This window comes from Acinetobacter sp. YH12116 (assembly GCF_013418895.1).
GTDB lineage: Bacteria > Pseudomonadota > Gammaproteobacteria > Pseudomonadales > Moraxellaceae > Acinetobacter > Acinetobacter indicus.
The window spans coordinates 1-57,671 of record NZ_VPBE01000017.1; the positions used below are offsets into that span (position 1 = coordinate 1).

The 57,671-nt window shown below is 45.8% G+C and carries 53 protein-coding genes, 1 tRNA gene and 1 pseudogene (1 of these 55 running past the window's edge); 20 read left to right on the top strand and 35 right to left on the bottom strand.

Annotated features, from left to right (window positions below; translation table 11 throughout):
* Positions 1–236: 236 nt before the first annotated feature.
* Positions 237–419: a hypothetical protein gene (locus tag FTU54_RS10520; protein WP_180074739.1), complete on the top strand. Its 183-nt coding sequence runs from the start codon at positions 237–239 to the stop codon at positions 417–419.
* Between the two features lie 141 nt (positions 420–560).
* On the opposite strand, the gene FTU54_RS10525 is transcribed toward FTU54_RS10520, so the two are convergent.
* Positions 561–1,220, bottom strand: coding sequence for a hypothetical protein (locus FTU54_RS10525; protein ID WP_168399824.1), 660 nt, complete (start codon positions 1,218–1,220; stop codon positions 561–563).
* 554 nt (positions 1,221–1,774) lie between these two features.
* On the opposite strand from FTU54_RS10525, the gene FTU54_RS10530 reads away from it, so the two are divergent.
* From FTU54_RS10530 to FTU54_RS10550, 5 genes are all read left to right on the top strand, one after another.
* The gene (locus tag FTU54_RS10530; protein WP_005176771.1) at positions 1,775–2,260 is read left to right on the top strand and encodes an NUDIX hydrolase; all 486 of its coding nucleotides are present in this window, start codon (positions 1,775–1,777) and stop codon (positions 2,258–2,260) included.
* A gap of 4 nt (positions 2,261–2,264) precedes the next feature.
* The gene (mnmA, locus tag FTU54_RS10535) at positions 2,265–3,398 is read left to right on the top strand and encodes a tRNA 2-thiouridine(34) synthase MnmA (protein WP_075166642.1); all 1,134 of its coding nucleotides are present in this window, start codon (positions 2,265–2,267) and stop codon (positions 3,396–3,398) included.
* A 14-nt stretch (positions 3,399–3,412) separates the two neighbouring features.
* The gene (gene hflD, locus FTU54_RS10540; protein ID WP_005176767.1) at positions 3,413–4,144 is read left to right on the top strand and encodes a high frequency lysogenization protein HflD; all 732 of its coding nucleotides are present in this window, start codon (positions 3,413–3,415) and stop codon (positions 4,142–4,144) included.
* A 50-nt stretch (positions 4,145–4,194) separates the two neighbouring features.
* Positions 4,195–5,583: an adenylosuccinate lyase gene (purB, locus tag FTU54_RS10545; RefSeq protein ID WP_005176761.1), complete on the top strand. Its 1,389-nt coding sequence runs from the start codon at positions 4,195–4,197 to the stop codon at positions 5,581–5,583.
* 150 nt (positions 5,584–5,733) lie between these two features.
* A complete protein-coding gene (locus FTU54_RS10550; protein WP_180074746.1) occupies positions 5,734–6,372 on the top strand; it encodes a DUF2238 domain-containing protein in 639 nt (212 codons plus the stop codon).
* A 32-nt stretch (positions 6,373–6,404) separates the two neighbouring features.
* Here FTU54_RS10550 and sohB read toward each other — a convergent pair whose 3' ends face one another.
* From sohB to FTU54_RS10585, 7 genes are all read right to left on the bottom strand, one after another.
* On the bottom strand, positions 6,405–7,367 hold the full coding sequence (sohB, locus tag FTU54_RS10555; protein ID WP_075174762.1) for a protease SohB: 963 nt from the start codon (positions 7,365–7,367) through the stop codon (positions 6,405–6,407).
* 398 nt (positions 7,368–7,765) lie between these two features.
* Positions 7,766–8,695 carry a phosphate ABC transporter ATP-binding protein PstB gene (pstB, locus tag FTU54_RS10560; RefSeq protein WP_005176754.1) on the bottom strand — a complete coding sequence of 310 codons (930 nt, stop codon included), beginning with the start codon at positions 8,693–8,695 and terminating at the stop codon, positions 7,766–7,768.
* 13 nt (positions 8,696–8,708) lie between these two features.
* Entirely contained in the window at positions 8,709–10,103 is a 1,395-nt protein-coding gene (gene pstA / locus FTU54_RS10565; protein ID WP_180074740.1) for a phosphate ABC transporter permease PstA, read from the bottom strand.
* On the bottom strand, positions 10,103–11,482 hold the full coding sequence (gene pstC / locus FTU54_RS10570; RefSeq protein WP_005176748.1) for a phosphate ABC transporter permease subunit PstC: 1,380 nt from the start codon (positions 11,480–11,482) through the stop codon (positions 10,103–10,105). Before pstC ends, pstA begins: the two co-directional genes overlap by 1 nt.
* A 101-nt stretch (positions 11,483–11,583) precedes the next feature.
* Positions 11,584–12,609, bottom strand: a complete 1,026-nt coding sequence (locus FTU54_RS10575) for a substrate-binding domain-containing protein (RefSeq protein ID WP_005176746.1) — start codon at positions 12,607–12,609, stop codon at positions 11,584–11,586.
* Between the two features lie 597 nt (positions 12,610–13,206).
* Positions 13,207–14,739, bottom strand: a complete 1,533-nt coding sequence (locus tag FTU54_RS10580; protein ID WP_180074741.1) for an aspartate aminotransferase family protein — start codon at positions 14,737–14,739, stop codon at positions 13,207–13,209.
* Positions 14,740–14,742: 3 nt separating this feature from the next.
* On the bottom strand, positions 14,743–16,116 hold the full coding sequence (locus FTU54_RS10585) for a diaminobutyrate--2-oxoglutarate transaminase (RefSeq protein ID WP_005176742.1): 1,374 nt from the start codon (positions 16,114–16,116) through the stop codon (positions 14,743–14,745).
* Positions 16,117–16,584: 468 nt separating this feature from the next.
* Here FTU54_RS10585 and FTU54_RS10590 point away from each other — a divergent pair, with 468 nt between their 5' ends.
* A complete protein-coding gene (locus FTU54_RS10590) occupies positions 16,585–17,289 on the top strand; it encodes an SIMPL domain-containing protein (RefSeq protein WP_104469874.1) in 705 nt (234 codons plus the stop codon).
* 83 nt (positions 17,290–17,372) lie between these two features.
* Here the strand turns inward: FTU54_RS10590 and proB are convergent, their stop codons facing one another.
* Positions 17,373–18,506 (bottom strand): glutamate 5-kinase, encoded by a 1,134-nt coding sequence (gene proB / locus FTU54_RS10595; protein ID WP_168399837.1) that lies wholly within the window; start codon positions 18,504–18,506, stop codon positions 17,373–17,375.
* Positions 18,507–18,535: 29 nt separating this feature from the next.
* Complete coding sequence (cgtA, locus tag FTU54_RS10600) at positions 18,536–19,747, bottom strand: Obg family GTPase CgtA (RefSeq protein ID WP_016660051.1); 1,212 nt, start codon at positions 19,745–19,747, stop codon at positions 18,536–18,538.
* A gap of 266 nt (positions 19,748–20,013) precedes the next feature.
* On the opposite strand from cgtA, the gene FTU54_RS10605 reads away from it, so the two are divergent.
* Complete coding sequence (locus FTU54_RS10605) at positions 20,014–21,201, top strand: MFS transporter (protein WP_168399838.1); 1,188 nt, start codon at positions 20,014–20,016, stop codon at positions 21,199–21,201.
* A 500-nt stretch (positions 21,202–21,701) separates the two neighbouring features.
* Here FTU54_RS10605 and FTU54_RS10610 read toward each other — a convergent pair whose 3' ends face one another.
* The gene (locus FTU54_RS10610) at positions 21,702–22,076 is read right to left on the bottom strand and encodes a helix-turn-helix domain-containing protein (RefSeq protein WP_016660049.1); all 375 of its coding nucleotides are present in this window, start codon (positions 22,074–22,076) and stop codon (positions 21,702–21,704) included.
* Positions 22,077–22,191: 115 nt separating this feature from the next.
* Here FTU54_RS10610 and FTU54_RS10615 point away from each other — a divergent pair, with 115 nt between their 5' ends.
* Positions 22,192–23,043, top strand: a complete 852-nt coding sequence (locus FTU54_RS10615; protein WP_180074742.1) for an SDR family oxidoreductase — start codon at positions 22,192–22,194, stop codon at positions 23,041–23,043.
* Positions 23,044–23,056: 13 nt separating this feature from the next.
* Here FTU54_RS10615 and FTU54_RS10620 read toward each other — a convergent pair whose 3' ends face one another.
* The 6 genes from FTU54_RS10620 to uvrB form a co-directional block, all read right to left on the bottom strand.
* Complete coding sequence (locus FTU54_RS10620) at positions 23,057–23,731, bottom strand: hypothetical protein (RefSeq protein WP_160241470.1); 675 nt, start codon at positions 23,729–23,731, stop codon at positions 23,057–23,059.
* Positions 23,732–23,744: 13 nt separating this feature from the next.
* Complete coding sequence (locus tag FTU54_RS10625) at positions 23,745–24,455, bottom strand: hypothetical protein (protein ID WP_035362956.1); 711 nt, start codon at positions 24,453–24,455, stop codon at positions 23,745–23,747.
* 173 nt (positions 24,456–24,628) lie between these two features.
* The gene (locus tag FTU54_RS10630; RefSeq protein ID WP_075167798.1) at positions 24,629–26,086 is read right to left on the bottom strand and encodes a glyceraldehyde-3-phosphate dehydrogenase; all 1,458 of its coding nucleotides are present in this window, start codon (positions 26,084–26,086) and stop codon (positions 24,629–24,631) included.
* Between the two features lie 269 nt (positions 26,087–26,355).
* Complete coding sequence (gene rarD / locus FTU54_RS10635) at positions 26,356–27,285, bottom strand: EamA family transporter RarD (RefSeq protein WP_168395057.1); 930 nt, start codon at positions 27,283–27,285, stop codon at positions 26,356–26,358.
* Between the two features lie 133 nt (positions 27,286–27,418).
* A complete protein-coding gene (locus FTU54_RS10640) occupies positions 27,419–28,006 on the bottom strand; it encodes a lipocalin family protein (RefSeq protein ID WP_180074743.1) in 588 nt (195 codons plus the stop codon).
* Positions 28,007–28,130: 124 nt separating this feature from the next.
* Positions 28,131–30,152 (bottom strand): excinuclease ABC subunit UvrB, encoded by a 2,022-nt coding sequence (gene uvrB, locus FTU54_RS10645; protein WP_035362953.1) that lies wholly within the window; start codon positions 30,150–30,152, stop codon positions 28,131–28,133.
* Between the two features lie 309 nt (positions 30,153–30,461).
* Between uvrB and FTU54_RS10650 the strand changes: the two genes are divergently transcribed.
* Positions 30,462–31,241: a hypothetical protein gene (locus FTU54_RS10650; protein ID WP_104494588.1), complete on the top strand. Its 780-nt coding sequence runs from the start codon at positions 30,462–30,464 to the stop codon at positions 31,239–31,241.
* Positions 31,242–31,400: 159 nt separating this feature from the next.
* Positions 31,401–32,850, top strand: a pseudogene (locus FTU54_RS10655) (diguanylate cyclase domain-containing protein).
* A 46-nt stretch (positions 32,851–32,896) separates the two neighbouring features.
* Here the strand turns inward: FTU54_RS10655 and FTU54_RS10660 are convergent.
* Entirely contained in the window at positions 32,897–33,079 is a 183-nt protein-coding gene (locus tag FTU54_RS10660; protein ID WP_005176699.1) for a hypothetical protein, read from the bottom strand.
* A gap of 219 nt (positions 33,080–33,298) precedes the next feature.
* Between FTU54_RS10660 and FTU54_RS10665 the strand changes: the two genes are divergently transcribed.
* Positions 33,299–34,534: a pyridoxal phosphate-dependent aminotransferase gene (locus tag FTU54_RS10665; protein ID WP_127801371.1), complete on the top strand. Its 1,236-nt coding sequence runs from the start codon at positions 33,299–33,301 to the stop codon at positions 34,532–34,534.
* Positions 34,535–34,630: 96 nt separating this feature from the next.
* Here the strand turns inward: FTU54_RS10665 and FTU54_RS10670 are convergent, their stop codons facing one another.
* Positions 34,631–35,089: a hypothetical protein gene (locus tag FTU54_RS10670; protein ID WP_168370431.1), complete on the bottom strand. Its 459-nt coding sequence runs from the start codon at positions 35,087–35,089 to the stop codon at positions 34,631–34,633.
* Between the two features lie 236 nt (positions 35,090–35,325).
* Between FTU54_RS10670 and FTU54_RS10680 the strand changes: the two genes are divergently transcribed.
* A tRNA-Asn gene (locus tag FTU54_RS10680) sits at positions 35,326–35,401 on the top strand.
* A gap of 272 nt (positions 35,402–35,673) precedes the next feature.
* Here FTU54_RS10680 and FTU54_RS10685 read toward each other — a convergent pair.
* The 11 genes from FTU54_RS10685 to FTU54_RS10735 form a co-directional block, all read right to left on the bottom strand.
* Positions 35,674–36,327 carry a tRNA-(ms[2]io[6]A)-hydroxylase gene (locus FTU54_RS10685; RefSeq protein ID WP_005176696.1) on the bottom strand — a complete coding sequence of 218 codons (654 nt, stop codon included), beginning with the start codon at positions 36,325–36,327 and terminating at the stop codon, positions 35,674–35,676.
* Between the two features lie 15 nt (positions 36,328–36,342).
* Complete coding sequence (pdxJ, locus tag FTU54_RS10690) at positions 36,343–37,068, bottom strand: pyridoxine 5'-phosphate synthase (protein ID WP_016660036.1); 726 nt, start codon at positions 37,066–37,068, stop codon at positions 36,343–36,345.
* A gap of 13 nt (positions 37,069–37,081) precedes the next feature.
* A complete protein-coding gene (gene recO / locus FTU54_RS10695) occupies positions 37,082–37,792 on the bottom strand; it encodes a DNA repair protein RecO (protein ID WP_075167796.1) in 711 nt (236 codons plus the stop codon).
* A 17-nt stretch (positions 37,793–37,809) separates the two neighbouring features.
* Complete coding sequence (locus tag FTU54_RS10700) at positions 37,810–37,998, bottom strand: NF038104 family lipoprotein (RefSeq protein ID WP_005176688.1); 189 nt, start codon at positions 37,996–37,998, stop codon at positions 37,810–37,812.
* A 21-nt stretch (positions 37,999–38,019) separates the two neighbouring features.
* Entirely contained in the window at positions 38,020–39,048 is a 1,029-nt protein-coding gene (gene era / locus FTU54_RS10705; RefSeq protein WP_016660033.1) for a GTPase Era, read from the bottom strand.
* On the bottom strand, positions 39,045–39,746 hold the full coding sequence (gene rnc / locus FTU54_RS10710; protein WP_005176685.1) for a ribonuclease III: 702 nt from the start codon (positions 39,744–39,746) through the stop codon (positions 39,045–39,047). The genes era and rnc overlap by 4 nt, the downstream gene beginning before the upstream one ends.
* Positions 39,718–40,089: a DUF4845 domain-containing protein gene (locus FTU54_RS10715; protein WP_005176678.1), complete on the bottom strand. Its 372-nt coding sequence runs from the start codon at positions 40,087–40,089 to the stop codon at positions 39,718–39,720. The genes rnc and FTU54_RS10715 overlap by 29 nt, the downstream gene beginning before the upstream one ends.
* A 25-nt stretch (positions 40,090–40,114) precedes the next feature.
* Complete coding sequence (gene lepB, locus FTU54_RS10720) at positions 40,115–40,942, bottom strand: signal peptidase I (protein WP_005176674.1); 828 nt, start codon at positions 40,940–40,942, stop codon at positions 40,115–40,117.
* 23 nt (positions 40,943–40,965) lie between these two features.
* Positions 40,966–42,783 carry a translation elongation factor 4 gene (lepA, locus tag FTU54_RS10725; RefSeq protein WP_005176673.1) on the bottom strand — a complete coding sequence of 606 codons (1,818 nt, stop codon included), beginning with the start codon at positions 42,781–42,783 and terminating at the stop codon, positions 40,966–40,968.
* 174 nt (positions 42,784–42,957) lie between these two features.
* Positions 42,958–43,419 carry a thioesterase family protein gene (locus tag FTU54_RS10730; protein WP_005176672.1) on the bottom strand — a complete coding sequence of 154 codons (462 nt, stop codon included), beginning with the start codon at positions 43,417–43,419 and terminating at the stop codon, positions 42,958–42,960.
* Positions 43,420–43,542: 123 nt separating this feature from the next.
* Complete coding sequence (locus FTU54_RS10735; protein WP_104491657.1) at positions 43,543–44,928, bottom strand: Do family serine endopeptidase; 1,386 nt, start codon at positions 44,926–44,928, stop codon at positions 43,543–43,545.
* 228 nt (positions 44,929–45,156) lie between these two features.
* Between FTU54_RS10735 and nadB the strand changes: the two genes are divergently transcribed.
* Positions 45,157–46,803, top strand: coding sequence for an L-aspartate oxidase (gene nadB / locus FTU54_RS10740; RefSeq protein WP_005176669.1), 1,647 nt, complete (start codon positions 45,157–45,159; stop codon positions 46,801–46,803).
* Between the two features lie 105 nt (positions 46,804–46,908).
* Here the strand turns inward: nadB and mtlD are convergent, their stop codons facing one another.
* The 5 genes from mtlD to pabC all read right to left on the bottom strand — a co-directional run bounded on the left by mtlD (position 46,909) and on the right by pabC (position 52,389).
* Positions 46,909–49,053, bottom strand: a complete 2,145-nt coding sequence (gene mtlD, locus FTU54_RS10745; RefSeq protein ID WP_163142393.1) for a bifunctional mannitol-1-phosphate dehydrogenase/phosphatase — start codon at positions 49,051–49,053, stop codon at positions 46,909–46,911.
* Positions 49,054–49,421: 368 nt separating this feature from the next.
* Positions 49,422–49,841 (bottom strand): PaaI family thioesterase, encoded by a 420-nt coding sequence (locus FTU54_RS10750; protein WP_180074744.1) that lies wholly within the window; start codon positions 49,839–49,841, stop codon positions 49,422–49,424.
* A gap of 61 nt (positions 49,842–49,902) precedes the next feature.
* Positions 49,903–50,514 (bottom strand): dTMP kinase, encoded by a 612-nt coding sequence (gene tmk, locus FTU54_RS10755; protein WP_005176660.1) that lies wholly within the window; start codon positions 50,512–50,514, stop codon positions 49,903–49,905.
* Positions 50,515–50,516: 2 nt separating this feature from the next.
* A complete protein-coding gene (mltG, locus tag FTU54_RS10760) occupies positions 50,517–51,575 on the bottom strand; it encodes an endolytic transglycosylase MltG (protein ID WP_180074745.1) in 1,059 nt (352 codons plus the stop codon).
* A gap of 1 nt (position 51,576) precedes the next feature.
* Complete coding sequence (gene pabC, locus FTU54_RS10765; protein ID WP_168389672.1) at positions 51,577–52,389, bottom strand: aminodeoxychorismate lyase; 813 nt, start codon at positions 52,387–52,389, stop codon at positions 51,577–51,579.
* A gap of 161 nt (positions 52,390–52,550) precedes the next feature.
* Here pabC and FTU54_RS10770 point away from each other — a divergent pair, with 161 nt between their 5' ends.
* The 6 genes from FTU54_RS10770 to FTU54_RS10795 form a co-directional block, all read left to right on the top strand.
* Positions 52,551–53,561: a sulfate ABC transporter substrate-binding protein gene (locus FTU54_RS10770; protein WP_104471280.1), complete on the top strand. Its 1,011-nt coding sequence runs from the start codon at positions 52,551–52,553 to the stop codon at positions 53,559–53,561.
* Positions 53,562–53,608: 47 nt separating this feature from the next.
* Positions 53,609–54,214, top strand: a complete 606-nt coding sequence (locus tag FTU54_RS10775) for an alpha/beta hydrolase (RefSeq protein ID WP_104472953.1) — start codon at positions 53,609–53,611, stop codon at positions 54,212–54,214.
* An 83-nt stretch (positions 54,215–54,297) separates the two neighbouring features.
* Complete coding sequence (gene cysT / locus FTU54_RS10780) at positions 54,298–55,131, top strand: sulfate ABC transporter permease subunit CysT (RefSeq protein WP_005176654.1); 834 nt, start codon at positions 54,298–54,300, stop codon at positions 55,129–55,131.
* The gene (cysW, locus tag FTU54_RS10785; RefSeq protein WP_075167788.1) at positions 55,128–56,021 is read left to right on the top strand and encodes a sulfate ABC transporter permease subunit CysW; all 894 of its coding nucleotides are present in this window, start codon (positions 55,128–55,130) and stop codon (positions 56,019–56,021) included. The genes cysT and cysW overlap by 4 nt, the downstream gene beginning before the upstream one ends.
* Before the next feature lie 11 nt (positions 56,022–56,032).
* The gene (locus FTU54_RS10790) at positions 56,033–57,094 is read left to right on the top strand and encodes a sulfate/molybdate ABC transporter ATP-binding protein (RefSeq protein ID WP_005176652.1); all 1,062 of its coding nucleotides are present in this window, start codon (positions 56,033–56,035) and stop codon (positions 57,092–57,094) included.
* A 54-nt stretch (positions 57,095–57,148) separates the two neighbouring features.
* Positions 57,149–57,671: the 5' portion of a CysB family HTH-type transcriptional regulator gene (locus tag FTU54_RS10795; protein WP_075167787.1), read on the top strand. Its footprint extends 401 nt past the window's final position; 523 of the gene's 924 nt are visible here — the first part of the coding sequence; the start codon lies at positions 57,149–57,151; the stop codon falls past the right edge of the window.

Sequence of the window (57,671 nt, forward strand, 5' to 3'; positions counted from 1 at the left end):
TTCTTGACTCAAGCATTAATGCAGTACGATCTTCAAAGCTAAGATGATGGTATGACAATTTTATATACTCCATAAACCCTTTAAATTAATTAGGTGGTTTATGTCGCACTTCAAGTTTTACTCTGCCCAGATATATTGTTGGAGTAGAGCGAGAAGCTGAAGCACTTGGTCTTGACCTAGAAGGATATATTGACAAAATAGTTAATCATATTAGAACTTCTCAATTAACAGACTCATTGAAAACCCAAGTACTAACGAAAATAGATGTGGTTGAGATTAAAGGTAAAACTATTATTCGTTTAAATGTACCTCCACAAAATGAAATCTCATTTGTAGGAGATAATGCCTATGTTCGAGATAATACTGATACTAGAATAGCCACAGCAAAGGAGTTAATAGCACTTTCTAGGCTATTTTAAGTAATTGATTTATAATTTAAATAATCGAGATTATTCGCAATAATTATTGACAATAAAAAGCCCGATAGGATGTCGGGTTTTTTCGTATCGGTGGTTTAGGTATAACTCCTGTTGTACCTGCCAATCTTTGTGTGATTTCTTTTATTCTGATTTCTGAGAGAATCCACCAGAAATTTCTAATTTCCCATCTATAAATCTCCAAGCATTCGGAACAAATGTTTGATCATTTTTAACATCTGTGAGTTTACGGAATGAGGTTACACCATCATAAATAACAGAAACTATATCTGGAGGAAGCTTTGTAAATTCATGCTCATCACTGTGTGCATGCAATAGTGTCAATCCAATATTCTCAGGTGCTAAAGATTTTAGAATATCTAGCTTATTATCTAATTGTTTAATGGCTTCAAAATAATCTAAGCCTTCGGCTGTTTTTAGTCCCATTTCCGCTTTATTATGTCCTGAGCAATGAATGCAATTTCCATGTCCATTTTGATGTGAGCAATCACGTGTCCCAGTTTTTGGATGTTCACAAGCAGACCACTGGTCTACTTTTCCTACATCTAACCATGCTATTGTCTTCGCATTTCGATCGCTCAATGTAGTCGGTTGTACTGTAATTTTAAGGTTAGTTTCTGTCTGAGTATATCCAGGCTCCATCATTTTGATTGTCCCATCATCATTTACATATACTGGTAAGAAAACTCCAAAATCACTACCATCTAGTGCACTAGCAATGCTATCTAACTCACCAGAGTTTATCTTATTAATAATAGACAGTACGTCATCGTCAATATTCATTTCTTATTCTCTTTAAAAGTTTTATTTTATAAATAACTTCATTAACCATAAATCATAGATAAAAAATACAGTTGAAAGAAGATTAATGAGTTCAGCACTCAGTTACTAGATTAGCTTAAAAAGTAGCCATCTTCTAATGTAAATAATTATTTTTTGCTATTCATGATTTGTTTCAAAAGGCTGCTTTAAAGTTATATCACTCTATCAATGGAGGACTTGAATATTTAATTTTTTAGGATTAATCAATAAAATGATAGAAGATCCATGGATACCCTAATTTTTTAAAAAATCTAAAATTAACATAATACAGGTTATACGAAATTATTTTTACTTCTCTTTTTAAATCAGCATATTAGCTCATACTAAGAAGTCAAAATCACCTGATTTGGACTTCTTTATGGATTTCTCATGTTCCACGCTCATTATTAAGTCCTTGTTTCACACAATTTTTTACTCAAACTCAAAAATCATCTTCTCCAAAGAAATCCCCTTCCCTCATAGCCACATCCCCCTAAATTTTGTAGAATATGCGTTTTACCCCATGGTGCTTTTTTATGACCGCTTGGACTGCGCATGTGACTGTTGCCACCGTTGTTGAAAAAGACGGTAAATTTCTGTTTGTAGAAGAACAGACTGAAGGCGTTACACATACTGTCTTTAACCAGCCTGCAGGTCATGTAGAAGCCGGTGAAACCATTATTGAAGCAGCGGTTCGCGAAACCCTGGAAGAAACCGGATACGATGTACGTATTCAGGCTTTACTGGGCATTTATACCTATACCCCGCCCATGTTTCCAGATCGTACCTATTACCGTTTCTGCTTTCTGGCCGAAGCCATTCACCATCATGCAGATGCACAGCTAGACACTGGTATTGTCCGTGCCGTCTGGATGAGCCCGGATGAACTGCTTGAATCGGCCCGCGCCCGCAGTCCTTTGGTGATTAAAGCCGTACAGGATGCTCAGACCGGACAAAAATATCCTTTATCGCTCATTTACGAGCACCAAAATTCTCCCTTAATTCATAGTGTGGATGCCTAATCCTATGCAACAACGTGTCATCGTCGGTATGTCAGGTGGTGTAGATTCTTCTGTTTCTGCAGCACTCCTCCTTCAACAAGGTTATCAGGTTGAAGGATTGTTCATGAAAAACTGGGAAGAAGATGATGGCACGGAATACTGTACAGCCATGGAAGATCTGGCCGATGCCCAGGCCGTATGCGATAAAATTGGCATCAAACTGCACACTGCCAACTTTGCCATGGAATACTGGGATCGGGTTTTCGAGCATTTCCTGGCAGAATACGCAGCCGGTCGTACCCCTAACCCGGATATTTTGTGCAATAAAGAAATCAAGTTCCGTGCGTTTTTAGATCATGCCATTAACCTGGGTGCTGATTTTATTGCAACGGGTCACTACTGCCGTCGTGGTGAAACCATGACCAACTCTAAAGGTGATCAATATGCACCTTTATTGCGTGGTGTCGACAACAACAAAGATCAGACTTACTTCCTGCACGCGGTGCATGGTCGTGAAATTAACAAGACCCTGTTCCCTGTCGGTGAAATTGAAAAGCCACAAGTACGTAAAATTGCAGAAGAATTGGGCTTGGCGACTGCAAAGAAAAAAGACTCCACCGGTATCTGTTTTATTGGTGAACGCCGCTTTAATGACTTCTTAAAACAATATTTACCCGCACAACCCGGAAAAATCGTGCTGGAAGATGGCAAAGAGGTTGGTGAACATCACGGCTTAATGTACTATACGCTCGGTCAACGCGGTGGTATTGGTATTGGCGGCATGAAAGGTGCAGCTGAAGGTGCCTGGTTTGTACTGCATAAAGATGTAGCCGGCAATCGTCTGGTGGTTGGTCAAGGTCATGATCATCCACTGATGCAAAGCACGATTCTGTGGAGCGAATCCATTGACTGGGTCGCAGGTGAACAGGATATTCCTGACACCGGTTTCCGCTGCACGGCAAAAACCCGCTATCGCCAACCTGACCAAGACTGCGTATTATTTAAAGATCCAGAAACACCAAATGGTGTACGTGTTGAATTTGATCAGCCACAACGTGCAGTAACACCAGGTCAAAGCGTGGTGTTCTACGCAGGTGAAGTGTGCTTAGGGGGTGGCGTGATCCATCATACCAATGCCCCTCACCCGGATTTTGTTTAAAGGATTGTTTCGGCATGACAGAGTTACCGTTTCAACAGCCTCGAACTCTGAATGTTCGCCAGAATCGTGCTTTGGCCCTCGCTGCTGTGTTTCAGGCCACGCAGCTGACCCATATGACCGCACTGACTGGCCGACAAAGTATTGGCGATAGCGGTAACTTTTATCTGGAGCGCCTGATTCAGGCCAGCCTGAATATCCGTCCAAGTAATAATCAGAGTGGCCAAACCTTAGACTTTTTTAGTCAGCTGGCCGATATCTCCCTTGGTTTAAAAACCCTCGAAAATAGCATTACCCATCCGTTTACCACCTCACCCAAATCCAGATTACCGAAAATGTCCAATGCCAAGTTGCCGATGTCCTATGCCATGGCGCTGCTGCAACTGGAAAAGAAAGTCTATAGTAATCCGCAATTTGTTGAAATTATTGAGCAATCCCAGCAAAAAATCTTAAAACAGCTGTCCTTTTTTGATAATAACTATTTACATCCAAGTATTCTCGCCAATCTTGCCCAAACCTATGTTGATACTGCTGGACAGATTAATCCGCGGATTATGGTGCGTGGCAATGCCGAGGCCTTTAAAGATTCTGCCCATACCAACCGTATTCGTGCCTCGCTATTTACCGGCCTGCAAATGGCACATTTGTGGCGTCAACTCGGTGGCAGCTCATGGGCGATGATTTTTAGCAAACGCAAACTGCTTCAAGATATTCAGGATCTTGCCCGTTTACAGTATCAGGTGGTCTGATCTGTACGGACATTTGTTTTAGGTTTAGTTCCAAAGTTTAAGGAATCGTTATGAACGCTTTAACTGCACTTTCTCCATTAGATGGACGTTATGCGAGCAAATGTGATGCTCTTCGTCCTTTCCTTTCTGAGTTTGGTTTAATCCATGCTCGTGTGACTGTTGAAGTGCGTTGGTTACAAGCGCTTGCGAACCGTCCGGAAATTACTGAAGTCCCAGCTTTTTCTGCAGAAACCAATGCGGCCTTAGATGCGATTGTGGCAAATTTCTCTGAAGAAGATGCGAACCGCATTAAAGAGATTGAACGTACCACTAACCACGACGTTAAAGCGGTTGAATATTTCCTGAAAGAAAAAATCGCCAACATCGACGAGCTGAAAAATGCCGGTGAATTCATTCACTTTGCTTGTACTTCTGAAGACATCAACAACCTGTCACACGCGTTAATGCTGAAAAACGGCCGTGATGTACTGGTTGCATCTATGCAGCAAATCATTGACTCAATTGTGGCGCTGGCTGAAAAACATGCTGATCAACCCATGCTGTCTCGTACACACGGTCAAACAGCTAGCCCAACCACTTTGGGTAAAGAAATGGCCAACGTGGCGTACCGTTTAGCGCGTCAAATCAAGCAATTCAACAATGTTGAACTGCTGGGTAAAATCAACGGTGCAGTGGGTAACTACAACGCTCACCTGTCTGCCTATCCAGACATCAACTGGCCTGCACATTCACAAGCATTTGTTGAATCTTTAGGTTTAACTTTCAACCCGTACACCACGCAAATTGAACCGCATGACTATATGGCGGAACTGTTTGATGCGCTGCGTCGTTTCAACACCATCTTAATCGACTTTAACCGTGACGTTTGGGGTTATATCTCGCTGGGCTTCTTCAAACAAAAACTGAAAGAAGGCGAAGTCGGTTCTTCAACCATGCCGCACAAAGTCAACCCGATTGACTTCGAAAACTCTGAAGGTAACCTGGGTATTGCCAATGCTGTTCTTGCGCACCTGGGCGAAAAACTTCCAATTTCTCGCTGGCAGCGTGACTTAACCGACTCAACTGTACTTCGTAACATGGGTGTTGGTTTTGCACAGAGCTTGATCGCATTTGAAGCCTGCTTAAAAGGTATTGGTAAACTAGAACTGAATGCTGACCGTATTCTGGAAGACCTGGACAATGCACAAGAAGTATTGGCTGAACCGATTCAAACGGTTATGCGTCGTTACAACGTTGAAAAACCATACGAAAAATTAAAAGCGCTGACTCGTGGTCAAGCGATGACTCGCGACATGATGGTGAGCTTCGTCAACGGTAACGAACTCGAAGCTGTTCCGGCTGCGGATCGTGCACGTTTAGCTGAAATGACCCCTGCGTCTTACACCGGTAATGCAGCTGAACAGGCAAAACAGATTAAAGATTTGATTGCTAAAATCTAATGAAATGATTTGAGTTTTTCACAACATCTTCTTTCTCCCTCTGGGATAAGCACAAAGAGGGTGTGAGTTTGAAAAACTCAGCATCAAAAAGCGAAGCTCCGGCTTCGCTTTTTTATTATGATAATTACAAATCCCAATCCTATAACCAGAATGATCGACTACCAATTACAGGCCAAACATTGGCTAATGCTGGCCCTATTAGGCCTGACCATGCTGCTTGCCAGTATCAACCCGATGGAATTTTCAGCCTATGTGCTGCATCAGGTTGGAACGATCCTCATGCTAATTGTGCTGCTATTGCTCTTCAAAAAAGTCGGTTTAAGCTTTTCGAGTTTTGTTTTCTATCTTATCTTTCTGTTGATTCATATTTTAGGCGCGCATTATCTCTATTCTTATGTGCCCTATAACGACTGGCTGCTGCAATACTTCGGCTTTGATTTAAATCAGTGGCTGGGCTGGGAACGCAATATGTATGATCGCTTTGTGCATTTTGCCTATGGCGTGCTGCTCTACCCGCTGTTTTTCCGCTTACATCGGCTGGGCTTTCCTAACGCCAAAGACTGGATGATCTTTCTGCTGGTCGTGCAATGGGTTATGAGCAGCAGTTTGATTTACGAATGGCTGGAATGGTTACTCGCCATCCTCCTCTCTCCAGAAGCGGCTGAAAATTATAATGGTCAGCAAGGCGATATCTGGGATGCGCATAAAGATATGCTCCTGGCTACGCTCGGCGCAATTCTGGCAGGAAGCTGGAGCTTATACAAAGACAGAAAAAAAGCACTCGATTGAGTGCTTTTTCATGTTTCATGAGCAAAATTGGATTAGAGCTTAGGATCGCGCATTTGCACCAGGTTGGCACTGGCTTTGCTTAAAGTATCCATGACTTTATTCATGACCGCAGGTACCAGAGAATCTGCCACCTGTGCGGCTTGTAGGCCGAGTTTTTCACCCAAGGTTGGCTTGCGACGGGTTTCAATGACATAAACATCATGCTGTGGCAATAACCCTAACAGGTATTCATCTGAGGTTTGCAGTTTATCGACCAGGTTCAGATCGGAAGCATCCTGACCATACCAGTGTTCACCTGTAGCGACTTTTTCAACATTGAGCTGCGGACGGTACTTTTCAACAAAGTGCTTGAACAGGCTGTGAGTTTGTTGCAACTCTTCTTCAAACTTGGCCTTGCCTTCTTCGGTATTTTCACCAAACATGGTCACGGTGCGTTTGTATTGACCAGCCGTATACAGTTCAAAATCTATATTGTGCTGTTTCAGCAGGCGGTTAAAGTTTGGCACCTGTGCCACTACGCCAATTGAACCGACAATGGCAAACGGTGCAGAGATAATTTCATTGGCGATACAAGCCATCATATAGCCACCGCTGGCTGCGACCTTATCAACACAGATGGTCAGATGAAAACCGGCATCACGCAGACGTACCAGTTGTGCAGCGGCTAAACCATAACCATGTACCATCCCGCCCGGACTTTCCAAACGTACCACCACGCGGTCACGTCCAGCTTTGGCTGTGGCCAGAATTAAGGTAATTTCTTCACGCAGATTTTCTACCGCAGAGGCGGCCATATCCCCTTTAAAATCGAGTACATAAATTTTCTGGTTATTCTTTTTACGCAGGCGTGCCTCTTTGGACAATTGCTGGCTAAATTGCAACAGCTCCAGTTTGGAGGCCGTAGTCTGCGCTATTTTTTTTCGTTGTTCGTTAATACGCGCATTTAAATGACGGATACGAATTTCGGCAGGTAGTTTTGGGGAATGAAATAACATATAAAAATCTGTTCTCAATTTTATTTTGGCTAAGCTTTAGATGAGGGCGGATATTGAGAATTCAATATTAGCGCATTTATTTGCTTAATTTAATCTACTTCAGTGTTAACCGTAGTGTCATTTTTGCAACAACTAAAAAATACAGCCCTGTTGAACAGGACGGGATTTTTAAAAGCTGGGAAAGCTCAACATTAAAACCACCAACTGGATAGCAGATGGAATGATCTGCTCCGGATTCAGCCCTTCAAACTGAAATCTATTTAGGGTCTCATTTTAAGCATTATGATAGGTTAGATAATCCACCAGATCCGCTATGACCCTCCCCCTACCCCTCAACCAGAGCCATAAAAAAACCGCAACTATTGATTTGCGGTTTTTTGATATACAGCGGTTGGCAATTAACCAAAACGACCTGTAATGTACGCTTCCGTTAATTGATGGTCTGGTTGAGTAAAGACTTTTTCAGTCGAGTTCACTTCAATCAGATCACCCAGGTGGAAGTATGCGGTACGGTCTGATACACGCGCTGCCTGTTGCATCGAGTGCGTAACAATCGCAATAGTGTACTGGGTAGACAGTTCAGAAATCAGTTCTTCAACTTTTGCAGTTGCAATCGGGTCCAGTGCGGAACATGGTTCATCCATCAGAATGACTTCTGGTGAAACCGCAATGGTACGCGCGATACATAAACGTTGCTGCTGACCACCTGACAGACCAGTACCTGGCTGGCTTAAACGGTCTTTAACTTCATCCCACAGACCGGCTTTACGCAGGCTGTTTTCAACAATTTCTTCAAGATCGTATTTGTCACGCGCCAAACCGTGCAGTTTCGGGCCGTAAGCCACGTTTTCAAAAATTGATTTCGGGAACGGGTTTGGCTTCTGGAACACCATACCCACCTGAGCACGTAGCAACACCACGTCCAGGTTCGGATCATAAATATCCTGATTATCCAGCATGACTTTACCGGTAACGCGGCATGAATCAATGGTGTCATTCATCCGGTTTAAGGTACGAAGGAAAGTCGATTTACCACAACCTGATGGACCAATGAAGGCAATGACTTCATTTTCATAAATGTTCAGGTCAATGCCTTTAATTGCTTCAGATTCACCATAGTACACATGAACATCGGAGGTGCTGAGTTTGACATTGTTCGATTTGGCTTCTTTTTTGCTCGCCGCCTGGGTATCAAACTGAGACACAAACGAAGTTGCAGGCTGTTTGTGTTCTTCGCCTTCAGTTGACGTAAATTGTGTTTGCTCTGGATTCACTGCTTTATCCTGTTCTAAGGAATTCGGTTTGTCTGTGCTTAATACAGTAGTCATATTTTTCCCTCAATTACCAACGTACTTCAAATTTCTTACGTAACCAGATCGCCAGACTGTTCAGGCCGATCATGAGTGCAAGAAGTACGATAATGGCGGCAGCGGTACGTCCTTCAAAGAAGTTACGCAATTCATTGCCCTGCCATAGGAAAATTTGTACCGGTAATGCGGTAGATTGATCAAATGGAGATGCCGGTACGCTCGCAACGAAGGCACTCATACCAATTAATAGAAGTGGTGCGGTTTCACCCAATGCTTGTGCAACACCAATAATCGCACCGGTTAAAATCCCTGGTAATGCCAGTGGCAATACATGATGGAATACGGTTTGTAGACGTGATGCACCCAAGCCCAATGCTGCCTGACGAATAGATGGCGGCACCGCTTTCAGTGAAGCACGTGTGGTAATAATTACGGTCGGTAAAGTCATTAAACTTAGAACCAGACCACCCACCAATGGCGCAGATAACGGTAAATGCATCCAGCCAATGAAGATGGCAGCACCCAACAGACCAAATACAATCGATGGAACTGCGGCCAGGTTGTTAATGTTCACTTCAATAATATCAGTAATGACATTTTTTGGTGCAAATTCTTCCAGATAAATTGCAGATGCCACACCAATTGGAATCGAGATAAAGATCACGATCAGCATCATGAACAATGAACCCATGAAGGCACCAGCCAAACCAGAAGTTGCAGGCGAACTACGCGAGTCCGGGCTGACAAAGATGTTGGTATTGAAAGTATTTTCTATAATACCTTGGGCTTTCAGATCATCTGCCAGCTGACGGATTTCCGGGCTTAGCTGCTGCTGTTCTGCCGGCAGGTCACGGTCAATATTGCCCGCAAGCCATACATCTACATTGGCATCGGCCAGAATTTTCACTTCTTTGGTTTGACCAATCAGCGATGGATCTGCCAGTACCATATCACGTAAGCGATAGGTTTCAGAACTGGTGTACATGTAGCCTAAATCATCACGCTTGGCTTCAAGCGCCGCATCTTTAGCGACGATACCATTAACGATAAGCGCATCCCAATCGACCATACCCATTTCAGTCTGCCAGGCAATCATACGGTCATTAAATTGTGCCGGAGATTCACCTGCCTGCTGTTTTGGCTGGGCGTCCACATTAATAATGCTTGGGTCAAAGTAGACTGGCACTGCCATACTGCTTTGCCAGAATGCCGGTAAACCTTTGGCCAGAATACTGCCGAACAGCAACACGACAAAGAATAAACCTGCCAGTACCGAGGCCAGACCAAACATGCGGAAAGTGCTTTCTTTACGATGGCGTTTTGCTAACGAGCTTTCAATTTTCTGTTTACGTTGTGCGCGTAATTCAGCGGCCGCCCGTGGATCAAGCGGTTGTTGATCCATTGAAGTAGTATTTGAAGTACTCATTAGTCGTATTGCTCACGATATTTACGCACGATGTAAAGTGCCACAATGTTCAAACACAGGGTAATAACAAACAGGGTTAAACCTAATGCGAACGCCACCAATGCCTGCGGACTTGCGAAGTCGGTATCACCGGTTAACTGGTTAACAATCGTCATGGTCACGGTTGCAACCGCTTCTAGCGGGTTGGCATGTAGTAACGGACTGTTACCTGCGGCCAGGACCACAATCATGGTTTCACCAATTGCACGAGATGCAGCCAGCAAGAAGGCGCCGATAATCCCTGGCAAGGCAGCCGGCATCACCACTTTACGAATGGTTTCTGACTTAGTCGCACCCAGACCCAACGAACCATCACGTAGAGCACGTGGTACCTGGGTAATGATGTCATCAGATAAAGACGATACAAATGGAATGATCATAATGCCCATTACCAGACCGGCAGTTAAAGCACTGGTAGCATTGATATCAATACCCAGCAGTGCACCGGCACTTTTCAGGAATGGACCAATAATCATTAAGGCAAATACACCATATACAATGGTCGGAATACCGGCCAACACTTCAATGGTTGGTTTTGCCCAAGAACGGAATTTCGGAGATGCATACTCTGCCAGGTAAATGGCAATCATCAGACCAATAGGTACTGCAACCAGCAATGCAATCGCACTGACCAGCAAGGTTCCCCATAACAGCGGTAACAGACCATATTCACCATCGGCACTACCGGTGGTACTAAAACCTGGGTTCCACTGGGTACCAAAGAAGAAGTCCATTGGGCTGACGAAGCTAAAGAAGCGCATGGCTTCCCCGAACATCGACATCACGATACCAACGGTGGTCAGAATGGCCACACCAGAACAGAGGGCTAAAGAAATGTTAATGATCTTTTCAACCTGGTTACGGGCACGGTACTGTTGAGAGACACGTTTTTTCGCCCATAGCAAACCAATTAACGCTGCACAAATCACAACGGCCAGTTTGATATAAGAACCAATGGTTTCAAATTTTGCTAATTGTTCAGCAGCTGCCAGTTCATAGGCGGCTGGTGTATCAGTGACACCAAAGCCAGAAGCCAGTGCTTGCACACGGTCTACCAGAACGCTGGTGCTGGCTGCATTCAGGTTGGCAGCAACATCTGCCGGTACATGACTCAGTACTACCTGTTCCAAAATGGTTGGTTCAACCAGATTCCAAACAATCAAAATTAAAAAAGCAGGGATCGCACACCACAAAGCCACCAACGCACCATAATAACCAGGGCGTGAGTGCAACATTGCAGAATTATTTCCCTTACCTGCTAGGTTACGGCTTTTGCTTAACCCGATTTGATAGGCTATGGCAATAATTGCCAGTAACACACCTATGAGTAGCAGATTCATGTATTCTCCACCGTTTTTTCAATTTTCATTATTTGAAAAAACATTTCTCTTCGCAAAAAGCTGATGGCAGGAAACCCTGCCATCAGCTGTTTTAACCACAATTATTTAACAGCTTTACCTGCTTTGAAGTTCGCCAGGATTTGCGCACGTTCTTTGTCAGATAAAGAGATCAGACCTGCTTTGTCTAACTTAGAACCTTTACCAGATACTTTCTTGCTTAAGAAGAATTCTGTGTACTGTTGTAAGCCTTTGATTGATTTCAGGTGCTCACCTTTCACGTAGAAGAACAATGGACGTGAAACAGGGTAAGAACCGTTCAGGATTGTTTGCTCAGATGGCGCAACGTTGTTTACAGTTGCAACACGTAGCTTGTCACGGTTTTGGTCATAGAAACCTAGACCGAATACACCCACTGCACTTGGAGAAGTTCTTAAACGTGCCAGTGTTTCAGTGTAGTCACCAGCGATTTCAATCACACGGCCATCTTTACGGAAAGTTGTACATGCTTTTTTCTTCGCATCTTTGTCTAATGCTTTGATTGCTGCGTAAGCTTCACAACCTGCATCAACCATTTTCTCCTGGAACACTTCACGTGTACCGTGGTTAGATGCTGGAATTACCAGAGTAATTGGTTCATTTGGAAGTGATTTGTCAATCTGGTTCCAACGTGTATATGGGTTAGCAACCATTTTACCTTTCGATGGAAGCTCAGCAGCCAAAGCAGCAAATACATGGTAAGGTTTTAATTTATAAGCAGCTTTGTTTGAGTTTGACGCGAATACGATACCGTCATAACCAATTTTAACTTCTAAGATCTGGTTCACGCCTGCTTTTTTACATGCAGCGATTTCTGAATCTTTAATTTGACGAGATGAGTTTGCGATATCAATTGTGTTATCGCCCACACCGTTACAGAATTGTTTCAAACCACCTGAAGAACCGCCAGAACCAACAACAGGCGCTTTGAATTGTGGGAATGTGTTACCGAACTCTTCTGCTACAATACTTGCGTATGGCAATACTGTAGAAGAACCAGCGATTTGGATGGTGTCACGAGCTGCGTTCGCAGTTGTTGCTACAGCTGCCCCAGATAGTGCTAATGCAAGTGCGATATTGGTAAAGCGCATTCTGTTCTCTCTCAATTTATGCAAATTCGGAGTACGCCACTTTTTATTAAGTTTTGTACTTATTTCGTTATGTGCATTGTGAGTTTAAAATATGACAATAAAGTTACACCTTTATGACACTTTAATGATGTTTTATTTTGCAGCTTGTTTTTATAGTTTCTAGAAGCCTGCTTTATATCAAAATATTAATTTAAGATAATGATTTTAATAACATTTCACTACCTTATTAAAATTTCGAAAGATGTCTAAAAAAATATGAAAGCGCTGTAAAAATATGACAAAATGCCAATCCAGCACCGGTTCGCTTTCTTACAATTGTCATAATTCTCTCTGGTTGATGACAATCACCCGATATTCTATAAAAAGCGAAATTGATTGTTTTTCTTAAACTTAATATATTCATCTGTTGCCTGAAACACACGTTCTCAGCCAATTGATCACTTCACTGTACTCAGCCACTTTATTCATTTCTATCCCCTTCTTTTGGCCCGTTTGGCTTGTTAACAGATACATGACATTCATCTTCATTTTTTTCAATTCAATGACCCGAGATAAAAAAAGAGGCCTTGTAGGCCTCTCTTTCTTTGCAGCATGCGATTAAGCGATTGGTGGTGTGTAAGTACCATCTGCAATTGAAGCTTTAATACGCTCTGCTTCTGCCAGCACAAGTGCCAGCAGGTTTTTCACGTTGTCTAGTGTTGCAACCGGGCTTAACGTGGTCATTTTCAATGACTGAACCTGACCCACTTTGGTTACACCAATATTGGCTTCACCACGCGCAAACAGTTCATCTGCGACGTTCTGGTTTAAGGCATCGACAAATTCAGCCGGATAGCCTTCAGGCACCACACGGAACAATACCGATGCAAATTGCGGCTCTACCAGCAGCTCAAGACCATCTGTTGCTTTAATATAAGCAGCAACATCACGGGTTAAATCCACACCATGATCGATCATTGAACCATAAAGCTCTTCGCCCAATGCTTCAACTGTCATCCACAATTTCAAGGCATCAAAACGACGCGTGGTTTGCAGTGACTTCGATACCAGGTTTGGTACGCCATGTTCTTCATCATAAGCAGAGTTCAAGTACTCGGCTTCATAATGCATGAAACGGTAGTTGGCTTCGTCTTTTAACAAGAATGCGCCACATGAAATGGTCTGGAAATAATGCTTGTGGAAATCAAGCGTCACAGAATCCGACAATTCGATGCCATCGAGCATAGAACGATAGTCATTCGACAAAATCAGTGCACCACCCCACGCCGCGTCAATGTGCATCCACGCGCCATATTTGTTGGTGATTTCACGAATTTCTTTTAATGGATCAATCGCGCCCGCATCGGTTGTACCTGCAGTTGCCACCACACATGCCACAATTTTGCCTTCAGACTGAAGGTGTGCCATGGTTTTCTCAAGTGCAACCACATCCATCTGTGCATTGTCATTCACAGGAACGGTCACCACAGACTGGAAGCCCATGCCCATCATCGCCATGTTCTTTTGCACAGAGAAGTGTGCATTTTCAGAACAGATGACTTTGACATTACGCATTGCCTCTGCCGGTACACCATCACGCTGTACTGACCACGGCTTGCCGTTTTCGTCTTTCCAGTTTTTCGCGATGCAGGCATCACGCGCCAGCAGTACGCCCATCAGGTTAGACTGCGTACCACCTGAAGTGAATACACCGGCCTGACCTGAACCGTAACCGACTTTTTGGCGTAACCAGTCAATCAGCTGCACTTCCATTAATGAACCGGCCGGGCTTTGATCCCATGAGTCCATGGACTGGTTAGTGGCGTTAATTAACACTTCTGCGATCTGGCTGGCCACCATGGTTGGACAGTGCAAATGCGCCAGTGAATGCGGATGGTGAACTTTCAAGCTCTTGTTCAGGAACAGCTCGACCATGCGCTCTAAAGATTTCTGTACACCCAGACCTTCTTTCGATGGATTGAATGAAATGGCACTGCGTAGCTCTTTAATGCTACCACCGGTGTACATTTTATCGTTTTGCAACCATGCTGCGACAGCTTTTGTCGCTTGGTCCATTGCTGACTCATATTCAGCAATAGATTGAGCATCATTGCAGAGTAAGGCTTTACGATGTTCTGCAAAATCTACCATGTATTATGCGCCTCGTACTGCTTTCAGTGCTTCAGCCACAGCTTTCTTGAAGCGGGCAATCACTTCTACACATTCTTCCTGATTAATGATCAGCGGGCAAAGTAAACGGATTACCGTACCGCCACGACCACCTTTTTCTAACAACAGTTTGTTGTCAAAACATGCAGCCTGAATTGCAGCAGCCAGTTGTGAATCTGCAGGATAAGCACCTAAACGGTCTTTTTCCTGACGCTCATCTACAATTTCAACACCAATCATTAAACCGCGGCCACGTACGTTACCGATACATGGGAATTCAACTGCCAGTTTTTTCAGTTCAGCTTGCAGGAAGTCGCCACGCTCTTGCGCATTTTGCGCCAGGTTTTGTTCTTTAATGGTGTTGATGGTCGCAAGACCAGTACCCATTGCCAGCTGGTTACCACGGAAAGTACCGGTATGGCCTGCTGGTTGCCAAGCATCAAACTTACGTTTAATCCCTAACACCGCCAGTGGCAAGCTACCACCAACCGCTTTCGACATAACCACTACGTCTGGCTCAATACCAGCATGTTCATAAGCAAACATTTTGCCTGAACGCGCAAAGCCTGCTTGAACTTCGTCAAGAATCAACACGATGTTGTGTTTTTCAGTCACTTCACGGATTTTTTTCAGCCATTTGGTAGGCGCAGTAACCACACCGCCTTCACCCTGAATTGCTTCAAGAATTACAGCAGCCGGTTTAGTAACACCGCTTTCCACATCTTCAATGAAGTTTTCGAAATAGTAAGTCAGTGCATCCACACCTGCTTCACCGCCAAGACCCAACGGGCAACGGTATTCATGTGGATACGGCATAAATTGTACGCCCGGCATTAAACCGTTTACGGCATTCTTGGCAGACAGGTTACCTGTCATTGCCAGCGAACCGTGAGTCATACCGTGGTAGCCACCTGAGAAGCTGATTACAGAGCTACGGCCGGTAAATGTTTTTGCAAGCTTGATTGCTGCTTCTGTTGCATCTGCACCAGATGGACCACAGAACTGCAAGCAATACTCTTCTTTACCACCTGGCAGGTAAGCAAGAAGCGCTTCAGTAAATGCATCTTTTAAAGGTGTAGTTAAATCTAAAGTATGTAAAGGAAGACCACTCGCGATGGTGTCTTGAATACTTTGAATCACCGCAGGATGATTATGGCCCAAAGCCAATGTACCTGCCCCAGCTAAACAATCTAGGTACGTCGTACCCTCAACATCGGTAACCCAGCAACCTTGTGCCTTCGCTATCGCTAACGGTAATTTACGAGGATAACTACGCACATTCGATTCCATCTGACTTTGGCGAGTCAAGTAGTATTCGTTTGTGGAATTGGTGGCAGGGTTTACAGAAGTAACGCTCATATCGAATTACCATCTCTGATATGGGTTGAAGAAATAAGTCGGGTGACTTGTGGTCCTTTGACTCGGTGCTTTATAAAAATCTAGTTAGATGATCTAGATAATATTCAATAACTAGGAGCGCGATGATACCTAATTTTTCAGGAAAATAAACCGCTTTTGGCATTTTATCGAGCTAATTTTATCGAAAAGTTCTATCGGTCTAACCATTAGATTGAATTATCATCTTACAATGTGACAGCAGAAAGAAAACCGCATTCTTGATATTTTTTTTAACCCTATGTAAGTTGCCTGCAGAATTAAACCCACTATTAAATATAACATATTGTTTTAAAATAAATAATCAAGCCATTCCGAGTCAGTAGATTTTATTATTTTTTTACAATCCCACCACAAACTCTGCAAAAATTAGCCATATTGCTTGGCTAATATGCTTTGATAGATAAATACCTATAAAAACAGGACAAAATCATGCGTTTTATTACTCTCTCCAGTTGCCTATTGGCTGCTGCAGTTTCAGGTAGTGCCTTGGCGCAGACCACCGAAAAACTGAACTACAATCTGATCAATGTTCAGGCAGAAGCCAGCCGTCAGGTATCCAATGACCAGATGAACGCAGTGCTGTATATCGAGCGCAGTCATAAACAGCCTTCTGAACTGGCCAATCAGATCACCCAAATTATGAATCAGGCGATGGCCACAGCGCGAAAATATCCAACGGTTAAAGTAGAAAGTGGTTCACAGTCGACTTATCCGGTTTATGACAATGACAGTCAGAAACTGAAAGAATGGCGCGGTCGTGCCGAAATTCATCTGGAAAGTACCGACTTTAAAGCCGCCAGCCAGCTCATTGGCGAGTTGCAGCAGCGCCTGCAAACTCAATCAGTACATTTTAGTGTGTCAGATAGCCAGCGTAAGAAAGTCGAAAATGAGCTACTAGTTGAAGCTTCGAAAAACTTCCAGCAACGCGCACAGTTATTGACCCAGGCCTGGAATAAATCAGGCTATCAACTGGTCAATCTGAACATGAATACCAATAACTATACCCCGCGCCCGATTGCAATGCGCGCCAATACCGCCAAGTTTGCAGTGGCTGAAGCAGCACCTGCACCGGATATGGCTGCCGGTGAATCGAAGATGACGGTGAATGCCAACGGGACGATTCAGTTTAAGTAAATTGCTCGTTACCTCTATTTCCAAAATAAAAAATCCCGCTCGGAAGCGGGATTTTTGTATTTCTTAAGTTGAATCTGTATGGCTTAGTAAATCGCCATATGATTGCGATGAATCATTTCTAGTGAACGTGCCTCACCTAACACCTGATGTACTTTATCTGAGGCCAGACCTTTCACGATTTCCGCTGAACGTGAACTGAAGTTGACACGTCCTACAGCAATGCGGTGACCTTGTCGGTCAACACATTCAACCACATCACCACGTTCGAAATGCCCTTCCACGGCGCGTACACCGACCGGTAACAGGCTACGATGATTTTCCTTGATGGCTTTTACCGCGCCTTCGTCCAGTACCAGACGGCCTGCGGTTTGCAGATGCGCCGCTAGCCATTGCTGATGGGCAGTGATACGGTCATTGTCGGTAATAAACAGCGTACCGAGCATTTCGCCATCCATCAGACGGGCCAGTACATTGTCACTTTCACCGCTGGCAATTAAGGTTGGACAGCCCGATTTGGCCGCTAAACGCGCAGCACGGACTTTGGTCAGCATACCGCCACGACCAAACTTGCCACCGCCACCGGCCATATCGAACAGGCTTTCATCTAAAGCACGTACGGTATGGAACAGTTTGGCATCTGGATTAGAGCGCGGATCAGAATCAAACATGCCTTGCTGATCGGTCAGGATAATCAACAGATCCGCATGTACCTGTCCGGCCACCATAGCCGCCAGGGTATCGTTATCACCAAAACGGATTTCGTCAGTGGAAACCGTGTCATTTTCATTAATCACCGGAATCACGCGCCAGTCAATCAGGTGCTGCAAGGCATCACATGAATTGAGATAACGGCGACGATCTGCCAGGTCATCATGAGTTAATAACACTTGCGCAGTTTTAATGTCGTGTTTTTCCAGCACGCTGGACCAGGTTTGTACCAGGCCCATTTGACCAATGGCCGCACAAGCCTGAAGACTGGGTAGATCAGTGGGTCGATTCTCTAGTTTCATTCGAACCATGCCTTCAGCCACAGCACCGGAGGACACCAGAATAATCTCGTGTCCTGCATTATGCAGATCTGCAATCTGATTCGCCCAATGCGAAATTGCATCCAGATCTAAGCCTTTCCCGTTTGCTGTGAGTAAAGATGATCCGATTTTAACAACGATTCGTTTACAACCCTGGAGCTGACGTTGCCCATCTACCACTTCTATCATCTTGTCCTCAGTTACTCTTCATCATGAGCTTAACGTACGTAATATACTTCCATTTCGCCATCATCTTCATCGTCATCATCGAAGTCATCGCCCTGACCCGCCAGACGTTGCTGACGACGCATTTCACGATAAGCTTCTTTAGCGGCGATGGTTTGCTCGCGTGTTTCAGCTTCAAGCTGGTCACGGAAGGCTTTCATTTCTGCTGCATAGTCTGGATCTTCAACTTCGCGTTCGCGTTGCTGTTCAATCTGATCCATCAGGTAGTACACCACTTCTTTGGTACCTTCAGACATTAGGCCCGAGGTCTGGAATACCGGACCCTCCCATTGCAGTTCTTCCAGAATATGTTTACACCATTCTTCGCGTGAATCTTCCGGTAATTGGTCGAGCTTGTTCAGCACCAAGACTACTGGCAGTTTGGCCAGCGTTGGCGAGAATTTTTCCAGCTCGTTCAAAATGGCACGGGCATTGTGTGCCGGATCTGAACCATCAATTGGCTGTACATCGACAATGTGCAGCAGAATACGGGTACGCGCTAGGTGCTTCAGGAAGCGAATCCCTAAACCAGCCCCTTCTGCGGCGCCTTCAATCAGACCTGGAATATCGGCCATCACAAAAGAACGATGACGATCGGCATCGACCACACCCAGGTTTGGCACCATGGTGGTAAACGGATAGTCTGCAACTTTTGGTTTTGCGGCCGATACTGCACGAATAAAGGTTGATTTACCGGCGTTTGGCATACCCAGTAGGCCAACATCTGCCAGCACTTTCAGCTCTAAACGGATTTCGCGGAATTCACCTTTCACACCTGTGGTAAATTTACGCGGGGTACGGTTGGTCGATGATTTGAAGTGAGTATTCCCCAAACCACCATCACCGCCCTGGGCAACCAGTACTTTCTGACCGTCTTCGACCAAGTCAGCAATAATGTCACCAGAATCTGTATCTACAATCGTGGTGCCTACCGGTACTTTCAGCACCACAGATTCACCACCACGGCCAGCACAGTTTGCGCCTGCACCATTTTTACCGCGCTCAGCACGGAATTTACGGGTATAACGATAATCTACGAGTGTACTGGTGTCGTCATCGGCCTGAATATAAATGCTACCGCCACGACCACCATCACCACCATCTGGACCACCAAATGGTACGAATTTTTCACGGCGAAAACTGGCTACGCCATTGCCACCGTCGCCAGCCTCTACGGTAATGACTGCTTCATCAACAAAGCGCATCTTGCCAATCCTCTAAAAACTTTAAAACCGCCTATTCTGCCATATTTTAAAGGATTTCTCGAATAATTTATGCAGCAAATCTATTGTGCTCACAATTCTTTTTACAATTTGTGTGTCGCCATCTAAAAAGCGCAATCTAGCTAAAACCGGACAGCGCTTATTTTTTTCCAAGCATGATATTCAGCAATCAAATGATTGTTTTTTCTTATTTCTATTTTCAGTCCACAACACCTATAGTGTGCTACTCGCTGACTTGAGAAATTGTTATGTCCTCCCCAACCGCCACGCCAGTGCTGTCCCCTCAATTTGTATTACTGATGGCGCTGGCCTGTGGCCTCTGTGCCGGTTCTGCCTATTTTAACCAGCCACTCATTTATTCAATTGAAAAAAGTCTGGGCATTAGCACCAGTCAAGCCGGCTTTGCTGTAGTAGTCGCGCAAATTGGTTATGGTTTAGGACTTATGCTATTGGTGCCACTGGGTGATTTACTCAATAAACGCAAGCTAATTGTTAGTTTGATGGTCTTCGCAGCAATTTCACAAATCCTGCTGTCTTTGAGCAGCAGCCTGTCTGGACTATATTTCTTTACCTTATGTGCCACTTTTGGTGCGATTTCCGCGCAGGTGTTAATTCCGTTTGCCTCGACCATTAGTCCGCCGGAATCGAGTGCCGCGATTGTCGGTAAACTAATGAGTGGTCTGGTAATGGGGATTATTCTGTCGCGCACCTTTGCCGGTTTTGTATCGACCTACTGGTCATGGGAAGGTGTGTATTTATCTAGCGGAATACTGACCTTGGGCTTTGCCCTGCTGATGTGGCACAAACTGCCGAATACCGAGCCACAACCCGGTTTAACGGTGACGGGGATTTATCGTTCCTTATTTAAACTGGCGCGGCATCATCCGCATTTAATTCGCCGTGCCTGTGCCGGCGCCTTAGGCTTTGGCATTTTGTCGATGGTCTTTACCTCAATGACCTTTGTCTTGGGCAGCGCGCCTTATCATTTTAGCGATTTTGAAATTGGCCTGTTTGGCTTACTTGGCGTGATCGGGATTTATTCGGCCAGCTGGTCGGGGAAAACCGTAGGACAAGGCAAGGAAAATCTGGTTGCAACGCTATGTATTTCCCTGATGCTGTTGTCCTGTATTCCGCTGTTTTTTGCCCAGCAGAATATTGTGGTCTACGCGATTGGGGTACTGATGAGCTATTTTGGCCTGACCGCATTTCACGTATTAAACCAGAACCTGGTCTATCGGATTGATATTAAAGCGCGTTCAAGAATTAATGCGGTATATATGACCATTTACTTTTCAGGGGCAGCCATTGGTTCACTGGGTGCGGTGTATGCCTGGGAACATTTTGAATGGATTGGCTGTGTGGCACTTGGACTAATCTTTGCGCTTGGCATTTTAGTGATTGACCGTTTTGATTTTAAAAAGATGAAACAGGCTTAAAATATTTTGATCCATCACTGGTCATGACTCATTCATAAGATAAATCCTGCAAGTTCCTTCTCCCTTTGGGAGAAGGCTAGGATGAGGGGCTGTTATGCTGAATGAGAAGTTTAAACTAGCTTATAAAAATATTTCTTTTTATTATTGTTGATCAATTGCATAGCGCATTAACTTCTGACCTAACGCGATAAAAGTATGACCCATTTCTTTTCCAAGCCTAGATACTCGATAATCAATAAACTCGATATTTTTCGACGTTAACCTCCGCGAATAGCTTGAATATAATCCTATTCTTTTATGATTAAATTATTTAATCCTATCCTTTAAGCTTTGATCTCCAGTCGTGTCTTCCAGAAATTGAAAATGAGCCCAACATGTTTGTGCTTAAGTTATGGAATTCGGCTATGAAATAAAAGTCAAAATAATGGCATAGACCACTAAAAGTGACGCGGCCAGATGTTCAGAGGGTTTCATTATTGCTTCCCCACAAGCAACTTAATCTATTTTGAAACGCGCGCTTTATTCTCTAAAATCTCAGGCAAACTACGCTCTACCCATCCAATCAAGTAATTTAACTTTTCAGACGCTTGCGAACCCAAAATCGTCAGCTGATATTCTACTTTTGGTGGCACAACGGGATAAACCGTTCTTAATATAAAACCATCTTGTTCCAGCATTTTTAAAGTCTGCGCTAACATTTTCTCGCTCACCCCTTCAATACGCTGCTTTAACTCGCTAAAACGATGTACACCATCACTTAAACAGCGCAGAACCAATACCGACCATTTATTGGTTAAGTGTTCCAAAATTTCACGCGATGGACAATCTGTGGATAAAACCTGACCAAGTAATTTACTGGTTTCATAAGCTGACATAAAAATCTTTCCTGTGAGTAATAGACTTACTTTTTGGTACGTACTTACATTTAGTAAGTTATCAGATTAGTATTTAACCATCAAGATTATTTTTCAAACAATGTTGGAGTGAGATATGAATATTGCGATTACAGGTGCAACCGGTCAGTTGGGTCAATTGGTGATCCACCATCTTTTCAATTTAAGTTCAGAACATCACCTTATTGCGTTGGTCCGTAATATTGAAAAAGCCCAGGCACAATTACCGAAAGGCATCGAAATCCGCCATTTCGACTACGACAAGCCTGAAAGTTTAAGTACCGCATTATTGGGCGTAGATAAGTTACTTTTAATTTCAGCCAATGAAATTGGTCGTCGTACTGCACAACACCAAGCTGTAATTGAAGCCGCCCAGGCGAGTCAAGTTCCCTATATTGCCTATACCAGTTTGTTAAATGCAGGTCACTCCAGTTTAGGCTTGGCACAGGAACATCGTGAAACTGAAAAATTGATTCAAGAAAGTGGATTGAGCTATACCCTGCTTCGCAACAACTGGTATATCGAGAACTATTTGGGTGGCTTAACCCAAGAGATCCAACATGGCGCAATATATGGTGCAAGTGGGGATGGTCAAATTAGTGCCGCGTCTCGTGACGAATATGCTGAAGCAATTGCACGTGTATTACTCACGGATACCCATCTGAATAAAACCTATGAGTTGGCATCAAGCCAAAGCTTTACTAAGGCTGATCTTGCTCAAGCCATCTCCGAGGTGAGTCAACAACCAGTGCAGTACAATAACTTAAGCCCTGAAGCCTTTGAGCAACTGTTGCTACAGGTGGGCTTAGATGAGGATTTTGCCAGTTTCTTGGCGGATGTCGATGCTCAAACCCAAAATGGCGTCATGTATAGCCAAAGTCAGGATTTGCAAACGTTACTGGGACGTCCAACCGCAAGCATCACAAGTATTTTGCAGAAACTGATCTAAAGTCAGCTTCAGTTTATGGATGGATCTGGCTCAGTTTCAGATCCATTTTCATATCCAGATTGGCATGTGTGCGTCGCTCAACATTACGCATCGTGGCATTAAATCCAGAAACTTTCTGCAAGGTCATTGGATCATTCAGATTTAATTGCGGCGCAAATTGATGCAGCAAGCGAACCTTTAACAGCTCATGAAATTCCAGACCGACCGGGCCATTAAATAAAATCTTCACTGGCAGCCGATAGGTGCGCTGCAAATGAAACGGCACACTCATTTTAATTGGAATATCCAGCTGTAACGGCAGTTTGGGCAATAACGGATTCTGATAGATTAAATCGGTGCTGGTCTGTAATGGCATCAGCTGATCAATTTGAATATGGGTTTTATAGTCCACTTTTACATCAATCGGTGTGGTGACCACAAATTGCAGATTGGCCGGATATTTGCCTTCTAACGGCAATTGCACCTGCTGATCCAGCTGAATTTCAGTATCTAAATGGCCTTGGGTATGCGCCTGTAAATAATTGCCGACCTCAATATGAGTGGGTAAATCTTCCGGTAACAACAGCCGTGCTTTTTGGGCATTCACATACATCGAGGCCTGAATATTTAAATACAGCCAGAACAGAAGTGCGACCAGCGCAGCCACAATCAAGCCCAACACAAGCTGATGGCGAAGTGAAGAAAACATCTTGCACGCTCCTCTACTCGACCATTTGTACAGTAGTCTGTGGCTGCGCCGTTTCGGCCGTCGCCAGACGAATACTGTTTAAAGGAATATTCAGCTCACCCTGCTCAATCTTAATTGGTAAGGTATTTTTTACATCCACCGAGGCCTTCAGCGCGGTTTGAATTGGCACATTTAAATGACCTTGTACCGGAATCTGGGTATTCAGTGTGGTTTTTAATGGAATATTCAGGTTTTCTTTTAATACGGTTTTTACCGGCGCATTAAATTTTAAATGGACTTTTTGCGCCAGCGGCACATCCATATAAATGGGGACATCCAGCACAATGGGAATGGTGCCTTTGAGCGGCAAACTGATGTCTTTACCCATTAACCTGACTTTGACCTGGGTATCAACCGCCAAGGGCTGGTTAATTTTTAGGGTTTCCCGCACCGGAATGGTGGTACGAATTGGCACATGCGTATCAAAATACACCCGTGGATTTAAGGTTTGGGTCAGCGGAATATCCAGATTTTCCTGAATGGGAATAACCGCATTGACCCGGCCACTGACATCGACATCCAGTGCATCATGAATTTTAACTTCGGCTTGGAGTGCTTCCTGCAAATCAATATTGACCTGCTGGTTTTCGAGCGGAATATAAATCTGAAAATGCCGAAAAATCCATAAGGCAATTGCTACACCTACCATGGCTGCCAGCACCATCAAGATTATGCCGCGGAGCATCAATCTGTTTGGCAACGGTTTATCCTATCTGTCATTTTTGTTTTTCTCGACAGAAATTGTGCCCAAAAACCGTGATACGGTTTGCAATTTTTTGTATAGCGTCTTTGCTTATTATTTTAATGAAAGATAAAAAAAGAACCTCAAATGAGGCTCTTTCTGGTCTGCATTACAAATTAAGCATTTGTTTCAGCAGGAACTTTTGGATAGCTTACGCCGCCCATCTGTTCAGCGATACGCAGTACCTGGCAGCTATAGCCCACTTCGTTGTCGTACCATACATAAGCCGTTAAACGGTTACCTGAAGTGATGGTTGCTTGCGCGTCGAATACACCTGCAGTACGTGAACCGATGAAGTCAGAAGATACCACTTCAGTCGAGTTGGTATAACCGATCTGACCTTGCAGGTTCGAGCTGATTGAGATTTGACGGATGTATTCGTTCACTTCGTCACGCTCAACTTCTTTCTCCAGCGTCAGGTTCAGAATTGCCAGTGATACGTTTGGTGTTGGAACACGTACAGAGTTACCGGTTAACTTGCCTTTCAGCGCTGGAAGTGCTTTCGCCACTGCTTTCGCTGCGCCAGTTTCAGTAATTACCATGTTCAATGTCGCAGCACGGCCACGACGGTCAGCTTTGTGGTAGTTGTCGATCAGGTTCTGGTCGTTAGTGAACGAGTGAACTGTTTCAACGTGACCGTTAAGCACCTTGTATTTGTCGTCTAACACTTTCAAGGTTGGCGTGATTGCGTTTGTAGTACAGCTTGCTGCAGAGATGATGGCATCTTCATCAAGAATGTCGCCCTGGTTTACACCATAAACAACGTTCTTCATGTCACCTTTACCAGGTGCAGTCAGAATGACACGTGCTGCGCCTGGGCATTGCAGGTGCTGAGCCAGACCGTCAGCATCACGCCATTTACCGGTGTTGTCGATTACCAATGCATTGTTGATACCGTATGCAGTGTAATCTACTTCAGACGGGTTAGAAGCATAGATCACTTTAATGAACTGACCATTCGCAATGATTGCTTCGTTTTCTTCATCAACAGAAATGGTGCCAGAGAATGGACCATGGATCGAGTCACGACGTAATAAAGACGCGCGTTTTTCCAGATCACCATCTGCAGATTTACGCACTACGATGGCTTTTAAGTTCAAGCCACGGCCCAGACCAGACTGACCAATCATTAAACGTGCCAGGATACGACCAATACGACCGAAACCGTAAAGTACAACATCACGGCCTTCTACAGAAGTTGGACGACCTTCAACCGCTTTGACTGCAGCTGCTACAAATGCATCTGCATCGCCGCCTTGCTCTTTAAAGGCAACTGCAAGTTTACCCAGGTCGATTTCAGCAGTACCAATGTTTTCAACTTTTGCTAATGCTTCAAGAATCGGGAAAGTGTGTACAACTGAAAGCTCAACGTCCATCATACGCGTGAAACGGTGTGCTTTTAAAATCTGAATCACTGAACGGTTAACTAAAGAACGTCCAAATACTGAAACAACAATATTTTTCTCACGGTACAGCTTACCGATCAAAGCGATCATTTGTTCCGCGATTTCTTCACGGTTTTTCCAGCGACCTTGGTGCTCTGCGTGTAGGGCGATGATAGTCTCTTTGCTCACAGATACGTCCTCTAATTAATTGTATATCTAGGCATAAAATTCAAAACCCGACAATTGTAATGGAATTGGCAGCAAGATTGAATCAAAAGCTGTCTAAGACCGCTCTATTTTGCTATATATTCAGTATAAATTTGCAAAATAGTTGTAATTATTTTTATGATTTCGCACCTAAATCTTTAAAAAACGCTATTTTTCATATAAAAAAGAGCAAGTTATCTGTTTGTTGCTTTATCAGACAAATTTTACCGACTGATAACAATATTTTTTTGCTATTCCAGCCGGTCCTGATAGTTCTGGACATTTTTTTGCAAGGCCCGCTCCTGCCGTTTCTGTTTCAGTACATGCAGTACACCTTCAATCACCAGCAGCAATACCGCCAGCCAGATTGGAATGTAGGTCAGCCATTCATCGGCTTCAACACGCTCGCCCAGCATCATTGAGGCGAAAGCCAGCAACACCGGTTCCAGATAGCTAAGCAAACCAAAAATCACAAAAGGCAAATAACGGCTGGCCAGAATATAACTGCCCAAACCTAAGGCACTTAAAAAGCCCAGTCCCAGCACAGCCCAGATCAGATGCGAGTAATTCAACAGCAATGCCATGCTGTCGCTATAAACAAAGCCCAGATAAAACGCGACTGGTAAAATCAGGAACAGATCCCACCAGAAACCGCCTAAATTGTCAGTTTTAAACTGACGGCGTAAAAAGAAATACAAAGGATAAGCCAGCGCCACATACACAGTTTCCCAGGCCACACTGCCAATGCGCCAGATTTCATGTCCGACGCCCAGTACGGCTAGCGCCACCGCCAGCATTTGCCAGCTGGACAGTTTTTCCTTATACAGCACACAGCCAACCAGCACCATCACCAGTGGCAACAGGAAATAACCGAGCGACACTTCCAGACCACGGCCGTTAATTGGCCCCCATAAAAACAGCCACAGTTGCGTGGTACATAAGAACGAACTGATCAGCAGCCACAGCAATAAAAGCGGCTGTTGTAGCACCCGCCTGAAAATCTCGGCCACATGCTTTAAATCACCACTCCACCACATAAACAGGGTGATAAAAGGCAAGGTGGACAGCATGCGCCAGGCAAAAGTTTCTTCACTGTCTAAAGGTTGCAGAAACTGGGTATAGAAATACAGCACACCAAAAGTGACGGATGCCAATACAGACAAAGCAACGCCTTTATACATCTTTCACTCCTGATCTTTGCCGAGCGCTGATTATACTCAGTTCATCTCCGGAAAACTCTGTTCGTGCATGAATTATTGACCGAAAAATAAAAAACCATGCCGGAGCATGGTGTATTTTTAGTAGGAGATTGCTTTAACGGGCTGTCTGTTTGGTGTGAATAATATCATCCAGGTTATAGCCTAAAGATTTGGCATATTCGAGATATTCATTGATCACTTCGGGATTGGCCTGCGGGGTACGCGACAACACCCACATATATTTGCGATGTGGCTCACCGACCAGCGCGGTCTGATAATCTTCATCCAGTTTTAGCACCCAGTAATCACCGCGACCAATTGGCATCCAGCGGATAAATTCTGGCAGGAAGCTGACTTTCAGTTTGGTATTAAACGGCGCATTTTGTACAAAGGCTTCACCAATAGAAACGGTTTGTTCGCCATTTTTGGTGATACAGCGATTATCGACCTTGATATTGCCATTTTCATTTAAGGTATAGGTCGCCGTGACATCCCGATCACATTTATTCTGGAAGGACATCGGTTTACGTGCCACCTCATACCAGACCCCTAGGTAACGATCCAATTCCACTTTTTCAACGGTGGGTAGTGGCTCTTTCTGGGCATAAGCCATGGTGGCCAGCCCTAAACCGACCAGCACTACCCCGCCTACGGCAATTTTTGCCAATTTATAACTCGCTTTAGGGAGATTATTCGTTTTCATCAGGTCACCTTATAGCTTCAATATTGTTCTGGAGTTCTCAGCATACTTGGCTAAATTAACGGTAAATTCAGGTATTTACTGTTGTGTTATGTAAGGAGTTTTTTAACAGTTCCCACACTTTTCTTTACTGCAGCATTTGTGCCTTCAAACGAATAATTTCATCACGCAGACGTGCGGCCTGTTCAAACTGCAATTCTTTTGAGGCTTTGAGCATCTCTTTTTCCAGCTTGGCCACATGCTTGGCAAACAGTTTCGGGTCCGACACGATATGCCGTTCATCCGCGGTTAATGCCAAGGTTTGGGCTGCCATCTGCTCATCAATTACGTCTTCTTCCAGCACCTCGCCGGTATCAATTTCTTTAATGACCTGACGCACAGCACTGCGCGGAGTAATACCATGTAGCTGGTTAAATTCAATTTGCTTGGCTCGGCGACGTTCAGTTTCATCAATGGCTTTTTGCATGGAATCGGTTATCCGGTCAGCATATAAAATCGCCTTACCGGCAATGTTCCGCGCAGCACGACCAATAGTCTGAATCAGCGAACGTTCGGAACGCAGGAAGCCTTCCTTGTCGGCATCCAGAATCGCCACCAGCGAGACTTCTGGCATATCCAGACCTTCACGCAGCAGGTTAATCCCCACCAGCACATCATAAATCCCGGTACGCAGCTCATGAATAATCTTGACCCGCTCGACCGTATCAATATCGGAATGCAGATAGGCCACTTTAATGCCGTATTCTTTTAAATAGGAACTTAAATCTTCGGCCATGCGCTTGGTTAAGGTCGTGACCAGAACCCGTTCGTTTTTATCTTTACGCAGGTTAATTTCCGACAGGACATCATCGACCTGGGTCAGCACCGGACGGATTTCAATTTCCGGATCAATCAGACCGGTTGGACGCACCACCTGCTCGACAATCTGCTCGGCTTTTTCCAGTTCATACTGCGCCGGTGTGGCACTGACATAAATGGTGCTTGGAATAATCCGTTCCCATTCTTCAAATTTCATTGGCCGGTTATCCAGCGCGCTTGGTAAACGGAAACCATAATTGACCAGGTTTTCCTTACGCGAACGGTCCCCTTTATACATGGCACCAATTTGCGGCACGGTAACATGCGACTCATCAATAATCAGCAAGGCATCATCCGGCACATAATCAAACAGGGTTGGTGGCGCCTCACCGGCCGGACGACCGGATAAATGACGGGAATAGTTTTCAATGCCGTTGGTATAGCCGAGCTGCTGCATCATTTCCAGATCATAACGGGTACGCTGCTCGATGCGCTGTGCTTCCAGCAGCTTGTCATGTGCACGGAAAAAGCCTAAACGTTCTTTCAGTTCTTCACGAATAGTTTCAATGGCGCGCTGCAAATGGTCTTTGGGCGTCACATAATGGCTTTTCGGGTAGATGGTGACGCGTGGCACTTTGCGGATCATTTTGCCAGTCAGCGGATCAAACCAGCGGATCGAATCGACTTCATCATCAAATAGTTCAATCCGGATGGCATTCTGCTCTGATTCTGCCGGGAAAATATCAATAATTTCACCGCGAATCCGGTAGGTCCCGCGCAAAAATTCCAGTTCATTGCGGCTATATTGCATTTCTACCAGCCGGCGGATGATATCTTCACGTTGAATCCGGTCGCCCTGCACCACATGCAACAACATGCTCATATAGGCATTCGGATCACCCAGACCGTAAATAGCCGATACCGATGCCACAATAATCGAGTCACGACGTTCCAGTAATGCCCGCGTCGCCGACAGTCGCATCTGGTCAATGTGATCATTAATGGCGGCATCTTTTTCAATAAAGGTATCGGAAGATGGCACATAGGCTTCCGGCTGATAGTAGTCATAATAACTGACAAAATATTCAACCGAGTTATGCGGGAAAAAGGCTTTAAATTCGCCGTAGAGCTGGGCCGCCAGAGTCTTGTTATGCGCCATGACAATAGTTGGCCGCTGTAACTGGGCAATCACGTTGGCCATGGTATAGGTCTTACCGGAACCGGTTACCCCCAGCAGCAACTGATCATGCATGCCCTTTTGAATTCCCTGCACCAGCTTTTCAATGGCCTGCGGCTGATCTCCAGCAGGTTGATAATGGGTAACCAATTCAAAAGGTTGATGATCACTCACGGATAGCGTACTCATACAGATCGAAAAAAATAGTCTAACAGATTCAGCCTATTATCTGGCTTCAGATTGTAATTTTTGTACACTTTCTTGTCACCGGCAGCATCGGCAAGGTTCTGTTTTTAGTCCGCAGTGCAACTGAAATAAAGACCTTCACCCGCTGCTGTTTGGCACACTCTCACCAGACATACCCAGATCAAAGCAAAATCTTCATGTGAAACAGAAAAACACCCTCGTCTTGTGCTTTTTCACTTGATTCTGCCCCGCTTCACGGGCAACATGAACACAAGGGATCACATAGATTTAATGACAATGACTTACCGATATCATGATGAAAGTATTATTAAAAGCTTGCCTGAAGATACGATTTTTGTCTTTGGCAGTAATCTGGCGGGTGATCATACCGGCGGTGCAGCGCGCACTGCCCTGCAACACTTTGGCGCCGTGCGCGGCGTAGGTCGTGGCTGGGCCGGACAAAGCTTTGCCATTCCAACCATGAACGAGCATTTGCAGCAAATGCCACTGTCGCAAATTCAGCACTATATAGATGACTTTAAAACCTATACCAAAAATCATCCGAAAATGAAGTATTTTCTGACTTCAATTGGCTGTGGTATTGCCGGTTATAAAGTCGAGGAAATTGCCCCGATGTTTAAAGGCATTTCCCACAATGTGATTTTCCCGGCCTCCTTCCGGCCTTTTGTCGAGAAATCTTTACCGAAACTGAATCAGCATTTTCTGCATACCATTTTTCGTGATCCGGTAATTTTTGCCAGCAATCCGGATGAGCTGATTGAAGTGCTGGCTTTAAATGACAATGAAAAAAGTCTGGCTAAAATTTTGCTGAATACCCAGATGTACCCGACCGACAGCAATGGCCGTGACCGGATTTTTGAAATTGAAGATATTTTATATGGCCTGAAAGACAAGGTCTTTGAATGGCAAAGCAACTCTGAAGGTTCCATGCTGTTTGGCGGGGTGATTCTAGCCTTACTGGAACTGTATAGTATTAATGAACAGGATTTTGCCGAAGTCTGGCATGGTCAACGTGAAATTACCCCACCGCGTCCGGCGCATCGGGCCAAAAAATAATCCCTCTTTTTAATACCAGAGCAGCCGGCCATTGAGCCGGTTGTTCTGTATTTTGGTGATATAAATCACATTTATAAAAATAAACACAATTTTTATCACATAATAAAAACTTGATTATAATTCTATTTTTCATTCACTAGAATAATCGAGCTTCAGACTATGACAATACTGGACACGCCTGTTTTTACCCTTGCGCCGATTGCCCTGTGGCTGGAAGACTTTAGTGAAATTAAAAAGCAGTTTGAGCTGTGGCGTGCACAAGGCATTCAGGATTTACGTGGCTATTTACTGGAAGATCTAAGCCGTGTCATTGAATGTGCCCGTAAAATTAAAATTCTGAGCGTAAACCAGAAAACCCTGGAACTGTATGAAGCCCAAGATCTGCAGCATTTAATTAGCAACCTGGAGCAGATTTTTAAAGGTGAGATGGCCAGCACCCATATTGATGAGCTGATCAGCTTGTGGGAAGGTCAAACCGAATTTTCCAGTCAGGCCGTCAATTACAGCCTGAACGGGAAACGGCTGGATATCCAGTTACGCGGCACCGTGGTGCCCTCGCATGAGCATGACCTGTCTTTGGTGCTGGTCAGTACCGAAAACATCACCCCATATACCGCGGCGCGCCGGCAGGCAGATCAGCAGCGTTTACTGGCTGAATCGCGCTTTGTCTATTCACCCACCTCCTTGTGGGTGGAAGATTTTAGCCGGATTAAAAGCCGGCTCGATCAGCTGCGCCATTTGGGCATAGATGACTTCAATACCTTTTTAGATGTGCATCCGGATTTTATCCAGCAATGTATCCGGGATGTGCTGATTATTGATGTCAATCAGGCCACGCTGGATTTATTTGGCGCCCCGGACAAAAACACCCTGCTGCAAAATATTCATAAAATTTTTGCCGGAGAAATGCAGCATACGTTCAGGGAACAGCTGATCGAGCTCTGGAATGGCAATATTCACCATCAGCGTGAAGCCATCAATTATGCGCTGGATGGCAGCATCCGCCATGTATTGCTGCAATTTACCGTATTTCCCGGCTATGAAAAGGACTGGAGCACAGTTCAGGTGGCCTTGACCGATATTACCGCACGTAAAAAAAGCCGAAAACTATCTGGAATATCTGGGCAAGCATGATGTGCTGACCAAGCTTTTGAATCGCTCGCATTATACTGAAGAAGTGAATCGTTTAGAGCGCAGCAGTCTGCGGCCTGTGTCCAGTATCTATATTGATATGAATGGCTTAAAAGTCGTGAATGATGCCTTTGGCCATGATAGCGGTGATGATCTGCTCAGACGCACCGGTGAACTGCTGAATCAGCTTGTCCAGAATACCCAGTACAGTGCCTGCCGTATTGGCGGTGATGAATTTGTGGTTTTGCTACCAGGTGCCGATGAGATTGCCCTGCACAACTGTCTGGCGGGCTTGCAGGAACTGCTGTTAATTGACAGTCAGTTTCATGGCAATCAGATGCTGAATCTGTCGATTGGGTCTGCGACCACACTGCCGCAGGAAAGCATTGAAGAGATGCTAAAACGCGCCGATCAGGCCATGTACACCCAAAAGCGTGCCTATTATGTCCAGTTTGACCGGCGTGAAACCCAGGATTAAACCCATCAAGTGCCCATAAAAAATGCCACAGAACGTGGCATTTTTCTTAGCGTTTACCCATAGATTTACGGGTCCCACGTGGTGGTGGAAACAGCTTGTCGGCATAACCTTCGTCTTTAGGACGAACCTGATTATGCAAGGCATCCATCTGGGCTTTTTCTTCCGCAGATGGCATTGGGAATGGGAGTTTTACCACAGGTTTTTTTGAAGTAGGCTGCTGCTTACTCATGACGATAACTCAAATCAAATTAGCGCTATTTTAAGGTTTTTTGCAGTCAGAAGCGAGTCTCCGGCTTTTTATTCTCAAAAATGCCTTATTTTGAGGCGCAGAAGCATAAATTTCGTGATTTTTTATTAATTTGTTGAGATTTTAAACGACGAAGTGACTATTTTTGAGCTAAGATAGTGTGCTTTTTATTTTTTAATCCCTATAAGAAGGAATACTGCCGTGGACGTACGTCTCTCTGATCGTGTAAATGCCATCAAACCGTCCCCAACGCTTGCTGTGACAAACAAAGCTGCTGAATTGAAAGCTGCTGGTCATAACGTAATTGGCTTGGGTGCAGGCGAACCGGATTTCGATACACCACAACACATCAAAGATGCAGCAATTGCAGCGATTAACAACGGTTTTACCAAATATACCGCTGTTGACGGTACGCCAGGCCTGAAAAAAGCCATTATTGCGAAACTAAAACGTGACAATAACCTTGACTACCAAGCCAACCAGATTCTGGTGTCTTGCGGTGGTAAACAATCATTCTTTAACTTGGCACTTGCACTGTTAAACAAAGGTGATGAAGTGATCATCCCTGCGCCATTCTGGGTAAGCTATCCAGATATGGTCATCATCGCTGAAGGCGTGCCAGTGATTGTAAAATGTGGCGAAGAACAACGCTTCAAAATCACTCCTGCTCAGTTAGAAGCAGCCATCACAGACAAAACCCGTTTAGTGGTACTGAACAGCCCGTCTAACCCGACAGGTATGATCTACACCAAAGCTGAACTGGAAGCTCTGGCTGAAGTACTGCGTAAATACCCAGAAGTGTATATCGCATCTGACGACATGTACGAACCAATCCGCTGGGATGACGAGTTCTACAACATCGCTACTGTTGCACCAGACCTGTATGACCGCACTATCGTGTTAAACGGTGTGTCTAAAGCCTATGCCATGACTGGCTGGCGTATCGGCTATGCAGCGGGCCCTGCTAAACTGATCGGTGCGATGAAAAAAATCCAGTCTCAGTCAACCTCTAACCCGACGTCTATTTCACAAGTGGCTGCAGAAGCTGCGTTGAACGGCCCACAAGACGTACTTGAGCCAATGGTTGAAGCATTCAAACGCCGTCACGACCTTGTGGTAAATGGCTTGAATGACATCAAAGGTATTTCTTGCCTACCTGCAGATGGCGCATTCTATGCATACGCAAACATCAAACCATTAATTCGTGCAAAAGGCTTAAAATCTTGCACAGAATTCTCTGCATGGTTACTGGAAGAAACGGGCGTGGCCGTGGTTCCAGGTGATGCATTCGGTTTAGGCGGTTTCATGCGTATCTCTTATGCAACGGCTGATGAAGTGCTGGTAGATGCGTTAGCGCGTATCAAGAAAGCGGCGGATTCAATCGAAGGCGTTGATGAAGCGATTGCGTCGATCGAAGCTGAAAAAGCTGCTCAATAATCTCTTCTGAGCAATAAAAAAACCGCGACCTGTTCGCGGTTTTTTTATGGCCTGATTTAACTCTAAACGCTCAATTCAGCGGACCATAGATAACGGTTAGATGGCCTTTTTCAGCGCCTGAATGAGCTGACTGCGTGAGATGTCAGGACGGTCTGTACCCTTATAAATACAGTAATATTTAAAGGCACTATCCAGACTCACCCGCAGTTCTTTTTGTTCAGAAGCCGACCAGACCCGGCAGCGGTTACTGCCCGACAAGGCACTGCCGGCAAGCTGATACAGGTATAAATCCTGGCTGCGCTGTAATGGCGTGCGGATCGCATGATCCGGATGCTCTGAAAGCTGGAAACATGGCTCATTGATCAGCCATTTTTCACTAAACCACAGCTGCAGTAAATCACCCAGATACAGATCGACATGCCCGACTGGCCATACGTTGATATAGGCCGAAGCAACAGGCGTATAATAATCTTCTGGATTGCTGATAAGAGAAAGGTAGTTGTCTTTGTAAAAATTGAGGTTTGCAAAAATTTCAGGGATGCTGAGCGTATTCATTCGCTGTCTCCGATTTAGCCATTTTTGTGCTGGCAAGTTGGTTTAAATCCACACTGTTTAACCATTTGGTCAAACGACTTTCTGGATTTAATCTAACAACAGATTTTTTGCTTTGCAAGATTTTTTCGTGTTTTATTTTATTTTGCACAAATAAAAAGCATATAAACTTTAAATGTAAAAAAGATGACAGTTTTCGCTTGACCCCTGCTGAAATCCCTCTATAATCGCATTCAGATTCTCCCATAGCTCAGTCGGTAGAGCGACGGACTGTTAATCCGCAGGTCCCTGGTTCGAGCCCAGGTGGGAGAGCCAAATTCAAGAAAGCCCAAGCATTTAAGACTTGGGCTTTTTTATTGCCAAAATTTATAGCTTTCAATCTTTTTAATTCCTACAGCGATTCACATCTGAAGGTTATAAAAAAAGAAGATTAGGATCTTCCCGAGCGATCTAATGGCGAGACGTCAATCGCCAGATCAGCAGAGCATCTATCTTCAAAAACAGGTAAATCAGCCCTGATTCCCCTTCTCACAGCCATAAAAAAACGGAACCGAAGTCCCGTTTTCTCTCAAAAAATATTGACTGTTTCAAGCCGCTTGGGCCGGCACACCGCTATGGAAACGGAAAGTATCATCCGGGCTTAAAATCAGATTTTTTTCGACTTCACGAATATGCTGAATCCGGCCCTGAATATCTTCTTCCGGATTTTTTAGCTTGGCAGTTTTGGCAACGTCCAATGCCAGTGCCAGATAATCTTCATAATGACGCGATTCAGATTTCAGCAAATAGCGGTAGTAACGCCCCAGCTCTTCATCAACATGCGGTGCCAAGGCATAAAAACGCTCGCAGGAACGCGCTTCTACAAAGGCACCTATCACCAGTACATCAATTAACGCTTCTGGCTCATAGGTACGGATTTCTTTGCGTAAACCGCCGGCATAACGGCCTGCGCTTAAGCCTTTCCACTCCTGTCCGCGTTTGTTCATGAATTCCAGCACCTGTTCATAGTGCAGCATTTCTTCACGAACCAGTTGCGCCAGCTTGACCTGCAAATCGGTAAAGAAGCTATAGCGGAACATCAGGTTCATGGCCGTGCCCGCGGCTTTTTTCTCGCAGTTGGCATGATCCTGCATCAGGATTTCCAGATTGTTCAGCGCTTCATCCAGCCAGGCTTGCGGGGTTTCACAGCCCAGGAAGCCGATCACCGGCTTCATGAGCTCATCATAATTGATTGTCGACATACAAAAACTTCAGGATTATCGTGCAGCTTTGATCGCTGCTTTCATTTGCTGTACAGCTTGTGCCAGACCCACAAACACGGCATCGGCAATGAGCGAGTGACCAATATTCAGTTCATGAATTTGCGGAATTGCGGCAATCGGCGTCACGTTATCTAAATTCAGGCCATGGCCGGCATTCACCACCAGACCTTTGGCCGCGGCATATTCGGCGCCTTTCACAATACGTTCCAGCTCGGCCTGCTGCGCCTCTGCGGTTTCAGCATCAGCATAGGCACCAGTATGAATTTCAATGGTTGGTGCACCACAAGCAACTGCGGCATCAATCTGGGCAAAGTCAGCATCAATAAACAGGGATACATCACAACCCAGAACAGAGAGAGCCTGCGTTGCCGCTTTTACCGCCGCAAAATTACCGACCACATCCAGTCCACCTTCAGTGGTGACTTCCTGGCGTTTTTCCGGGACAAAGCAAACATGATGCGGTTTGATTTCTTTGGCGAACTCGACCATTTCATCAGTCACCGCCATTTCCAGATTCATGCGGGTTTTCAGCAATGGACGCATACGACGCACATCATCATCCTGAATATGACGACGATCTTCACGCAGATGCAAGGTAATACCCTCTGCACCGGCCTGTTCACAAATCAGTGCGGCATTGACCGGATCTGGGTAAGTGGTGCCACGTGCTTGTCGCAATGTTGCAACATGGTCAATATTTACACCAAGTAATGCAGCCATACTCTTTTCCTAATTACGATTGTGTTTGGGAGTTCTGTATCCACAATTGACGACTTTTTAACGGCCGATCTCCCAGCAGGGAGCTGATCATCTGCCGATATAATTTAGACAGTAATTGTAACTGTTCTGGATTAAAATCCCTACTCTTTTCATGGTCACGCATACTCAAAATCTGCGCGCCATTTAAACTGGAACGGGAAGCCTGCGCCGTTGGCATAAAGCCTTCATTTAATAAAAACTGATACTGCTGCATTGCACCAATCGGCTGCTGGTTGGCATCCACTTCAAAGTCGATGGCATAACCCAGCTCTTGTAGCAATACATGCTCAAACTGGCGCAGAATCTGTCTTAAAAAGCTGTTTGGCTGCGGATGGCTCGACAACTGCTGCAATTGCTGCAAAGTGGTGGCATATTGCAGAAAAGTTTCAGGCATCTCGACTTCGAGCGGACACAGACGCAGCAAAATTTCATTCAGATAAAAACCGGAGAAAAAGGCATCGCCAAAGAAAAATACGGGCTGGTTGATAATTTCCAGTTTGGTAAAATTTTTCAGTTCAGATTTACCCGAGGCCTGCAGGCTAATCGGTTGATATTGTGGTGGCGGGGTTTGTCTTAAAATACCATCAATCCGCCCATATTCCTGGGTAAACAGATGCACAATATGACTACGCTCGCGGTATTTACGATGATGGATCAGGTAGCCATGCAAGACTTCATTACGCATGCGGGCAGGATATCAGCCTAATCATCTTTCTTTTTGCTTTCATCTTCTTCATCCCCATCGGGAATGACTGCACCGACCACAGCGGCCGTGCCTTTGACCACGCCTTTGGTGGTTTTATAGGCCACTTTAACCGGAACTGTAACCACCTTATGAATACAGCCTTGCAGCATGAACATGCAGGCTAAAATCACAGCAATTTTGGTCATTACAGTTCCTCGTTTCATGGCTTAGATATCGCTGTATCCCAAGCTTTTTAATGCACGTTCATCATCTGACCAGCCACCTTTGACTTTCACCCAAAGCGTGAGCATGATTTTCTGTTCGAACATTTTTTCCATATCGACACGGGCATCCATCCCGATTTTTTTCAGCTTAGCACCTTTTTCACCAATCACAATGGCTTTTTGCCCCGGACGGTCTACAAAGATGGTGGCATCAATATAGGTACAAGCCGGTTTCATACGACCGGTTTTTTCATTTAAAGCCGGCTCTTCGGTTTTAAATGATTCAATCTGTACGGTTAAATCGTATGGCAGTTCTTCACCGAGCTGACGCATGATTTTTTCACGAATAATTTCAGAGGCCAGGAAGCGCTCGGAACGGTCGGTAACCTGATCAAATGAATATAGCGGTGGCTGGAATGGCAGATACTGCTCAATGGTGTCACGCAGATGTTCCAGATTGGCACCACGCAGCGCAGATACCGGTACAATTTCTGCGAAGTTCATCAGCTTGGCGCGCTCCTGAATCAGCGGCAGCGCCTGATTTTTATTCTCGAAGGTATCCAGTTTATTGATCACCAGAATGACTGGCATGTCTGCATTTTTCAATTTCTCCAGTACGAGTTCATCGTTCTGGGTCCATTTTTGTGCATCGACGACGAATAATACCAGGTTCACATCACGCAGCGCCGAGTGCGCGGCACGGTTCATCATTTTGTTGATGGCACGCACTTCTTTTTTGTGCATCCCCGGGGTATCGACATAGACCGCCTGAGATTTTTCACGCGAATCAATCCCGACAATTTTATGGCGGGTGGTTTGCGGCTTACGCGAGGTAATAGACAGTTTTTGACCCAACAGGTGGTTCATCAAGGTAGATTTACCCACGTTTGGCCGGCCCACAATGGCCACAAATCCGCTACGGTAATCCGATGGAATTTCCTGACCTTGTGAACTGAAGAATTGATTGATTAAATCGTGGCTGTCGCTTTGCGACTCGTGATCAGCATCGTTGTGATCGGAATGGATTGTCATTGAGACGTTTGCTCCAAGAGTTTTAAAATTTCCGCGGCAACTGCCTGCTCGGCAAAGCGGCGGCTAGAACCTTCACCTTTCATTACCGGTAAAGCATCGACCCGGCATTCCACCTTGAAATGCTGGTTCGGGGCATCACCCTGAATATCTACAACCTCGTAAACTGGGAGAGGTTTTTTACGTGCTTGTAAATACTCTTGTAGGCGTGATTTCGGATCTTTGAGCTGATCGGTTGGCTCAATATGATCCAGATAAGGCACGTACCATTTTAACACAATCGTCTGTAGCAGGTTTAAATCCCCACAGTCGATATAAATCGCACCAATAATCGCCTCGACTGCATCTGCAAGTATAGACTCACGATGATGACCGCCTGATTTCAATTCACCGGTACTGAGAATTAAATTTTGACTGAGTTTTAAATCATTGGCGATTTTACCCAGTGCTTCCTGACGCACCAGTGTTGCGCGCATACGGGTCAGCCGCCCTTCATTTTCCTGCGGATAGGCGGTGTAGAGATAATTGGCAATAATCATCCCTAAAAGTGAATCGCCTAGAAATTCTAGGCGTTCATAGTTGTGTTTGTGACTGACCGAACGATGCGTCAGCGCCAGCTTGAGCAGATCCGGCTGTTTAAACTGGTATCCGATGCGGCTGGCCAAACGCGTTTCATTGAGCTTGGACTGAGCTTTGATCAAAACTTTTCTCGAATTTCATGACAATATCAATATTCAATAAGAACGGTTTTCTTATCTCATAGTCTTTCTTCACCTGTAGACCATCTACATTGGTGACCTGGGCAACATCCGCAAATTTAATATCACGAATGTTGTTCATACTTAAACGCTTATCCATTTCCCCAATGAATTTTTGCGGACTCAGGTTTTTGGGTCCATGAATCAACTGCTCTTTAATCTGGTTATCCAGCATTCGATCATCGAAATACGGTCCCCAAACCGCAACTGCAATTTTTGCCATAAAAGCAAAACCAATAATTGCAACCAGAATTGCAATATACGATGCCCCTTGTTGATGACGCATTTTGTTATTTTCCTAATGGATGATTTTAATCTATGCTGCCGTTTCGGCTAAAAGACGGCAATTTAAAACCAGGCTCTTTGTGCATCCAGATATAGACGGCACGGCCGGTCAGGTTTTCTTCAGGTACAAAACCCCAGAAACGGCTGTCAGCACTCTGATCGCGGTTATCCCCTAACGCGAAGTAATGACCTTCTGGAACTTTGACTTCCCAATATAAACCATTTGTAGAAGCATATTTACCATTTTCGACATAATTAATAAAGGGTGCCTGACGCGCCACGTTTACGCCTTCCAATTCACGCATGGTAAAAGTATGCTTGCCTAAAGTTTCCTGATGGTAAATCGAGTTGGGTGTATCGAGGCTGTCTTTTTCACGGCTAAATTCCAGTGCAACTTTCTGCACCTTTTCGCCGTTAATGGTAAATTGGCCATGATCATAAACAATATGATCACCCGGCAAACCCACAATCCGCTTAATGTAGCTAATGCTTGGTTGTGGCGGATAACGGAACACCGCCACATCACCGCGTTCTGGCGAACCGGTATCAATAATTTTGCTGTTGACGATTGGCAAACGCACGCCATAGTCAAATTTATTTACCAGAATAAAATCCCCGGTCTCCAGGGTTGGCACCATTGAATCTGACGGGATGTTAAACGGCTCATATAAAAACGAACGCAGCACCAGCACAACGGCCAGTACCGGCCAGAAGTCATACGCCCATGTGATAATGAAATTTTCATTGCCCCGCCCTTTGGTCTGTCTTTGCTTGAAGACAAATTTATCCAGCAACCACACAGCAATAAAAAACAGCGTGGCAGGAACGAGGATCAAATTAAAATCAAAATCCATGGGCGTTTATCCTTCTAATCTTATTAGCGTTCGACTTTTAATACAGCTAAGAACGCTTCTTGTGGGATTTCAACGCTACCCACTTGCTTCATACGTTTCTTACCTTCTTTCTGCTTGGCCAGCAGTTTCTTCTTACGCGACACGTCACCGCCATAACATTTGGCCAATACGTTCTTACGCATGGCTTTTACCGTTGAACGGGCAATAATTTGCGCCCCAATGGCCGCCTGAATTGCGACATCAAACATCTGACGCGGAATCAGGTCTTTCATTTTTTCAACCAGCGCAATACCACGGTGACGGGCATCCTGACGGTGACAGATCATTGCCAGCGCATCGACTTTTTCACCGTTAATCAAGACATCGACTTTCACCAGTGATGAACTTTCAAAACGCACGAAGTTGTAATCTAGTGATGCAAAACCACGTGAGCAGGATTTCAATTTATCAAAGAAATCCATCACCACTTCGGCCATTGGAATTTCAAAGGTAATGGATACCTGATTACTCATGAATTTCATATCTTTTTGCACACCACGACGCTCGATACACAAGGTCATGACGTTACCCAAGTATTCTTGCGGCACCAGAATATGACATTCGGCAATCGGTTCACGTAAGTCTTCAACGGTGGAACCGTCTGGCATTTTCGATGGACTGTCAATATATACGGTCTGGCCATTTTTCATTACGGCTTCATAAATAACCGTTGGTGCAGAAGAAATCAGGTCCAGATCGTATTCACGTTCTAAACGTTCCTGAACGATTTCCATGTGCAGCATACCAAGGAAGCCACAGCGGAAACCAAAACCGAGCGCATCTGAACTTTCCGGTTCGAAGAATAGCGCTGAGTCATTGATTTGCAGCTTTTGCAGTGCTTCACGGAACGGTTCAAAATCGCTGGCATCAATCGGGAACAGACCAGCATAGACCTGCGGTTTTACTTTTTTGAAGCCCGGTAACACTTCCACTTCTGGCGTGGTTGCCAAAGTAATGGTATCACCAACTGGTGCACCAAAAATGTCTTTAATGCCGGCAATCACGAAGCCGACTTCGCCCGCTTCCAGAATATCGGTTTCAGTATGTTTCGGATTGAAAATACCCACCGAGGTAATGATGTGCGTTTGACCGGTTGATTTCATCAACATCTTGTCACCTTTACGCACACGTCCCTGCTTCACACGCACCAGAGACACAACGCCCAGATAGTTATCAAACCATGAGTCGACGATTAAAGCTTGCAATGGCGCATCACGATCACCGGTTGGTGCTGGAATGACATCGACCAGACGCTCTAACACACCCGCAATCCCCAGACCAGTTTTGGCTGAACAGGTCGGCGCATCGGTTGCTTCAATACCAATAATATCTTCAATTTCCTGAATCACACGTTCAGGCTCTGCTTGCGGCAGGTCAATCTTGTTCAGAATTGGTAAAACTTCCAGCCCTTGCTCAATCGCGGTATAGCAGTTGGCAACCGATTGTGCTTCTACGCCCTGGGCAGCATCAACCACCAGTAGTGCGCCTTCACACGCTGCCAGTGAACGTGAAACTTCATAAGAAAAGTCAACGTGTCCCGGGGTGTCAATGAAATTTAACTGGTATTCCTGACCATTCGGATGGGTATAGTACAAGGTCACCGAAGTCGCTTTAATGGTAATCCCACGTTCACGCTCAAGTTCCATTGAGTCCAGTACTTGCGCCTGCATTTCGCGATCCTGCAAACCGCCACAGGTCTGAATGAAACGATCCGCAAGGGTCGACTTGCCATGATCGATATGTGCAATGATCGAGAAGTTACGAATGTTTTTAATATCAACAGATTTTTTAGCTTGCGCCATGGGCTACCTTAAAAAATAACGCGCTATGCAAACCAGATTCAGTGCACAGCAAAAGCCGAATAGAAATTGCGAAGGATTATAGCAGATGGATTTTTTAAAGTATCCAAAATAATGCAAAGCTTTTCGGCCCGGCCGGTTTTAGATCATCCGATACAAACCGGCCAGTGACGATGCTTATGCCGGCTGTGGCGGATACTGGTTAAAATCCATCGGATTCAGATCGGCTGGAATAGGCTGATACGCCTGGGAAAAACTTGGCGACATGCGTTTTGGACGGCCGCTGTCTATTTCCACACAGGCCCATTTGGTCTGCGCGACAAACAGCACGCTCTGGTCCTGCGGACGATAAAACACATACTGGCGAAACAGGTACAGCGCATTAATTTCACTGAGCCAGGTTCTTAAAATCAGCTCTTCACCGGCAAATGCAGCCTTGCGATACTGCACATGATGCTCTACCGCCACCATGGCATGTTTCATTTCCAGAAACTGCGCCATGCCCAGGCCTAAGGTTTCAATATGGGCGCTGGCCACATCCTGCATCCACTGCACATAAACCACGTTGTTGACATGGCCCAGACTGTCAATATGCTCGGGTTGAACCTGAAGTTTTAAATCAAAAAATGTACTGCTCATGCTCTGTTACTGTACTGTGGTATCGGGTATCGGGTATCGAGGCCCCTAGTCTACTGAAATTGGCCCCAGATAAATTGAAAAATAAAAAAACCACAGCAGGCTGTGGTTTTTAACTGGCTCAGATCAGGAAATTCGCATACCGACAATGGCACGTTGTCCCTGACGGATTAAGGTCACACGCGCCACGCTGCCCTTTTTCAGCTGCGAAACCGCCTGAACAAAACTGTTGCTGTCGGTGACTGGGCTATTGTTCAGCTGTACGATGACATCACCCGGTAAAATTCGCGACTGCGCTGCAATACTGCCCGGACGGACTTCCTGAATCAGCACACCGCCTTTAATTTCCAGCTGACGCATTTCTGCTGCTGACAGGTTCCGGATTGCGACCCCAAGTACCGGGCCTTTATTCTGGCTTGGCGTAACATTGCTCTTGGCCGGGGTGTCATCCGGTGCGGTGCTTAAAGTGGCCGAGATATTCCGGCGACGGTCATCGCGTAAAACTTCCAGCTGGATGGTCTGTTTAGGTGCAGTACGGTTCAGGTAATTGAGTAATTCACTGGTACGTGAAATTGGGGTACCGTTGTATTTTAAGATTACATCACCGGCACGCAGTCCGGCTTTGGCGGCTGGAGAATCCAGTGCCACCTGGGTAATTAATGACCCTTCCGGTTTATCCAGCCGATATGATTCTGCCAGCGTCCGGTCAATATCCTGCAGGCTCACGCCTAAATAGGAACGGGTGACTTTACCATGCTGTTTTAACTGGTCTGCCACTTCCATGGCGACATCAATCGGAATCGAGAAAGACAGGCCCATATAGCCGCCCGTTCCACTAAAGATGCGCGAGTTGACCCCAACCACTTCACCGCGCTGGTTAAATAGCGGTCCACCCGAGTTACCCGGGTTTAAGGCAACGTCAGTCTGAATAAACGGTACCGAGGTTTCCCCCATCATGTTACGCATTTTGGCACTGACAATACCAGCAGAGGCGGAATAGTCAAAACCAAATGGTGAACCAATTGCCAGCACCGGCTCACCGACTTTCAGGCGATCAACATTACCGGTACGCAGTTCAGGGAAGTTGCTGCCAGATACCTTCAGCAAAGCCACATCGGTCCGTTCATCACTGCCGACCACGGTGGCATCAATTTCACGGCGATCATTCAGAACAATGGTGACTTTGGAGGCATTTTCAATCACATGGTGGTTAGTGAGCAGGTAGCCATCTTTGCTGATAAAGAAGGCACTGCCATAACCGGTTTTTTCCTGTGGCGCCTGACGCTGCGGAATCACCACCCCATCGCCAAAGAAACGGCGTAACAGTTCCGGAACCTGTTGTTGTAACAGCTCTTCCTGGCTTAAACGTTTGACCACATTGACACTGACAACACCGGGGCTGACCTGTTCAACCAGGTTGGAAAAATCTACTGAAGTAGAGGCCTGTGCTTGAACAGATGCCATAGTGAACACAGCTGCATAGAGACCCTTCTGTAAGTAGCGATTATTCATATATAGCATTCACTCAATTTGTTTATAAAAATGTGATGTTCTGTTTTTAACATAACGCTTTTTAAGATTTCGTAATAATATGTTCAATTCCTCAACAGGATACAAGTGCTTGCGCCATTTTTTATAAAATGGAGTTTTATTGCTTTTTCTCATCATTAATAAGCATCTTGACCCTTGCCTTTTGTTTTAAAAAGCGTTGTCATTACCAGACTTTTTTCAAATTAGCTGATGGACATGTCTAATTTACATGCAACTCATCATTTTGATGTGATCATTGTGGGTAGTGGCGGCGCAGGTTTAAGTCTGGCACTGTCATTACCAGCTCATTTTAAAATTGCCGTGCTGGCCAAGTCGGCCCTGACTGATGCCAGCACCTTTTATGCCCAAGGTGGGGTCGCAGCCGTACTGGATGAAACCGACTCTATTCAACAGCATATAGATGATACAATGATTGCAGGCGCGCATTTATGTGAACTGAATGCCGTGCAGCAAACTGTAGAGGGCGGTAAACCTTCGGTCGATTTCCTGCTTGAACATGGCGTTCAATTTACCCTCGATGAACAGGAACAACTGCATTTAACCCGTGAAGGCGGCCACTCCCAGCGCCGGATCATTCACGCGGCAGATGCCACGGGACGTGCCATTTCAACGACACTGGTCCAGCGGGCCAGAGAAAAACAGAATATCCAGATTTTTGAAAACTTTGTTGCCATTGACCTGATTACCACACAGAAACTCGGTCAAACCGGTGACAATCGTGCATTGGGCCTGTATGCCCTGGATGAAAACACCGACCAGATTGATACCTTCCTGGCGCCCTTTACCGCCCTAGCCTGCGGCGGTGCCATGAAAGCCTATCTGTACACCTCTAACCCGGATATTGCCACCGGTGACGGGATTGCCATGGCCTACCGCGCCGGTTGCCGCGTCGCCAATATGGAATTTAACCAGTTCCATCCGACCTGCTTATACCATCCGCAAGCCCGTTCCTTCTTGATTACCGAAGCCATGCGTGGCGAAGGCGCCTATTTACGCCTGCCAGATGGGGAACGCTTTATGCTACGTTTCGATGAGCGTGCCGAACTGGCGCCACGTGATATTGTGGCACGTGCGATTGACTTTGAAATCAAGCGTCTGGGGATTCGTCATGTCTGGCTAGACATCACCCATAAACCGGCCGAATTTGTTAAAGAACACTTCCCGACCCTGTATGCGCGTTTACTGGAACTGGGCATCGACATCACCAAAGACATGATTCCGGTGGTCCCGGCGGCGCATTATACCTGTGGCGGTGTAGTGGTTGATGAACACAGCCAGACCGATATTGCCGGCCTGTATGCCATTGGTGAAACGTCTTATACCGGCCTGCACGGTGCGAATCGTATGGCCAGTAACTCACTTTTAGAATGTTTTGTATATGGCATGAGTGCCGCTGAACACATTCAGGCTGAATTCAAGCCCGATTATCAATCACCAAATGTGCCGGCCTGGGATGATTCTCAAGTGACCCATCCCGATGAAGATGTGGTAATTCTACAAAACTGGGATGAACTGCGCGCCACCATGTGGAACTATGTCGGGATTGTCCGCACCACCAAGCGTTTACAACGTGCCCTGCACCGTATTGAAATGCTGAAACGTGAAATTACCGAGTATTATCAGGACTACAAAGTCAGTAAAAACCTGATTGAACTGCGTAATCTGGTGCTGGTTTCAGAAATGATTGTGCGCTGTGCCATGCAGCGTAAAGAATCGCGTGGCCTGCATTACACCCTGGATTATCCAGAACTGGCAGATGAGCTGCGTAAAACTGTCCTCACGCCGCCAAACTTCCAGGTAGAAACGCCATTGGTGAATGAGGATGTGCCGGCTTAAAACGCTTATGCCATCTTCAGTTCTGAAAGATAAAAAACCGAATCGCAGGATGTGATTCGGTTTTTTATTGGGATCAGCCAAAAATGGTTTCAGCCGGATGGTTCCTCAAGTTGAAGCATATTGCGCTGCACTCGAGGTTGGCTTTAATAATGGCAACTGCTCAGGTTCTAGCACTCCGGACAGCAATTGCGGCAGATAGGTCTGCACATAATTACGTAAAGTCAGTGCCACTTGTGCCGAGAAATGTGGCTGCTGCAATTGTGTCTGTAAATGTGCCAAAGCCTGCGCCTCGGTCAGCTGATGGGTTTGCACGGCATAGACATAGCCCAATAAAGCACCTTGTGCCAAAAACTGATACGGCAACCCAGCCTGGGCATTGCTAGCAATTGAACCTAACACCCGCTCGGACGCACTGAGCTTGCGTAGCGGATCACGCGCCACCCGTGCACATGGGTCTTTATAGGCATGGACACAGGAGTTTGCAAAACTTTGTGCCAGTGCATGCAGGTCGTGTTGCCGGTGTGGTAACACCACCGCCAGTCCCTGCTGAACCTGCTGTAACAACTGCTGCATGAACTGTTCAATCTGCGGGTCGGCCAGAGCCACACCAATGGTTTGATGACCACGCAGGCTGGCATACCAGGCAAGCATGGCATGCACCCCGTTCCAGAGCCGGTTTTTAATCAGCTGGATTTCACTGATGTCTTCGACCAGAATCATCTGCCGCATTTTTTGCAGTAACGGACTGGCATTTTCCACATAAATCGGCATGTCGATTTCTGCATTAAACAGAATAAGATCCATGGTCTGTAGAATATGACTCGGCTGGAAATTACGGCGCAAATCTTCCACATACAGACTGGCCTGACGTTCCTGCTCCGGCTGCAAACGGGTGTTATCCTCAATTTCAACCGGCTCGGCTTCATCTTCTGTCTGCGACTGCTTGAAGATGTTGTATTTAATCCGTAGCTGGCGGTACAGGTTCTGGTCAGTCAGTTTGGATACCATACGGTTGACCACGGTATCGCAGAAATAATGCTGCGCTAAAATGGCTTGTGCGGTCTGCACATCACTTAAGGCCACCAGGGCTTTACGGATATGCTCCAGCAATAACTGCTTGGCACCGACTTTATTTAAAATAATCAGCACGGTTAAAGGCGCAGCCGGCTGGTCCTGATGGGCCAGATAACGTGCATACAGGCCTTGCGCAATCACCTCAGCTTCGCTGCTCAGCGCTTTTTCTGGCAGACATAAGGCAATCAAGCTGGATTCAATATACATTTCCTGCATGTGCTGCAGGTTATCTGCATCAATAATGCTCATGTTTTCAATACGCTCATCATAGGACATTTGTCCATAACGAATGCAATAGGTGCCAAAAGCATTCACCGCAGAGCGATACAGCTGGTTACGGGTAGAGGCATAAATCCGTTTCGGACGGGTATAACCATCCCAATGCGATAACACCTGTGCCAGATAACCGCCGCCAATCGCACCAAAGCCATGGATTCCGACGGTTAGCTGGTTCAAGGTTTGTGGAAAAGCTTCCTGCAGACTAGGCATCCCCAAGGCCGGAATATACAGGTTTAAATCTTCCAGATAATCTTCCATGCTTTCATAGTAGTAATGCGCCTTGGACAGCATCTGTTCATTCGGTGCTTTAATGTCCCGCAGCAGCACGGTAATGCCCTGCGCCTCATAGGCCGAGGTCACACCATTGTCTGAATCTTCAAACATGAAACAGTCACTGGCGGAGAGATTCAACTTTTGCGCAGCGGTCAGGAAAATTTCCGGATGCGGTTTGCCACGTTGGACTTCATCTCCGCACACCAGTACATCAAAAAATTTATAGACATTGGCATTAATTAAATATTCTTCGGCAATGGCACGGCGACTGGACGTCGCCACTGCCATGCGCAGCCCGGATTTACGCAAGCGCTCCAGCACCTGTAGCAAACCGGTTTTAATCGGCACGCCAAACTGACGCACACTTTCCAGTTCCAGCTCATCGGCACGCTGGCGAATTTCGGTATAGGGAATATCTTCACCATATTCAGCCTGTGCCAGCTGTTTGGCACTCCGCGCACTCAAGCCCAGACAACCCATTAAATAGTCATCGCTGAACTCGACTCCAATCAATTCCCGAGATGCCTGTTTCAAGGTTTGAAACCGTAAACGCTCAGTATCAAACATTGTGCCATCCATATCGAAAATTGCGCCCTGGATCATTTTATTTTTAAATTTAAGCATTTTCCCCCTCATTTGATCATTTTTCAACAGGCCTAGAGCCTAGAGCAATTTTTGAGGGAACAACACCTTAGACAAAGAATGAAATATTTAAGGTTAAAAATTAACCAATTGATTGGAGTAAGATTTAAGATATGTAACATTGAGTAATTAATAAGTAACATCATGTAAATCAATAAAGCGATTTTGCTGAAATATAAGGATAAGTTTTAAATAATTCGGAGGGTGCTTTTCGGCGAATTAAATAGGCTTCAAAAAATAAAAAGCTGGAAGCATCAGATTGGCGAAGAAACTGAAGCAAGCAAAATTAAGACGAGTAAGAAAAGGATAAAATCAAGCGAGCCAGATCAAAAGAACAAGTGACCTGAGAATCAAGCCACTTGGGGTGGAATTGAATAGGTTCCGGTCACATGCGCCACCGGTTCCTCCTGCCCGACTGAATAAATCCAGACTTCACCCACGGCCAGACTTTTACCCAGTTTCATGAGCCGGCATTCCGCCCGCAGGTTTTTTCCACCAGCGGGTTTGCGTAAAAAATTGATATTCAGGTTGGTGGTAACCGCCAACCCGACAATCCCAATCTGGCCCAGAATCGCCACATATAAAGCCAGATCTGCAGCCGTCATCATGGTCGGACCAGAGATCGTGCCGCCCGGACGTAATTCACTTTCCCCAACCCGATAGGTCAAGCTGGCGCCCATGGGCGTGACCGCATCAATCTCGCATTTTTCCAGACTCTGGGGAAATTCTTGTTGTAAAAATTCAATAATTTCAGCACGGTTACTTTTCATTGTGATCAAAAAATCCTCTATCATCACGCTACTATAGAAGATTTTTAGTCTTGACCCAAATTTAAGCAGCAACTGTCTGTAAATATTTGAGCGCCTCGGCAAAGACCAGATCCGGACTTTGGGTGGCATCTAAACGTTTAATCCGTTCTGGTTCTGCCTGCCACAACTCCTGATAACCAGCACGCACCTTTTCAAAAAAGGTGACTTTTTCCTGTTCAAAACGGTCCAGCGCACCACGTTCACGCGCACGGGACATGCCCAGTTCAATCGGTGCATCCAGCCAGAAAGTCAGAGCCGGCATGTGCGAAACAAAATTCTGGTTCAGCAATTGCAACTTTTCCCGGCTTAGGCCACGCCCAGCACACTGATAGGCAAAGCTGGCATCAGTAAAGCGGTCACAGAGTACCGTTTTGCCAGCTGCCAGTGCAGGCAGAATCACCTGCGCCAGATGCTGGGCGCGCGCTGCGTACATCAGCAGTAATTCAGTATCATTACACATCTGCTCGTCATGATTGACTGAAAGCAGCAGACTGCGAATCTGCTCGGCCATCGGAGTGCCACCCGGTTCACGGGTTAGCACTACTTCACTGCCTTGAGCCTGCAAATGTTCATAAATACGACGGATGAGCGTGGTTTTACCTACCCCTTCGGTGCCTTCAAAGCTAATAAACATGCTCACTCCTTGTTCTTCGCACGAATGACCGCCAGATATTCCTGAACTGCGCGGTTATGATCTTGCAGATTGGTACTGAATTTATGTCCGCCATCACCGGTGGCGACAAAATAAAGATTGTCGGAATCATCCGGATGCATTGCTGCTTCAATCGCGCGCTTGCTTGGCAGTGCAATTGGTGTTGGCGGCAAACCATAGATGGTATAGGTATTGTAAGGCGTTGGGGTGCGTAAATCCTTACGGGTAATATTGCCCTGATATTTGTCGCCCATTCCATAAATGACGGTTGGGTCAGTTTGTAAACGCATGCCTATCTTTAAACGGCGCACAAATACGCCAGAGACCTGACGCAGTTCGCTATCGACATGGGTTTCTTTTTCAATAATCGACGCCATCACCAGCGCTTCATATTTATTCTTGTACGGTAAATCTGGTGCACGGTTGGCCCAGGCTTCATCCAGTGCTTTCATCTGACGCTGATATAAATCGGTCAGAATTTTACGATCCGATTCGCCCTTGGCAAAGAAATAGGTATCTGGCGCAAACAGGCCTTCCGGATGCTCAAACGGAATATTCAGTGCTTTTAATAATTGATCGGTCGGAAGATGGCTGACTTCTTTAGTCACCAGTTCATCCTTTTGCAGACGCTGTACCAGCTGTTTAAAAGTAGTGCCTTCAATGACCAGAATCCGGTTCATCTGCGCATTTTCCGCATTGGAGATCATTTCCATGACTTCACGGATGCTCATGCCCTGCTGGATTTCATAAACCCCGGCTTTCATCGAATCATGAATCATGATTTTCTGATACAGCTTCAGAATAATCGGAAAACTGACCTGATCATTTTTTCCCAGACGATCAATAAAACCGGAATAGGTATCGCCATCGCCAATGGCCAGTAATTCTTTCTGGCCTTTTACCGGATAGTCTTTAAACAGGCTGGACCAGAGGATGACTACGACAATGAGGAGTACGCCCAATAACAGGGTTAAAATACCTTTAATCGGTAATGGGGAACGAGGCTTGTTTTTCTTTTTCGTTTTAGAGCGGGATGAAGACATATTAATGCATCTGATTCAATTGAAGACGATTAAACAGTTCAATACAGGCTTGAACATCTAAAAGGCGTGCATCGAGCTGGATCACGATTTTCATCGGACTGAGCGCATTACAGAAAAACAGACTCTGGAACTGCGCAATTTCTTCCATATCGACATAACGCTGGCGACAGGAAATGCCGTGCTGCTGCATACGGGCCAGAATTTCAGCCCGCATCACGCCGTGGACGCCATTATAACGAAGTTCCGGCGTAATCCATTCATTGTTTATAAGAATGAAACAATTACTGCTCACCCCTTCAACAACCGAGCCTTGCACATCAGTCACCAAGGCTTCCGGCCAACCCTGCGCATCGGCTTCTTTTTTCAGTATCACTTGTTCTAAACGGTTCAGGCTTTTAATACCGACCAGATGTGGCATACTCAGCCCCATCGCTTGTTTCAACACACCACTGGCGATTTTTTCATAGTGAAAATCATCCACTGCTTTGGGATAAAAGAAGACCCAGACATCAGCCTCTTGTGCGGGCAGGCTATAACCGCGCTGTCCATCTCCCCGACTAATGATAATTTTTAAGGTGCCGTTAACCTGCGGATAGCGCTGCTGCAGCTGTTGAATCGACTGCTGGATAAACGCCAGATTGGCATTTAAATACAAACGCTCACAGCCGCGTTGTAGCCGCAGCAAATGTAAGGCCTCCAGTTCAATCTGGCCATTGCGGATGCGCGCGGTACTAAAGCAGCCATCGCCATAATGAAAGGCACGGTCCAGCACTGAAACGGCCGATATTTCCTCAGCATTCTTAAAACATTGCATACAACAAGTATCCATTTGAGCTGGCTTTAGTGTAAGAATGGAAGATCTATTTATATTTCTTTTTTATTCATATAAAATTCATTTTTTATTATTTTTTTAGGAATAAGACTAGCGCTATTCTTGCCTCATGTTACAAAACAGCGAAAAATTTGAGGTTAGTCATGAGTTTTACAAAATTAAAAATTGGGGTACTGGCCGCATTAATTTCGGCATCCTCCTTTGGTGTTGCTGCAAAAGATTTTCTGAACGTGTCGTATGACCCGACCCGTGAATTATATGATGATGTGAATAAACAGTTTGGCAAATACTGGGAAAGCCGGACCGGACAAAAAATTAATTTTAAACAGTCGCATGGCGGTTCAGGCAAGCAGGCCCGTGCCGTAATTGATGGCCTGAGTGCCGATGTGGTGACGCTGGCTCTGGCCGCCGATATTGATGTAATTGCGGAAAAAGCCAAACTGTTTCCGGCAGACTGGCAAAAGAAATTACCACATAACTCGACACCTTATACCTCGACCATTGTATTTTTAGTGCGTAAAGGCAACCCGAAAGGCATTCAGGACTGGGGCGATCTGGTCAAGCCGGGTGTGGGCATTATTACCCCGAACCCGAAAACCTCAGGCGGTGCACGCTGGAACTATCTGGCCGCCTGGGCTTGGGCTAAACATCAGCCGGGTGGCAATGATCAAACCGCACAGGAATTTGTACGTAAAATTTATAAAAACACCAAAGTCCTTGATTCGGGCGCCCGCGGTTCAACCACCACCTTTGCCGAGCGTGGCATTGGCGATGTGCTGCTGGCCTGGGAAAATGAAGCGCATCTCGCCATTCGTGAGCAACCAGGTAAATTTGAAATTATTACCCCAAGCCTATCGGTATTGGCAGAACCGCCGGTGGCCATTGTTGAGAAAAATGCCGAAAAACACGGCAACAAATATTTGGCCCAAGGCTATTTAAACTTTCTGTATTCCCCACTCGGACAAGATTTAGCCGGCAAACATTATTATCGTCCTCGTAGCGAAGCAGCATTAAAGAAATACAGCCAGGTGTTTAAACCATTAAAGCTGGTCACGGTGGATCAGGAATTTGGGGGTTGGGCCAAAGTCCAGTCTGCACATTTTGAAAATGGCGGCATTTTCGACCAGATCGTAAAAGCCAATAGCGCGAAATAATTCAGCTATAGCATCAGCAACTGTAGGGTAAGCAAAGGAGCATCGACATGATTCATACCGTAATTGTTCCGGGCGTGGGTGGCAGTGAATATGGCCACTGGCAATCCTGGTTACAACGACAACTCATGTCCTGCTCCCGCGTCGAGCAGCAGGACTGGAATGCCCCGGTACTCAAAACTTGGGTAGAACAGTTCCGAAGCACCGTGGCGGCTATTGATGCACCGCTGCAAATTGTGGCGCATAGCTTTGGCTGCCTGACTACCGTAGCCGCTCTGGCGCAATACCCGGCGCTGCAACGCAAGGTCAAGAATCTGGTACTGGTGGCGCCGGCCAACCCGGGCCGTTTTGGTGAAGCCGGTTTTGCCCGTGACAGCCAGCATGACTATCAGGATTATTTTCATCAGCTGCAAGTGCAGGTTCCGGCCAGCATGCTAATCAGTGAAAATGATCCCTGGTTAAATGCCGAACATGCACTGGAACTGGCGCAGTCCTGGCAATTAGAGCCAGTGAGCTTGGGCCATGTCGGGCATATTAATGTCGCCTCTGGTTTTGGTCCTTTTCCTGAACTCTGGAACTACCTGATTTCAGAAAAGGCTATGCAGCATATCAGTATTACTGATGACAGCAAGTATTTATTTAAATTTGCAATTTAACCCTCGCAAATTATGCTTGTGCCGAAATTTATTTATTTTTCGCTGGCTGATTTCAGCCCGCATTCTCTCTTTGAGGAGTAATCATGTCGCAGCGGTCCCGAGTGCTGCCAGGATTTGGTCTTTCTCTAGGCTTTACCCTAGCGTATTTATCATTAATCGTTCTGATTCCTTTGTCTGCCGTATTTTTAAAATCGCTAGACATTGGCTGGGAAGGTTTATGGGAAATTTTAAGTTCTGAACGTATCTTAAAATCTTTGCAGTTAAGTTTTAGTGCTGCGCTGATCGCAGCACTGGTGAACGTCGTTTTTGGTTTATTGCTGGCCTGGTGTCTGGTGCGTTACCGCTTCCCGGGCAAACGCCTGATTGATGCGCTGGTCGATTTACCTTTTGCCTTACCAACCGCCGTGGCCGGTATTGCCCTGACCTCTTTATATGCACCGACCGGCTGGATTGGTCAGTATCTGGAACCTTTAGGCATTCAGGTGGCCTATACCCCAATCGGGATTACCTTGGCCCTGATCTTCATTGGTATTCCATTTGTGGTGCGTACCGTACAACCGGTACTCAGCGATTTGGAAACCGAGCTGGAAGAAGCGGCATCTGCTCTGGGCGCAAATCGTCTGCAGATTGTTACCAAAGTGATTTTCCCGATTTTACTGCCGGCATTAATTACTGGTTTTGCCCTGGCCTTTGCCCGTGGCGTGGGTGAATATGGTTCGGTAATCTTCATTGCCGGGAACCAGCCTTTTGAAACTGAAATTGCCCCGCTGATGATTATCTCCCGTTTAGAAGAATATGATTATGCCGGTGCAACCACTATTGCGGTGGTGATGCTGCTGATTTCATTCGTGATGCTGTTCCTGATTAACTTGTTACAAGCATGGGCCAGCCGTCGTACAGGGAGAACAGCCCGATGAGTTTAAATACCAACAGCAATGCTTTGGCCGACAAGCTGCAATCGCGTGATGCCACCCGTGAACCGACCTGGGTTCGCTACACCTTACTGGCCATTGCCCTGATTTTCTTCCTGAGCTGCCTGATTCTGCCATTAATTCTGGTGTTCGTTGAAGCCTTTAAACAAGGTGTGGGCGTGTATACCCAGGCGCTTGTACATCCAGATACCTTATCTGCAGTCAAACTGACCTTACTCACCGCGGCTATTGCCGTTCCACTCAATGTGGTGTTTGGGGTAGCCGCAGCCTGGTCAGTGGCCAAGTTTAACTTCCCGGGTAAATCGATTCTGACCACCATCATTGATTTGCCGTTCTCGGTCTCTCCGGTGATTGCCGGGATGATGCTGGTACTGATTTTTGGTACTCAGGGCTGGATGGGCAACTGGTTAATGGACAACGACATCAAGATTTTGTATGCCGTGCCAGCGATTGTCATTGCCACCATCTTTATTACCGTACCGTTTGTGGCACGTGAACTGATTCCACTCATGGAAGCGCAAGGCACCGAAGAAGAAGAAGCGGCCATTGTACTGGGTGCATCTGGCTGGCAGACCTTCTGGAAAGTCACCTTGCCGAATATTAAATGGGGCCTGATTTACGGTGTCATTCTGTGTAATGCCCGGGCGATGGGTGAATTTGGTGCGGTCTCAGTCGTGTCTGGACACATTCGCGGTGAAACCAATACTTTGCCCTTACACGTTGAGATTCTCTATAACGAATATACCTTCAGTGCTGCGTTTGCGGTGTCATCCCTGCTGGCCCTGCTGGCGATTGTGACCTTGATCCTGAAAACCTGGGTCGAAATCCGTCAGGAAAAGCAGGACAAACGTAATGAAGATTCAACAGTTTCTTAAGGAATGACCTCATGAGTATTCAAGTTAAAAATATTGAAAAACACTTTGGTGCATTCCATGCACTGAACAATATCTCCCTCGATTTTCCAGATGGCCAGCTGGTGGCTCTCCTAGGTCCATCGGGCTGTGGTAAAACCACCCTGCTGCGGATTATTGCCGGTTTGGAATCTGCCGATGGCGGTCAGGTGATTCTGGAAGGTCAGGATGCCACCGATGTTCACGTGCGTGAACGTCAGGTCGGTTTCGTCTTCCAGCATTATGCGCTGTTCCGTCACATGACTGTTTTTGACAACATTGCCTTTGGTTTACGTGTGCGTCCGCGTGCCACCCGTCCATCGGAAGCTGAAATAAAAAAACGCGTGACCCGTTTGCTTGATCTGGTGCAACTCGGCTTTCTGGCCGACCGTTATCCGGCACAATTGTCTGGCGGTCAGCGTCAGCGTATTGCCCTGGCGCGTGCCTTAGCCGTTGAACCACGTGTTTTGCTGTTGGATGAACCGTTTGGTGCGCTGGATGCCAAAGTGCGTAAAGAACTGCGCCGCTGGTTACGTACCTTGCATGATGAATTGCACATCACCTCTATTTTTGTTACCCATGATCAGGAAGAAGCCTTAGAAGTGGCGGACCAGATCGTGGTGATGAACAAAGGCAACATCGAGCAGATTGGTTCACCACGCGAAGTCTACGAAAAACCGGCGACGCCGTTTGTGTTTGACTTCCTGGGTCAGGCCAACCGTTTTGAAGGTCAGAACAGCAATGGCCTGATTCAGCTGGGTGAAGACCGTATTCAGCTGGCCAGCGCACAACAGGGGCCTCAGGGCGAGATCATTGCCTTTGCCCGCCCGGATGAGCTGACCATTCATGCCCAGCCACAGGACAATGCCATTCAGGCCACCTTCTTACGTGAAGTCTGGATTGCCGGTAAAGTGCTGGCAGAACTGAACGACCGTCAAGGGAACTTAATTGAAATTTCCCTCACCCCAGAAGAAGCACGCTTGCATCAGTTCCGTCCAAACCAGACCGTCTGGCTGACAGCAAGTCAATTACATTTATTTGAAAATCAAGTCGCTTAACCGCGCACCGATGGGGCATTTCAAGCCCCATCCTTTTTTGAGGGAAAAAAGGACATGAACTTCCAACAGCTCAGAATTATTCGAGAAACTGTGCGCCAGAACTTCAATTTAACCGAAGCCTCTGCGGCGCTGTACACCTCCCAGTCCGGGGTGAGCAAGCATATTAAAGACCTGGAAGATGAACTGGGTGTGCAACTGTTTATCCGTAAAGGCAAACGCCTGCTCGGTTTGACTGAACCTGGTCAGGCCCTACTCGGTATTGTTGAGCGCATGTTGGTGGATGCCGATAATATTAAACGTCTGGCCGATGATTTTAATAAAGTGGATGAAGGCACCCTAACCATTGCCACCACCCACACTCAGGCACGTTATGTACTCCCGCCGATTGTGAACCAGTTTAAAAAAGAATTTCCCAAGGTGCATCTGATTCTGCAACAGGCCAGTCCGGTTGAAATTACCGAGATGCTGCTACAAGGCGAAGCCGATATTGGTATTGCAACAGAATCCTTAACCACAGAAAGCAATCTGGCCAGTGTGCCTTACTATACTTGGCAGCACAGTATTATTACCCCGCAAA

Coding starts and splice junctions, on each gene's coding strand:
- FTU54_RS10525 (WP_168399824.1), bottom strand. CDS start 1,220: ATGAATATTGACGATGACGTACTGTCTATTATTAATAAGATAAACTCT.
- FTU54_RS10530 (WP_005176771.1), top strand. CDS start 1,775: ATGACCGCTTGGACTGCGCATGTGACTGTTGCCACCGTTGTTGAAAAA.
- mnmA (WP_075166642.1), top strand. CDS start 2,265: ATGCAACAACGTGTCATCGTCGGTATGTCAGGTGGTGTAGATTCTTCT.
- hflD (WP_005176767.1), top strand. CDS start 3,413: ATGACAGAGTTACCGTTTCAACAGCCTCGAACTCTGAATGTTCGCCAG.
- purB (WP_005176761.1), top strand. CDS start 4,195: ATGAACGCTTTAACTGCACTTTCTCCATTAGATGGACGTTATGCGAGC.
- FTU54_RS10550 (WP_180074746.1), top strand. CDS start 5,734: ATGATCGACTACCAATTACAGGCCAAACATTGGCTAATGCTGGCCCTA.
- sohB (WP_075174762.1), bottom strand. CDS start 7,367: ATGTTATTTCATTCCCCAAAACTACCTGCCGAAATTCGTATCCGTCAT.
- pstB (WP_005176754.1), bottom strand. CDS start 8,695: ATGACTACTGTATTAAGCACAGACAAACCGAATTCCTTAGAACAGGAT.
- pstA (WP_180074740.1), bottom strand. CDS start 10,103: ATGAGTACTTCAAATACTACTTCAATGGATCAACAACCGCTTGATCCA.
- pstC (WP_005176748.1), bottom strand. CDS start 11,482: ATGAATCTGCTACTCATAGGTGTGTTACTGGCAATTATTGCCATAGCC.
- FTU54_RS10575 (WP_005176746.1), bottom strand. CDS start 12,609: ATGCGCTTTACCAATATCGCACTTGCATTAGCACTATCTGGGGCAGCT.
- FTU54_RS10580 (WP_180074741.1), bottom strand. CDS start 14,739: ATGGTAGATTTTGCAGAACATCGTAAAGCCTTACTCTGCAATGATGCT.
- FTU54_RS10585 (WP_005176742.1), bottom strand. CDS start 16,116: ATGAGCGTTACTTCTGTAAACCCTGCCACCAATTCCACAAACGAATAC.
- FTU54_RS10590 (WP_104469874.1), top strand. CDS start 16,585: ATGCGTTTTATTACTCTCTCCAGTTGCCTATTGGCTGCTGCAGTTTCA.
- proB (WP_168399837.1), bottom strand. CDS start 18,506: ATGATAGAAGTGGTAGATGGGCAACGTCAGCTCCAGGGTTGTAAACGA.
- cgtA (WP_016660051.1), bottom strand. CDS start 19,747: ATGCGCTTTGTTGATGAAGCAGTCATTACCGTAGAGGCTGGCGACGGT.
- FTU54_RS10605 (WP_168399838.1), top strand. CDS start 20,014: ATGTCCTCCCCAACCGCCACGCCAGTGCTGTCCCCTCAATTTGTATTA.
- FTU54_RS10610 (WP_016660049.1), bottom strand. CDS start 22,076: ATGTCAGCTTATGAAACCAGTAAATTACTTGGTCAGGTTTTATCCACA.
- FTU54_RS10615 (WP_180074742.1), top strand. CDS start 22,192: ATGAATATTGCGATTACAGGTGCAACCGGTCAGTTGGGTCAATTGGTG.
- FTU54_RS10620 (WP_160241470.1), bottom strand. CDS start 23,731: ATGTTTTCTTCACTTCGCCATCAGCTTGTGTTGGGCTTGATTGTGGCT.
- FTU54_RS10625 (WP_035362956.1), bottom strand. CDS start 24,455: ATGCTCCGCGGCATAATCTTGATGGTGCTGGCAGCCATGGTAGGTGTA.
- rarD (WP_168395057.1), bottom strand. CDS start 27,285: ATGTATAAAGGCGTTGCTTTGTCTGTATTGGCATCCGTCACTTTTGGT.
- FTU54_RS10640 (WP_180074743.1), bottom strand. CDS start 28,006: ATGAAAACGAATAATCTCCCTAAAGCGAGTTATAAATTGGCAAAAATT.
- FTU54_RS10650 (WP_104494588.1), top strand. CDS start 30,462: ATGACTTACCGATATCATGATGAAAGTATTATTAAAAGCTTGCCTGAA.
- FTU54_RS10660 (WP_005176699.1), bottom strand. CDS start 33,079: ATGAGTAAGCAGCAGCCTACTTCAAAAAAACCTGTGGTAAAACTCCCA.
- FTU54_RS10670 (WP_168370431.1), bottom strand. CDS start 35,089: ATGAATACGCTCAGCATCCCTGAAATTTTTGCAAACCTCAATTTTTAC.
- FTU54_RS10685 (WP_005176696.1), bottom strand. CDS start 36,327: ATGTCGACAATCAATTATGATGAGCTCATGAAGCCGGTGATCGGCTTC.
- pdxJ (WP_016660036.1), bottom strand. CDS start 37,068: ATGGCTGCATTACTTGGTGTAAATATTGACCATGTTGCAACATTGCGA.
- recO (WP_075167796.1), bottom strand. CDS start 37,792: ATGCGTAATGAAGTCTTGCATGGCTACCTGATCCATCATCGTAAATAC.
- FTU54_RS10700 (WP_005176688.1), bottom strand. CDS start 37,998: ATGACCAAAATTGCTGTGATTTTAGCCTGCATGTTCATGCTGCAAGGC.
- era (WP_016660033.1), bottom strand. CDS start 39,048: ATGACAATCCATTCCGATCACAACGATGCTGATCACGAGTCGCAAAGC.
- FTU54_RS10715 (WP_005176678.1), bottom strand. CDS start 40,089: ATGCGTCATCAACAAGGGGCATCGTATATTGCAATTCTGGTTGCAATT.
- lepB (WP_005176674.1), bottom strand. CDS start 40,942: ATGGATTTTGATTTTAATTTGATCCTCGTTCCTGCCACGCTGTTTTTT.
- lepA (WP_005176673.1), bottom strand. CDS start 42,783: ATGGCGCAAGCTAAAAAATCTGTTGATATTAAAAACATTCGTAACTTC.
- FTU54_RS10730 (WP_005176672.1), bottom strand. CDS start 43,419: ATGAGCAGTACATTTTTTGATTTAAAACTTCAGGTTCAACCCGAGCAT.
- FTU54_RS10735 (WP_104491657.1), bottom strand. CDS start 44,928: ATGAATAATCGCTACTTACAGAAGGGTCTCTATGCAGCTGTGTTCACT.
- nadB (WP_005176669.1), top strand. CDS start 45,157: ATGGACATGTCTAATTTACATGCAACTCATCATTTTGATGTGATCATT.
- mtlD (WP_163142393.1), bottom strand. CDS start 49,053: ATGCTTAAATTTAAAAATAAAATGATCCAGGGCGCAATTTTCGATATG.
- FTU54_RS10750 (WP_180074744.1), bottom strand. CDS start 49,841: ATGAAAAGTAACCGTGCTGAAATTATTGAATTTTTACAACAAGAATTT.
- tmk (WP_005176660.1), bottom strand. CDS start 50,514: ATGTTTATTAGCTTTGAAGGCACCGAAGGGGTAGGTAAAACCACGCTC.
- mltG (WP_180074745.1), bottom strand. CDS start 51,575: ATGTCTTCATCCCGCTCTAAAACGAAAAAGAAAAACAAGCCTCGTTCC.
- pabC (WP_168389672.1), bottom strand. CDS start 52,389: ATGCAATGTTTTAAGAATGCTGAGGAAATATCGGCCGTTTCAGTGCTG.
- FTU54_RS10770 (WP_104471280.1), top strand. CDS start 52,551: ATGAGTTTTACAAAATTAAAAATTGGGGTACTGGCCGCATTAATTTCG.
- FTU54_RS10775 (WP_104472953.1), top strand. CDS start 53,609: ATGATTCATACCGTAATTGTTCCGGGCGTGGGTGGCAGTGAATATGGC.
- cysT (WP_005176654.1), top strand. CDS start 54,298: ATGTCGCAGCGGTCCCGAGTGCTGCCAGGATTTGGTCTTTCTCTAGGC.
- cysW (WP_075167788.1), top strand. CDS start 55,128: ATGAGTTTAAATACCAACAGCAATGCTTTGGCCGACAAGCTGCAATCG.
- FTU54_RS10790 (WP_005176652.1), top strand. CDS start 56,033: ATGAGTATTCAAGTTAAAAATATTGAAAAACACTTTGGTGCATTCCAT.